This window comes from Desulfobulbaceae bacterium (genome assembly GCA_013792005.1).
Classification (GTDB): Bacteria; Desulfobacterota; Desulfobulbia; order Desulfobulbales; family VMSU01; genus VMSU01.
Map to the genome: position 1 here is coordinate 1 of VMSU01000223.1, position 45,906 is coordinate 45,906.

At 53.2% G+C, this 45,906-nt stretch carries 34 protein-coding genes; 9 read left to right on the forward strand and 25 right to left on the reverse strand.

Features of this window, described 5'->3' with window-relative positions; all coding sequences use genetic code 11:
- The coding region (locus tag FP815_14130) for a PAS domain S-box protein (protein ID MBA3016064.1) at positions 1-3,505 on the reverse strand (3,505 nt) is incomplete at its 3' end.
- 469 nt (positions 3,506-3,974) lie between these two features.
- Here FP815_14130 and FP815_14135 point away from each other — a divergent pair.
- Positions 3,975-6,086: a hypothetical protein gene (locus FP815_14135; protein ID MBA3016065.1), complete on the forward strand. Its 2,112-nt coding sequence runs from the start codon at positions 3,975-3,977 to the stop codon at positions 6,084-6,086.
- 17 nt (positions 6,087-6,103) lie between these two features.
- On the opposite strand, the gene FP815_14140 is transcribed toward FP815_14135, so the two are convergent.
- The 14 genes from FP815_14140 to FP815_14205 form a co-directional block, all read right to left on the reverse strand.
- Positions 6,104-7,252 carry a response regulator gene (locus FP815_14140; protein ID MBA3016066.1) on the reverse strand — a complete coding sequence of 383 codons (1,149 nt, stop codon included), beginning with the start codon at positions 7,250-7,252 and terminating at the stop codon, positions 6,104-6,106.
- 16 nt (positions 7,253-7,268) lie between these two features.
- Positions 7,269-7,862, reverse strand: coding sequence for a response regulator (locus FP815_14145; GenBank protein MBA3016067.1), 594 nt, complete (start codon positions 7,860-7,862; stop codon positions 7,269-7,271).
- Positions 7,863-7,908: 46 nt separating this feature from the next.
- The gene (locus FP815_14150) at positions 7,909-10,707 is read right to left on the reverse strand and encodes a response regulator (protein MBA3016068.1); all 2,799 of its coding nucleotides are present in this window, start codon (positions 10,705-10,707) and stop codon (positions 7,909-7,911) included.
- The gene (locus FP815_14155) at positions 10,707-11,573 is read right to left on the reverse strand and encodes a protein-glutamate O-methyltransferase CheR (GenBank protein ID MBA3016069.1); all 867 of its coding nucleotides are present in this window, start codon (positions 11,571-11,573) and stop codon (positions 10,707-10,709) included. Before FP815_14155 ends, FP815_14150 begins: the two co-directional genes overlap by 1 nt.
- Positions 11,563-12,885 carry an HDOD domain-containing protein gene (locus tag FP815_14160; GenBank protein ID MBA3016070.1) on the reverse strand — a complete coding sequence of 441 codons (1,323 nt, stop codon included), beginning with the start codon at positions 12,883-12,885 and terminating at the stop codon, positions 11,563-11,565. Before FP815_14160 ends, FP815_14155 begins: the two co-directional genes overlap by 11 nt.
- A gap of 500 nt (positions 12,886-13,385) precedes the next feature.
- Positions 13,386-14,180: an energy transducer TonB gene (locus tag FP815_14165; GenBank protein ID MBA3016071.1), complete on the reverse strand. Its 795-nt coding sequence runs from the start codon at positions 14,178-14,180 to the stop codon at positions 13,386-13,388.
- The gene (locus FP815_14170) at positions 14,177-14,557 is read right to left on the reverse strand and encodes a biopolymer transporter ExbD (protein MBA3016072.1); all 381 of its coding nucleotides are present in this window, start codon (positions 14,555-14,557) and stop codon (positions 14,177-14,179) included. Before FP815_14170 ends, FP815_14165 begins: the two co-directional genes overlap by 4 nt.
- A complete protein-coding gene (exbB, locus tag FP815_14175; protein MBA3016073.1) occupies positions 14,550-14,972 on the reverse strand; it encodes a TonB-system energizer ExbB in 423 nt (140 codons plus the stop codon). The genes FP815_14170 and exbB overlap by 8 nt, the downstream gene beginning before the upstream one ends.
- 1 nt (position 14,973) lies before the next feature.
- Complete coding sequence (locus FP815_14180; GenBank protein ID MBA3016074.1) at positions 14,974-15,603, reverse strand: sulfite exporter TauE/SafE family protein; 630 nt, start codon at positions 15,601-15,603, stop codon at positions 14,974-14,976.
- On the reverse strand, positions 15,584-16,393 hold the full coding sequence (locus FP815_14185) for a CoA activase (GenBank protein ID MBA3016075.1): 810 nt from the start codon (positions 16,391-16,393) through the stop codon (positions 15,584-15,586). The genes FP815_14180 and FP815_14185 overlap by 20 nt, the downstream gene beginning before the upstream one ends.
- Positions 16,390-17,664, reverse strand: a complete 1,275-nt coding sequence (locus FP815_14190; GenBank protein MBA3016076.1) for a 2-hydroxyacyl-CoA dehydratase — start codon at positions 17,662-17,664, stop codon at positions 16,390-16,392. Before FP815_14190 ends, FP815_14185 begins: the two co-directional genes overlap by 4 nt.
- Positions 17,654-18,643: a 4Fe-4S binding protein gene (locus tag FP815_14195; protein ID MBA3016077.1), complete on the reverse strand. Its 990-nt coding sequence runs from the start codon at positions 18,641-18,643 to the stop codon at positions 17,654-17,656. Before FP815_14195 ends, FP815_14190 begins: the two co-directional genes overlap by 11 nt.
- Positions 18,633-19,736 (reverse strand): DUF4198 domain-containing protein, encoded by a 1,104-nt coding sequence (locus tag FP815_14200; protein ID MBA3016078.1) that lies wholly within the window; start codon positions 19,734-19,736, stop codon positions 18,633-18,635. Before FP815_14200 ends, FP815_14195 begins: the two co-directional genes overlap by 11 nt.
- A 30-nt stretch (positions 19,737-19,766) precedes the next feature.
- Positions 19,767-21,872, reverse strand: coding sequence for a TonB-dependent receptor (locus FP815_14205; GenBank protein MBA3016079.1), 2,106 nt, complete (start codon positions 21,870-21,872; stop codon positions 19,767-19,769).
- Positions 21,873-22,466: 594 nt separating this feature from the next.
- Here FP815_14205 and FP815_14210 point away from each other — a divergent pair.
- Positions 22,467-22,928: a hypothetical protein gene (locus FP815_14210; protein ID MBA3016080.1), complete on the forward strand. Its 462-nt coding sequence runs from the start codon at positions 22,467-22,469 to the stop codon at positions 22,926-22,928.
- A 228-nt stretch (positions 22,929-23,156) separates the two neighbouring features.
- On the opposite strand, the gene FP815_14215 is transcribed toward FP815_14210, so the two are convergent.
- The 9 genes from FP815_14215 to FP815_14255 all read right to left on the reverse strand — a co-directional run bounded on the left by FP815_14215 (position 23,157) and on the right by FP815_14255 (position 34,725).
- On the reverse strand, positions 23,157-25,187 hold the full coding sequence (locus FP815_14215; GenBank protein ID MBA3016081.1) for an acetyl-CoA carboxylase biotin carboxylase subunit: 2,031 nt from the start codon (positions 25,185-25,187) through the stop codon (positions 23,157-23,159).
- 125 nt (positions 25,188-25,312) lie between these two features.
- Positions 25,313-26,857 (reverse strand): acyl-CoA carboxylase subunit beta, encoded by a 1,545-nt coding sequence (locus FP815_14220; GenBank protein ID MBA3016082.1) that lies wholly within the window; start codon positions 26,855-26,857, stop codon positions 25,313-25,315.
- Positions 26,858-27,009: 152 nt separating this feature from the next.
- Positions 27,010-27,411, reverse strand: a complete 402-nt coding sequence (gene mce, locus FP815_14225; protein ID MBA3016083.1) for a methylmalonyl-CoA epimerase — start codon at positions 27,409-27,411, stop codon at positions 27,010-27,012.
- A 6-nt stretch (positions 27,412-27,417) separates the two neighbouring features.
- On the reverse strand, positions 27,418-29,067 hold the full coding sequence (locus FP815_14230) for a methylmalonyl-CoA mutase (protein ID MBA3016084.1): 1,650 nt from the start codon (positions 29,065-29,067) through the stop codon (positions 27,418-27,420).
- A gap of 225 nt (positions 29,068-29,292) precedes the next feature.
- Complete coding sequence (meaB, locus tag FP815_14235) at positions 29,293-30,225, reverse strand: methylmalonyl Co-A mutase-associated GTPase MeaB (GenBank protein ID MBA3016085.1); 933 nt, start codon at positions 30,223-30,225, stop codon at positions 29,293-29,295.
- A complete protein-coding gene (locus FP815_14240) occupies positions 30,216-30,662 on the reverse strand; it encodes a cobalamin B12-binding domain-containing protein (protein MBA3016086.1) in 447 nt (148 codons plus the stop codon). The genes meaB and FP815_14240 overlap by 10 nt, the downstream gene beginning before the upstream one ends.
- A gap of 114 nt (positions 30,663-30,776) precedes the next feature.
- Positions 30,777-31,664, reverse strand: coding sequence for a succinate--CoA ligase subunit alpha (sucD, locus tag FP815_14245; protein MBA3016087.1), 888 nt, complete (start codon positions 31,662-31,664; stop codon positions 30,777-30,779).
- Positions 31,661-32,833: an ADP-forming succinate--CoA ligase subunit beta gene (sucC, locus tag FP815_14250; protein ID MBA3016088.1), complete on the reverse strand. Its 1,173-nt coding sequence runs from the start codon at positions 32,831-32,833 to the stop codon at positions 31,661-31,663. Before sucC ends, sucD begins: the two co-directional genes overlap by 4 nt.
- Positions 32,830-34,725, reverse strand: coding sequence for a propionyl-CoA synthetase (locus FP815_14255; protein ID MBA3016089.1), 1,896 nt, complete (start codon positions 34,723-34,725; stop codon positions 32,830-32,832). Before FP815_14255 ends, sucC begins: the two co-directional genes overlap by 4 nt.
- 383 nt (positions 34,726-35,108) lie before the next feature.
- Between FP815_14255 and FP815_14260 the strand changes: the two genes are divergently transcribed.
- Genes FP815_14260 through FP815_14275 form a run of 4 tightly spaced genes read left to right on the forward strand, consistent with a single transcriptional unit; the run spans position 35,109 to position 39,347 of the window.
- The gene (locus tag FP815_14260; protein ID MBA3016090.1) at positions 35,109-35,756 is read left to right on the forward strand and encodes a succinate dehydrogenase cytochrome b subunit; all 648 of its coding nucleotides are present in this window, start codon (positions 35,109-35,111) and stop codon (positions 35,754-35,756) included.
- A gap of 18 nt (positions 35,757-35,774) precedes the next feature.
- Positions 35,775-37,691: a fumarate reductase/succinate dehydrogenase flavoprotein subunit gene (locus FP815_14265; protein ID MBA3016091.1), complete on the forward strand. Its 1,917-nt coding sequence runs from the start codon at positions 35,775-35,777 to the stop codon at positions 37,689-37,691.
- Positions 37,688-38,449, forward strand: coding sequence for a succinate dehydrogenase/fumarate reductase iron-sulfur subunit (locus FP815_14270; protein MBA3016092.1), 762 nt, complete (start codon positions 37,688-37,690; stop codon positions 38,447-38,449). The genes FP815_14265 and FP815_14270 overlap by 4 nt, the downstream gene beginning before the upstream one ends.
- Positions 38,450-38,492: 43 nt before the next feature.
- Positions 38,493-39,347, forward strand: coding sequence for an MBL fold metallo-hydrolase (locus tag FP815_14275; GenBank protein MBA3016093.1), 855 nt, complete (start codon positions 38,493-38,495; stop codon positions 39,345-39,347).
- 266 nt (positions 39,348-39,613) lie between these two features.
- Here FP815_14275 and metF read toward each other — a convergent pair whose 3' ends face one another.
- On the reverse strand, positions 39,614-40,504 hold the full coding sequence (gene metF / locus FP815_14280) for a methylenetetrahydrofolate reductase [NAD(P)H] (GenBank protein ID MBA3016094.1): 891 nt from the start codon (positions 40,502-40,504) through the stop codon (positions 39,614-39,616).
- A gap of 694 nt (positions 40,505-41,198) precedes the next feature.
- On the opposite strand from metF, the gene FP815_14285 reads away from it, so the two are divergent.
- The 3 genes from FP815_14285 to FP815_14295 are packed head-to-tail and all read left to right on the forward strand — an operon-like array spanning position 41,199 to position 45,717.
- The gene (locus tag FP815_14285; GenBank protein ID MBA3016095.1) at positions 41,199-41,420 is read left to right on the forward strand and encodes an IS3 family transposase; all 222 of its coding nucleotides are present in this window, start codon (positions 41,199-41,201) and stop codon (positions 41,418-41,420) included.
- Entirely contained in the window at positions 41,392-43,017 is a 1,626-nt protein-coding gene (locus FP815_14290; protein MBA3016096.1) for a HAMP domain-containing protein, read from the forward strand. Before FP815_14285 ends, FP815_14290 begins: the two co-directional genes overlap by 29 nt.
- 12 nt (positions 43,018-43,029) lie before the next feature.
- Positions 43,030-45,717, forward strand: a complete 2,688-nt coding sequence (locus FP815_14295; GenBank protein MBA3016097.1) for a PAS domain S-box protein — start codon at positions 43,030-43,032, stop codon at positions 45,715-45,717.
- Positions 45,718-45,906 lie beyond the last annotated feature (189 nt).

The window sequence follows — 45,906 nt, forward strand, 5'->3', positions numbered from 1 at the left end:
CAGTAAACATCGACAAGACCTCAACCATGGCCATCTTGACGTCAAAATCCTCCCTGAGCTTGTCCGGACGAAAAAAGTCGCGAAAATCATCCACGGTCTTCGACATAAATCGAAGCTGATGCATGACATCCTCCACCGACTCCTGAAGATATTCGCGGTCGAGGTTATCTACAATAAAGGCGCCCTTAATGTCCTGAACAATCCCGGCAACAGCGTTAAGCGGCTGCCGCCACTGATGGGCAATGGCGCCAATCATCTCTCCCATAGCCGCCATCTTAGACTGCTGGATAAGCATCCGCTCGTTCTTCAACCGAGCGTTGGTCTCCTCCTTCACCCACGAATCCAGAGTACGATTCAACTCGGACAAGGACTCCTGAGCCTGCCAGCGGTCAGTGATATCAATGTCCACCCCTCGAAGTCCGCAGACCTTCCCCTCGGCATCAAAGAACGGGGTGCCACTCGATTCAAGCACTCTCCACGATCCGCCCTGATGACGCCAGCGAAATACCCTATGGCGCCAAGACTCTTTTTCGGTCAAGGCTCGCAGGATAACCTCCCGAAGTTTTTGATGATCATCCGGGTGAACCAGCTCAAAAATACTCATCTCCAGGAAGTCGTCAAGAGAATACCCTAAAATCTCCACAATCTGAGCGTTCGAATAGGTGTGAAGGAGAGTGGCATCGGTCTCCCAGATCCATACCGATGAGTACTCCACCAGGTTACGGTAACGTTCTTCGCTCTCCCGCAGGACACTGTCCATCTTCTTTCGGTCTGTGACATCAATGGAAAAACCGGCCAGCAAGGGGCTCCGCCCAGAGCGATAAATCGGGAATTTGATTGTGGTATACACCCGATCATCAAACGTCTCTTCAAGCTCGACGATCTCCCCCTCCTCAATCACCGCTATATCGTCGGCCGTAATCTTAAGGGCAGCATCAGCCGGGAACAACTCGGCCATACTCTTACCAATCATAGCTCCAACCGGCCGGCCCAACATCAACTCATAGTTATCGCTGAGCGCAAGGTGCCGACTTACCCCATTGGCGACCTCCTTAACAAAGGTGTAAACCGGCGAATAATGCATCAACAGGGCAAACAACTCCCGACTCTCCTGTAACTCCTCCTCTGCCCGCTTACGAGCGGTTATATCCCGATGAATACCCAAAATAAGATTACGTCCATACTCATGAAAGGCCTTGACCGTAACCTGGACATGACGGATCTCGCCGTCCTTTCTCCGATGCTTGGTCTCGAATTCATCACTCCCCGTTTCTATCACATGCCTAATGTGAGCCGCAGTCTCTGCCGGACTTTCCAGCGCTTCGTAATCAGACACGTCCAGACAGGCAAACTCCTCACGGCTATAGCCAAGCTGCAGACAGGCGGTTTCGTTATATTCGATGGCCCGGCCAAGGGTGAGAGGATCAAAGATCAACATACCATCCGGCGACTGATTAAAAATAGTTTGAAAACGAAACTCTACTAATTTACGCTCTTCATCCGTCCTGACCAATTCAGAAATATCCTGCACCGTTCCTCTAGTCAATAACGGTTTTCCTTCCTGGTCATATACAGTTTCTCCCTGTTCGTAAACATACTTAATCCTGCCGTCAGACATCAAAATCCGATGCCTGAATTCATAAAATGTTCCCGTAGCCAAAGATGCTGCAAAAACTTGTTCGACATTGGCCCGATCCTCGGGATGAACTAGGACAAGAAAGGAGTTGAACGTTACTTCGAAACGCTCGGGGTCAACTTCGAAAATTCGATAGATCTCTTCCGACCAAACAAGTTTATCACTCTGCAGAGCAAATTCCCAGCTGCCAAGGTGAGCGATCCGCTGAGAGGCCATCAGCCGATGATTAACAATATCCAATTCTGCAGTCCGCAGTTGCACCAGCTCGTCAAGATGCCGGTTAAGATGTTCCATGCCATGAATACGAGCGTGGAGACCATCGGCCATCTGTCGGAGATTCCGGGTCAGGGCATCCACTTCCTGAATCGGGCTGGAGGGCCAGGAAGACACCACTATCTTTGGATCTCTGGCAACTTGGGCCGTCAATTTTTGCAGAGTAACCAAAGACTCGATATGGTAACGGCTGATGAGAAATGACACGCCGTACATAACGACAATAAGAACGGCCATCAAAACGAAAACTATAGTGGCATAATCCGAAATCTGGGTGACGGCAGGAAGCAGCGGCGCCTTCATCCTCAAAGTCCAACCGATCTCCGGAGACAACCGAACCTCGCTATAATAGAAGGAGTGATGCCACCGGAAGAATGGACTGCGACCAGGGGCCTGGCTCGGCTGCCACAGAAATACCTCACTATCCTGAGAGCGGACATCCCCCTTGGCTTGCCTCCATGGGGCCATCACTTTAGACGATGGATCAGTGCTGGCAACAACGACCCCATTACGATCTATCAATATCAGATTGCCCCCTTTAGGGCCAACAAGACCATCCAGTAAAGCCTGCAAAGCGCCAAGATCAACTACTCCTCGACAGAAGCCAATGTTTTTGGAACCAGAAAATATCGGCGCCAGAAGTGGTAATTCCATGGATTCCGGCTCGATCTGTCCCCTCTGAATATCTCCCACATAGGGCATGGAAAGATTCTGAATAATGACACGATCGGGCCCGTTCGAAAAATCAAGTCCCCGGGTCGACTTCCCCAAAGAATCAAAGGCTGGCGCATAGGCCGTGGAGATAGCGTCCCGGGTCATTACTCCAATCTGTTTTAATAAGGCATCATTCCACAGATATTCTTCCGCCAGACGTTGCATCTCAACCTCTGGCATCAACTCCGGATTTACCGCTGCAGCAAGACCCTTGATGGTTTGAAGTTCTTTCGACAGCCAATAGTCGACTGTTGCCCGAGACAACTTAGCGATACTACGGGTCCTCTCAATAGCCTCGTCATGGCAGCGGAACTGAAAACCACGGATGCCGACAACACTATAGATCAGCGCCGGGAACAGAGTAACCACCAACATGATGGTAGGAATAAAAAGACGGTAACTGGGAAGCCCAGCTCCCCACTTTGGAACAAGAGAGATAACGATATACCCGCACAAGGCAAACAGAAGGTTTACAATGGAGTTGACAGCCTGCTTAATGATGAGGAAACGCGCAACATCACCCGGAAGATCCATTATGAGGTAATAAAAAAGCCAGCCTAAGGCTGGCGCAATCAATAACCAAAAGAGGATCTCTGCACTCAACAAGTCGGCCTGCCGACGGCGATGGAGGTAGGCAACAAAAACTACTTCCAGTGAGAATATGAGAATGTTCCATGGATGATGCCAAAGCAAGAAAGTAGCAAGCGAGGCAATGATGCCGGCCATAATACCGGACACGGCGCCGAACCGAAGCAGGCAAAACATGACAAAGACCGAGCCGAACAAGAAATGAACATCTTGAAAAAGCTCATAATTGAACCAGTTCCCGGCAAAACCAAGGAGACCAAAAACAAGACCCGTCATGAAAGTCGCAAACGTCATGTACCCTCGAGAGAAAGAAATGAGTCACATCTGGTGGCTAAATTGGCAGAAACTAGCCGAAAAAACGACAATGAAAAGCAGCAATCGTTGCTCTCTGGAGTGAACCAACTGCAAAATATTAGCACAGCTCTCATCATTCCACGGTTACGCCAGAGAAGATTCCCACCATACTACCCATGAATCATAGGGTAAATCCCCCACAAAAAGCAACTTTTTTCGCCACATACACGACTCACTCCCGTCCACCTCCGCTGCTCAAAAAAACATACGAAAGACGAAAGTCCTTTCGAACTATTCTACCGTAGAAAGAAATTAAATGCTCTGCTACAATAAAAATCTGTTCGCTCAGCCTCATGACTCAAAGATGAACCGGCTTGACAACAGAGCTTGGAATCAACACGCTTAATTCCGATGTCAATCGTGTTAGCGAATTCGCCGATTCATAATCACCTCAAACGGACCCCCTGATATGCAAAGCACCACTCTTGCCCTGGCGCTTATTCTCGGAGCTGGTTTCGCCGCCGCCAAAATCGGTCAGATATTTCGGTTACCGTCGGTAACAGGCTACATTGTCGCCGGGCTGCTCCTCGGACCTTCCTGCTTTGGTCTTATCACCCATGGCGCTATTACCAGCCACCTTGACCACTTCACCCAAATCGCCTTAATGCTCATTGCCTTTGGCATCGGCGAACACCTTGAATTAAAACGACTGCGACATGCAGCGTGGAAACTGGCAGCTATCAGCAGCGGCGAGACACTGGCCTGCTTTGCCCTGGTCTGCTACGGCTCCTTACTGGTCGCCAGATGGACAGGAATCGGGCCGGCATCGTGGACCGGCAATGATCTGCTGATGCTCTCCATGCTCTTGGGCGCTGTCTCCATTGCCACTGCCCCGGACTCTACACTGCACGTCATCAGGGAGGAAAAAGCAGCCGGCCCCCTGACCACCACTCTCATGCAAGTGGTCGCGTTAAACAACGGCCTGGCCTTCATCGCCTTCGGAATCATGGTTACTATTACGCGGCAGCTCTCCGGCGACAACAACTCGCCCATGCTCGGCTCATTGGCCGACAGTTTCCGCTACATCACCTTTTCTCTTCTAATCGGCATCGCCACCGGCCTGCTCATGGACCTAATCATCCATCGACTAAAAAGCCGCGGCGAAATGCTGACCGCAGGACTGGCCCTTCTCTTGATTTGCGGCGAGAGCGCTCGCCTGCTCGACCTCTCACCTCTGCTTGCAGGAATGGCCGCCGGATTCACCATTGTCAACCGGGATCATCGCGACGTCCGCCTCTTCCGGGAAATCAACGCCTTTGAACCTCCGATTTACGTCCTATTTTTCACCCTGGCCGGGGCCCATCTCGTTCTCTCTGCGCTGTTACTGGCAGGGTGGCTCGGTTTTTCCTATTTTCTCCTGCGTGCTGCCGGAAAATATCTGGGAGCACGAGTAGGCGCTATTGCTAGCAGCGCCAGTACCCAGGAACGCCAATTCCTCGGCCTGGCGCTGATGCCCCATGCCGGCGTTGCCATCGGCCTGGTTTTTCTCTTACAAGGAGAGGAGAGCCTGAAGCTCTATGCGGAGATCATGACCCCAGTAGTGCTGACCGGGGTGTTGTTGTCTGAAATTTTCGGCCCGATTGCCACAAGAATAGCCCTCGACAGGGCCGGTGAAACCGCAGCAGCAATGACCCAGCAACGTAGCGCCGTGACAGCACACGAAGAACGGGGAATCGAATTGCCGCCATGGACAGAGGGAAAACTGATCCCACCAAAAAATCCTCACGGGACGGTGCTCTTTGGCGCCTCCCACTCAAAAACCGTAGCCGGTCTGGCCAGGATCTCCACCCTGCTGGCCCACTTTTACAAGGCCAGGCCCTTGGCTGTGCGGATCGTCCCCCCAGACACAGAGCACAACAAAAACAGCCATGACCTGGGCCGAGAACTGTTTCACATTGAGGAAGAGGAGACCAGAAGGATGGGCTATGAACTAAACACTGCGGTGATCAAGGGAAAGGACATCTCAGCGTCACTGGTGGACACAGCGAGGCAATCTGATGCCATGACCATCGTCCTGGGACACCCCATCAATATCAGCGCCCAAGAGATGCTCAAGGTGGTGGAACTGGTTGCCAGAACCGCTTCCTGCCAGGTGATAGTCGCCCGTTTCTCCGGACTACTCCACAGCGAGCGCATTCTCGTCCCATTAATCAACTCATGGGAACTTACAGTCATTCACGACATCCTGGCGGCCTTGGCCGCAGTCGGTCGGCACCGCATCACTCTGCTCAAACTGATGTCATCTTACGTTGATGATGATGGGATTGAACTGGCAGAACACATGATGGAGAACTGGACCTTTGACAGCGGCCTCTCTCCGTATGTTTTTTGTAAGGCGGTCGCCACCGACAGCAGACTGGAAACCGTAATCAACGAAGCCAGGCATCACGACCTGCTGATCATGGCCGCCAACCCCCCGAAGGGGATTCACCGTTTGTTCTTCGGTTCACTGGCCGCAGATGTAGCTCAACACTGCGCTAAACCCATGCTGATGGTCCATCGACCAGTCGATGAAGGCTGACGACAACCAAACCTCCATCAAGGAAGGACAAAATAAAAAGCCACCCCGTCTTCCCTGCCCGGAAACGGTGAAATGATGTTGATAAAACCGCCGTGCAAGTTGATAATCTTCTGGCAGAAGCAAAGCCCCAGACCTACCCCCACAGTTAATACAGAGTTTTCTCGGTCTTGTTTCACGTTGCTCCCCATGGTGAATGGCAGAAAGATTGTCTGCTGAATCTCTTTCGGGATGGCCGCCGCCTGATTAATAATCACAAAGGCAACTCGACCCTGCTTGGCAATAGGCAAAGGGCACTCTTCAGGTGATCCGCTCCAGATTTCCACCCCAGATCGTTTGTCGCCATATTTGATTGCATTCATAATGAGATTGGCAACGACCCGTGCTATGAGGCGTTTGTCCGCGGAGACTGACAGGCCGGCATCCAATCCCTGGCAGTGGAAATTCCAACTCTCCATCGTCATCACCCCCTGCTGAAAGCTGACCTGTTCCTGGACGCAGGCACCAAAGTCAAAGGGCTCCTTACAGAGAACTAGACTACCGTTCCTGGCCGCAACTGTCGTGAGCAGATCCTGGATCATATCCATTTGTGTTTTTAGGCACATCTGGGCAAGGTTGATATAGAAACGTTGATTCTCGGTGGTATCCGGATCCAAGCCGAGCATGTTGACCGCCCCGATGGCCCCGTTCATGGGGTTGCGAATATCATGGACCAGCATCCTAGCCCCCCACTCCGTCGATTCCATCTCCTTTGTTTGATCTTGACACTTGCTCTGCCAATGATTCAGATCTCGTTTACGATCCAGCAGCAACCGCAGCTTTTTGCTCATCAACTGGGGGTCGATAGGCCTTATCAGATAGTCATCAGCCCCGGCCTCGATCCCGATAAGCGCATCCCGTTCATTAAGGCACTTTGCCGAAATCAGGACTATCGGCAGATGGACCAGCGTAGGATTACTCCGCAAGCAGCGGCACAAATCATATCCGGAGAGGCCAGGCATCATCACATCAGACAAAACAAGATCGACCTCGCCTTGCTCCTCCTGCAGGAGTTCAAGGGCGGATGTGCCGTCCATCATGGGAATAACCTGATATCCTTCATGTTCCAAAGTGGCCTGGAGAACCAGTAAGTTATCCGGCATATCCTCGACAATCATAATACGTTCCATTTCACCTGCCTCCACACTATCTCCCACTCCCTTTATTAATTAAGCTGCCTGCTAAAGGCTGATTCGGCCTCGAACAGTTTCCGGTTATAGTTTCATTGACGAACGCTAACTGAGTTCGAGCTTCCTTAGCAATTTCAGTGATTGACAACATGCCGTCCGATCCACCTTGACAGAAGCTCAACATCTTGGTGCAGCAGGATGCCAGACGTTGCTGGAGTTGGGAGTGCTGAGCACGAAGATTGCCTTGAGTATCCTGCAGACTAGCAAGTTGATCTCGCAATTCCTTGATTTGCAGGATCGCCTTGACCCTGGTCACCATCTCCAAGTCATCCACCGGATGCACCATAAAATCATCCGCCCCCAGATCCAGCCCCTTGATTCTGCTACGCAAATCATTATAAGTGGCTGAGAGAAAAATAATCGGTATTAAGGCAGTCCCGGGCGAGGACTTAAGAAGTCGGCAGACCTCAAACCCGTCAATACCCGGCATTCGGATATCCAGCAAAATAAGATCAGGTGGCTCGGCAAGGATTGCCTCAAGACCGTCCTGGCCGCTCGTGGCGATACGGGTCGTTCCACCGATAGCGGCCCGAATTTTTTCCTGCAGCATGAACGCAATGTCAAGATTATCGTCCACGATCAATATATTTGCCACCTTAATACTCCTCCCCCAGCCAAGTGTTCAATACGGCCATCAAGACGACAGGATCGACCGGTTTAGCAACATAATCGTCGCATCCGGTTGCCATAAATTCTTCCCGGTCACCCTTCATGGCCCTGGCAGTCAACGCCACAATCGGGATATGCCGAAGTTCAGGCAGTTGCCGAATATTATTGATGGCATCCAGCCCACTCATATCCGGCATCTGGATGTCCATGAGAATAAGATCAGGATTCATACGAGCAGCCATATCGATAGCCTCCTGGCCGTTACAAGCCTTAATCATCTCATAGTTACCAATTTTCAATATTTCCTCGATAAGAAATAAATTATCATGATTGTCTTCGGCCACCAGAATTCGGCGCCCACCAGGATTTGGCCTACCCTTAACTTGAGGGATCATTGGGACACAGCCCTGCACCCCGGTCTCGCGGGGATGAGGAGTAATCGCTGCCAACGACAGGCCAACAACATCCCTGATGGTATCGAGAAGTTGATTTTCCCGGATATTCCCCTTAATCAATACCCCCTTAACATTGGCCGGCAGGCGGCTGGTCTGCTCGGCATCAAGATCCATTCCGCTCAAGATCAGCACCGGAATCCGAGCCAGGTCCGGCTTGCTGTTCATTTCCTTAAGGAAGGCAAACCCATCCATAATCGGCATCACAAGATCGAGAACGACCAGGTCCGGTTTTTCTTTTTCGAGAAGCTGCAGCCCGATGCTCCCATCGAGGCTAAAGGATATACGGTAGCCGGCCTCGCGCAAATGGACCCCCAGTTCCCGGACGGAGATCATATCGTCCTCGACCAGGAGGATATGGATACCGGTGTTATATTTTCCAAGTCGATCATCGTGATGCTGAGCCAGCATCACTCCAGGCGCTGGGAAAACCGTCTGTTGCTCAGGCTCGGCAGCTCCCCCTTGAAACATCCACCTGAGTTTTTCCTGCCAGGCATGATCAGGAAGGCGGTTTTTTCTCCGGCGATCAACCGGGACAATAACAGTAAAAGTCGAACCCCGATCAAGCTCGGAAACCACCTTGACCTCCCCTCCGAGTAACACGACAAGCTTCTTGCAAATATTTAAGCCCAAGCCGGAGCCCTTATATTTGCGGCTGGCCGAACCATCAATCTGGAAAAATGGTTCAAAAATCTGCTCTAACTGATCCTGGGGAATACCGATCCCAGTATCCTGGACAGTGAAATGGATGAAGCCTCTCCCCTTTCTCTCCTGAATCTGAACGGAGAGGGTGATGGCGCCCTTTGAGGTAAATTTAATGGCATTGCCGAGGAGGTTGGTGAGGATCTGCCCGAGTTTCCGCTCGTCGCTAACAATCATGGAGATCTCAGGGACAATCTGGAGCACGAATTCAAGACCATGACGCTCAGCCATTGATTTGATGCTGGCAGTAAGCGCTTCCAGAAAACCACGCACCTGGATCTGATCAAACCGCACCTCTTCCCGGCCGGTCTCGATCCGGGCCAGATCCAGGATATCGTTGATCAAGTCCAAAAGATTCCCGGCATTACGCATCACCACTTCCAGATACTGGTCCTGCTGTGCGTTGGTCTGGCCAGCGACACCGTCCCCCATCAGGCGAGTCAAGCCGAGAATAGCATTCAATGGCGTGCGCAGTTCATGTGACATGTTGGACAAGAAGATCGATTTCATCCTATTGGCCTCATCCGCCTCCACTGTCTTGCGCTCCAAGGCATCTCTCTGGGCAATGAGTTCCTCAGCCTGGGATTGAATCTCCTCACTCTGAGCGATGAGTTCCTCGCTCTGGGCTCTCAGTTCGTCATTCTGGGCCTCAAGGACTCTATTGCTGGCCTGCACTTCAACGGCCAAATCTTCCGTATGTTTCCTCCTGATGGCGTTCTGCATGGCAATACCCAGCTGGAGGGCGACATCCTCAAGAAACGACCGCTCATCGGTAAAAGGCTGGAATGCGGCAAGTTCCATCACCCCCAGAAACCCTTCTGCCACCTGAATGGGGAGACAGGCGATATGGGGCGGTTGTGCCACCCCAGTGCCAGAACGAAAGGCCAGGAAGCTTTCCGGCAGATTCGAGACAAAAATTGCCTCCTTCCTCAGGGCGACTTCACCCGGCACCCCTTGCCCCAAGATAAACTCGGGGGCAGGACAGGACAGAGCTTGGGTTGCCAGCGGAACCAACCGCTGGTCCGTTTCGGAAAAAAAATAGATAACCCCGGTGACCACAGAGGTGTACCGAGGTATGAGACGGAGAATATTAGTCGCGAGGTCTTCAAGACGGGTTTCCCGATTCAAGACTTTGATAATTTCATTCTGTCCACTGGCCAGCCGAAGAAGTCGCTCCAACTCCTGGTTTTTCTGCTCGATGGCATGGTTAATCTCCATCAAGTGGGTTTCATCCCGGATTAATTGCAGAGAACCGGCCAATTTGTAATTCTCATCATAAAAAGGAGTAGCCAATACCCAGGCGGGAAACCCGCTCCCATCCCACAGTTCACAATGATAAGTTTGCTCGACACTTGCCTTACCAGACATAATCTGAACATGGGGGCACAGATCGGTATGACAAAACTCCCGCGACCGCGCCACGTCGAAACATTTTTTTCCAACAGCCAAAGACATCGGCTGCTTCACGACCTTATCCATCGCCGGATTCTGAATGACAATAATAAAATCTCGATCAAGAACCCGCATGGCGCTTAAGGTTTGTTTATGCATCTGCACCATGGTGTCGTGCTTCAGAATCCCACTTTCGTCAAAAATATTTTGTAAAGGACCCTGATACATATTCCAAGACATCACAACATCTCCTTTTTTAAGTAAATTTTCAGGCGAGAATCAACCGGGCAAAAATGCCCCTGATAGCTCTGAGGGAGGGACTCGGACCTACCAAGGGCCAAATACCCGTCAGCACATAGGCATAAGTAAAAACGACGAAGTATATCAACCTTAAGTGAATGCTGGCAATAAATAAGCATATTTCTGCACAAAATAAAATCGTACTCCGAAAAAATACCGCTCGGGGGAGATAATCGGGACGGATTAGTCAAGTCGAACGAAACAAAGCTCACCATCCGCCGCAGCTCAGGCGTTACCTGCCAATAATGACACGACAGGGAATCCGGTTGTCTAAAATAACGGTTACGAATTGACTCTGGGACGTGCCGCAGGCTCTCCTCGTGATAAATTCCCTCTGCCGCAAAGGCCAGGCTGTCGCAATCAAGATCAGTGGCAAGGATGGTTACCTCCTGGTGAGGCGCAGCTTGTTGGTCCAACAATTCCGCAATCAGAATAGCCAGAGAATACGCCTCCTCACCAGAGGCGCAGGCAGAACTCCAGATCCGCACCGCAGCCCGCCTGGAGGTGGTCGTTCTCTCCATAATTTTCGGCAAAATCAGTCGTTCGATAAGCGTAAACACCTCGGGATCGCGAAAAAAATGACTCACCTTGATGGTCATCGCCGAGATCAGTTTCCGATATTCGGACGGATGATTCTCAAGAAAAACAAGGTAATCACCTACTGATTGGCATCGAACATCAATCATTCGCCGCTCCACGCGCCGACGCAAGGTAGACGAATTATAGCGAGTAAAATTACATCCCGACCACTGCTGGGCCAAGGTTATTACCCGGCAGAGCACTGCTTCCTCGTGTTCACTGAACATGAATACCTATAAGCGCCGGAGCGGCTGCTAAAATAGCGTCAACTTCCTGGTCATTCAGACCCAATTCCCTGAAGGCCCAAGGGTCGGCGCCATTGGCCATGGTGTCCGAAGACAAACCCACGCCCAAGAGGCAGCATAATATATTTGCCACATGGACCGCACAGACCAGCAGGCCAGACTGACTGGCCTGCCTGGGATGGTGGTGCAAGGCAATTGCCTCCCCCAAACCAGTCGGCAGGTTCCACAACTCCGCCACCTGACGACCGACTTCCGAATGATTAATGCCCAACACTTGTTGTTCCGCTTGATGGAACTCGACCCCTTGAAACAAAACCATATCCATAATCTTCGGAAACCACTGACCGGCACAGCGTTCAAGCACCACCTTGCCAATATCGTGTATCAGCCCGGCCAGATACGCCTTTTCCTGCTGCTCAGGTGCCTTGGCGCCGACCAGCAACTCAGCAATTTTAGCACAGGCCACCGAGTGATGAAAAAGTGCTCCGGTCTCCATAGAGTAAGCATACAATTTCCGCGCGAAATGATGATGGACCATAAGCTGCATCACCAACTTCCGAAAGGCCTTCAAACCTAACAGGGTCAGGCATTGAGAAATTGTACTGACCGGATAGGGCATATTATAATAAGCGGAATTGACCAACCGGAGCATACTTGCAGAAAGGACCTGATCCTGAAGAATGAGTCGCTCGATCTGTCGAAAACTGCTATTTTGATCCTGAGCCAAGACCAATGCCTGCATGGCAGCATCGGAAACCGGCTTCAATTCGGCAATCGCCTTGGACACTAACTCAGGGCCAATGGTCGATGCGGCAGAGCGAGATTGAGCGTGCCCGGAACAGGCAGAACGGACGGCAACTCGTCCATCACTAAGATCAAAAGACATATAACGGCCACAATCACCGCCCACTTCCTCGTGGATAATCGGGATATTCAGAGAGCTGAATATCCCTCTAAGGGCGAGAAGATTCCGCTGCCCAATTTGCAGGTTTGGTCCGCTGCCCAAAGTCCGAATATGGGCGCCTCCCGCCAAGACCACCTGCAAATGATCCTTACGGCAACCAGCCTCGATAAGTTTTTCCAGTATGAAAGGCACCCCACTTCGAGCGTAAGAGACAGGGTGTTGTTCTTCTTTCTCTTCAGAACCGAGGGGAAGGATAATATGAAGCAGTCCGCCGAGTTGGCGGCGTGGGTCATAGATGGCAACTCCGACACAGGAGCCAAGAAAGGTTTCCAAGATGTCAGGTGCCTTGCTGTAACAATATTCACCGGCAGTTATAACCAGCCGACTCATTGCGAGACAGATTGAGAGCTTAGCGCTTTCAGCTTAATCATGATACTACTGGGAGTAAAAATAGGGGGAGACAAGAGATCATTTCCAGGAAGATCTTGGCAAAGCCAAGAATCACCTCCTAATCCAAAAAAATTCATATTTTCGCCACCAGGAAGGCATGAAGGAAGACCACTGACAATGTTCAGGAAAAGCAGAAATCCAGTCTTAGCACGCCGCACCTAGCCCCTACTCAACGGCTAAGGAGAACAGGAATTCTCAACTATTAGCCGAAAAGATCCGATGAATCAATCTCTTTCCGCTCATCGTGACTCCAAGATACGCAAGCATGCTGACAAAAATAGACAGAAATCTATTAGGTAAAATGAGAATTGTCTACCTAATAAAATACACAAGTGATTATTCTTTTTTCAATAAATCTTCCCGCCCTGACGAAGAAGATTTCGCCAGGATGAACTCATAGATTCTGCGCCAAGCAGCAATGCTCCCACCGACTATACCATTCAGCCTAGGGTATAATCGATTGGCACGATGAGGGTAGCCTGAACTGGCGGGTTCGGGAAAGGGGCGGACTGCTTGATAATGGAAACGGAATTTTTATCTAGAAGCGCAAAACCGGAGCTTTTCTCGATCCGGATATCTTTAACCTGCCCATCCTGGCAGATCACGAAAGATACCAGCACCCTGCCCTGCCAGCCGTTCTTGCGAGCTATGACCGGGTAGGTCATATTCTTGCGGATTGCCTCCTTGATGAAATCAAAATGTTCCTGACGCCAACGTTCCTCGGCGGTTTGCGCCGTGCCGGTTCCACCCGATGCGACTGCGACAGGCGAATCCTGAGCCTGAGCAGACGCCACTCCCTCACTCCTCGCCATAGTCGACTGCGCAGGAGGTGAGGGGGTAGAGGTCAACGCCTGCGGTTCCGGCGTTTCGCTGACTATTGGCGCACTTGGCTCCTCCACCTCTACCGCTGCCACCTGAACCGGGGCGGGGATTTTCACCGCTTCCGGGATGGGCCTAACTAACCTCTTCACTACCTTTTTTTGTTTCCGGGGAGGGATAACTTCCTGTTTCACCACCTCCGGCGCCACCGGCAGCGTTGGAACAACACGTGCCACTGGTTCGGGAGGAGCTGCCACAGCGGGAGACGGGGCCGATTTTGGACCGGCCAGGATGGAGAGATCAATGACCTTTGGCGCTGGCGCCTCCGGCACCCCCGTAGCCAGAGAAAACAGCAACAATCCGAAGAGCCCATGCACTAAGAGTGAGGTAGAAAAACCAAAAGTCTGCACCCTCATGGCAATACCTCCGTCTGTAGGCTCACGGTAGTGAAACCTAAGTTCTTGACCCGATCAAGGACATCGACAAACCCCTGCAGCTCGATCTGACGATCAGCCCGGATGAGGATCGGTGTCTCCTTGGCGGCTGCGGCCAATACCATGCCGAGGGCTTCGAGCGTAGTCGGCTCTTCAGCCAGAAAAATCGTCCCCGCCCGATCAATTGTTACCGTTAACGGCTTCTGCACTTGACTCGCCTCAGCCATGGCCTGCGGCAATTCGACCTTAATCGCGCCCACGGCGATAAAGGTCGAGGTGGTGAGAACGATAGTTAAGAGCACGAGCATCACGTCTACCAGAGGGATAACGTTCATGCTTTCAAAGCCCCTCTCATCCATGATAAATATCCCATTCAAGGAGCAGCACCTTCACCCGACGCAACAACAAATTATAGCAAACCACCGCCGGGATGGCGACGAGCAGACCAACAGCCGTGACTTTGAGAGCCAAAGCCAACCCCACCATAATCTTATTGGCATCGGTCATACCTTCCCGGCCCATGGTATAAAAAGTGAGCATAATACCCATAACAGTACCCAAGAGACCGATATACGGGGCATTACTGCCGATGGTTGCAATAAGATGCAATTTATGGGTTAGGGCCAGTTCAAGACTTTTCCGGTTAGCAAAATTCTCAACCCGTACTTGGCGGTAAACCAAGAAACGTTCAACAGCAAGCCCCATCCCCACCACACTCATAATCACGAGCAGACCGATCACCCCGTAATCGATCGACACCTTTAACCATTCCATCCTATGACACCTCCAATAACAATCGCACTCCCATGCTGATCAGCATCAACATGGCAAACCCTTGAAAAATTCTCTGCATCCCCCCCACCTCCAGCCGCAGGCGACCGGCGAGCATCCCTAAGCCCCCTCCTGCAATAAGCAGCGGCGAACAGACAATACCGACCCCGAAAGATGCGCCACTTGTCGCCCCGAGAACTACTGACCCTGAACCGGCAGCGACAGCGAGAAGTCCAAGCAGGGATGGGCAGGGCAAAAGGCTGGTGGCTGCGCCCAAGGTAAAAAGTGTCCCCCGATTCCCGATGGCACCAAGCTTTTGCGGGCACTTCCGGCGATTAAAAACCGGTAGCAAGATCCCTGCTACAACCAAGAAGAGACCCGCCCACCGCTCACCATGCAGCTCCTGACCAAGGAGAGCAGCGCCAACCCCACCGGCAAGCCCGCCCCACATGGCGTAGACCCACAGCTTGCCCACGAGAAAACTTAGTGTTGAGTAAAATCCCTCACGAAAACCATCCGCGGAGCCGAGGAGATACGGCCCTAATTGGGGGAGACAGCCCAGACTGCATACCGTCGCCCCGGAGACGAGTCCAAGCAAAAAAAGAGCAACGAAATCAGGCACAACAGCGTTCAACCTCGGTGTCTACATATTCACCTGCCAGCAGTGCAGCGCCATAGGCCGTGGTGAGCTGCGGCAGCTCCGGCACCACCACCTCCCGCATCAGTTCATCCTCAAGGGCAATGACGAGTCCACGGTTCACTGCCGGGCCACCGTCGAAAAGCACCGTATCCTCAACCCCAAGTCGCCGGGCCAGACGCGCAACCCGCCGGGCAATGGCATAATGGATCCCGGCCACCAAATCCTCCTTGGCGTGACCAGCTGCCAACAGACTAATGATCTCGCTCTCAGCAAAGACCGTACAGGTGGAGTTGATCACCACTGGCACGCCCCGCGAATTTTCATGATAGCTGCCCAGTTCATCCACCTCGATCTCAAGGTTACGGGCTGTCATCTCCAGAAAGCGGCCGGTACCGGCAGCACACTTGTCGTTCATCGCAAAATCACTGACATGACCGTCATTATCAAGACGGATAACCTTCAGATCTTGGCCGCCGATATTGATGATCGTCCGCACAGCCGAGTGACCGAGATTGGCGGCGCCGACACCGTTTGCGGTGATCTCACTCACCGAAAGATCGGCCTCCTTGAATAATTTACGTCCATAACCAGTAGAGACAATGGCCCCGATCTCTTCACGACCGATCCCTGCCTCATGCAGGAGGCTCTCGAAGGCAGCAACGGTATTTTTGTGAAAAAGACTCCCGGTCGGGGTTATCCGGTGGGCGACAAGTGTGCCTTCTTCGTCAGTGATGGCGATCTTAATTGAGGTTGAACCAATGTCGATCCCTGCAAATTTCTTCACTTTTTCACTCCCTTATGATACTTACGTGTCCGAATCGACTCCAGAAATGCCTCAACCCGAGTAGAGAGCTGACCCATATCCTCAGGGCTGTAATCGGTCTCCACGTAAAGCATAGGTACCCCCTTTTGGGCCAACCCGGCTCCAATTTGCCGCTGTTCAAGTTCATAGGGGAGGCACCCGGAAAAGGCCTGATAGATGACGCCGTCCACCTGATAATCATCGGCAAGGGTAAGGAGGCGACGCTCCCGGTCACGGTTATCAGCCAGACACGGACAGGTGCAGGGTTTAAGTGCACGATCGGCAAGAGCCGGGATCATGTCGGCAAGCGTGCCCTCGCCAATAATCGCCTGATCGTGCAGGAGCCGGGCCGAGGAGCAAAGTTCATCGGCAACAATCACCGCCCCTGCCTCTTCCACCAGCACCGGCACCTTGAGGTTAGGAAAAATCGGCGGCGAGCCGGTAAAGAGGATGCGAGGCGCCTGCCGTGCGCCTGCCCCTTGACCGCGTGCAACCCTGGCCTCAAGTTCCATACAAAGCGTTGCCACAGCCTGACGCCAGCAATTGATATCATCAAAAAAATAACTGTTGGCAACAAGCAGCAGATCCTTGCCAGCCAAGGGTGCGGGCTGGCTGCACTGCAAGGCATACAGCTGCTGGAATACCCGGCTGGCCTGAGAACGTTCGAGAATTGCGGCCTGGACTGATTTACGGTTAAGCCGAACGCCTGTCCATTTCTCAAGGGTAAGAGCCAATTCCTTTACCGACTCCTGCCAGTAGAAACGCGCCCCTTCCGAGTCCTTCACCGGCGGCATCTCAAGGAGATGGACGGGATACCCGTGACTGGCGAGCAGAGAGGCCATCTTCCGCTTTTGATCACAGGTGGTTGGCACCACAATACCGCAAAGGTCTTCGAGCTGACCTCCTGACTCAAGCATCCCGAGGGTGGCCTTGACCAAGGGGCAGGATTTGGCCGGCATAATCTCAGCGCCCACCGACTCGTGGGCCTGAGCGCCGCTACAAAGACGCACCGGACGGGCGCCACAAGCACGGATCAGCTCCTCGGGCACCTGCACGCAGAGGGTACCAACCGCCTTTCCTTTTCCTGACGGCCGGCTCTCACCTTTTCCCCGGGAGCGGAAAAGATCATAAAAATATCCCATGGCCACCGGATTGTCAGGAAACCCCTCGATCCTGCGCAACATCTCCTCACTCTCCATGGCAAGGTGGAGGGCAGCTGTGCGACTGACCCGCGCTTTTCGATCAGTGCTCATGACCCTCTCCATCCTGTCTGCGAAAAAAACCTGTGGCAGTGGAGGTATAGACCGGCGCCCCGAGGAAGCGCACCTGCAGGCAGCGATCCTCAGGACAGACTTCAACACACTTAAAACACATCATACAGTCATCCTTTACAATATTGCGGCTTACAACATCATCGGCAATGGCATGGATACCAACATCGCAGGCCCGGAAACAGTTGCCGCAACGGGTGCATCTGCCTCCATCCTTAACCAGCCGCAGAAGTCCCAATTTGGTGAAAATGTAGTGAAAGGCGCTCATCGGGCAGAAAAGGCAGAAGAAACGGCGTTTCACAAAGGAACCAACAAAAAAGAGTCCGGTCACCACCATCCCGAGGGCAGTCAACACCAGTTTAGTCTTCGAACTGAAATCAATCACCAACTGCGACAAGTCGCCGGTAAAAAGCGGCAACACTGTCCGACCTGGACAGATCATACAGAAGGGAACTTCAAAATCGTGGTTGAGCTTCGGTAGACCGGCTATCGAGTTACCCATGGCCATGGGCAGCATGATAAGCAGGGCAAGCAGCAGATACTTGATCTTCTTAAGACGAGTGAAGACGGACGGGGCAAAGGCACCATAGCGGATACCCATTTTTTTCCTTAGAATGGTGAGCCAGTCCTGCAGAGTCCCAAGCGGACAGGCAAAGCCGCACCACGCCTTATTCAAGATGAGGAAAAACCCGACAAAGGTGGCAAGCCCTACCAATACGCCAATCCCACGCCCTGAGAAGAGCTGAGCATAGGGCAACGCCATTTGATGCTGAAACCCCATGAGATAGCACGAGCCCCCTCGTTCTTGATCGAAGACGCAGGCGAAGGTAGGCAGCTGGTTGCCGAGGTTGATTGCCACCATGCCCCCAAACACAAGAAGCAGGAAAAATACGATCTGAACCCACCGCCGAAGCCATGAGACGCTGCCGTTATCCAGCCGTTGACAAATACTACTCTTCATCAAAGACGATCTCTCGCCGCGGCCGCCGCCGGCGTTCTCGGTGGATATAGATCCCAAGACCGGACACGGCCATGGCAACGGTTACGATCAGCAACCCGTAGACTAACGAGGTGTACTCACGACGGGCAGGATTATAGCGCCAGGGAAAGGTAGAAACCATCTCGACGCGGCGATAATCCAGCCCATTGAAGGACCCGACCTGGTCAACCGCGTAACGGGCCTCGATCCGCACCTCGCCGAGCTGATTACGCTCAAAGAGAGACCAAGAAGCAGGGTAATAGTCGCGAATCAGCTGTACCGCAGCATGACCATCAGCATCAGTGGTCACCTCACGGCTCCACCCCTTCTCCGAGGTCACCCTGACCGTTGCGAAAGGAGCGGGCTTGCCTTGATAGAGGACGTCAAGTGCAAGCATATCGCCCGACATGAGTCGCGAATGAAAATTACCATCCCAAAGGTCCCGGACCACTATCTCGAAGGGCACCACAAGGCAACTGCGGGGGGCAATACGCTCAGAATCAAATTTATGATCATGCCCCCACCCACAGTTATGGTGCAAGGTACACCATTTGGCAGTGCGCAGGACCAAGATATCTCCTTTCACCTGGCTCTCCACGACATAAACGTTGTTCGGTCCGTGCATCGGCCCTTCCCCCATCGAGGCAGGAAAACTAATCTTCACATTTCCCGCCTCTTGGGCGGGCTCGACCGGCATCACCGATCCGTCTGCCTTCTGAACCAGAGCGTTTACCGTCGCACCACTTCCCAACGGCGATTTGAGATAGTAGGTGCGCACCGGCAAGGGCCGATGTCCTGACTCAAACCGCTCCGGTTTTCCACCAGCGCCGTGCCAGTGTCCACCGGAAGCACTCTTGGCCTTACCGGCGGACTCACCCTTGACTTCTGTCTCCCGAGACGGCTTCTGCTCTTCTTTCTTTCCCCCTTTCGCTATCGGGGAGCCTGCCGCCTTGCCGCCATTCGGAGCAAGGCCCAACCACAGAGGCTGAACTGCCGCAACGGCACTCCCGGAGCAACAAAGAGCACTCGCTGTGACCGCCACAAGGAATAATCTCGTAACCAATCGAAATTGCATGATTAAGTCATCCACCACCCCTGCCACCGGTTAGAACCGGTAGACCACGCGAGCCATGAGAGAGCGTGGGGCTGCAGGTCGATACAACACTTTGCCTGCGGTGTCCTTAGTTGTTTCCACCGAATAGAGATCATCAAAGACATTGTCGACATTGACCGTAAAATCCCATCCCCCTGTTTCAAATCCAAGCATCAGACCGGTTACGAAATCGTAGCCCGCGTATTTTTCGGTATTGGCATTATCCATGTAATACTCGCCCCAGCTCTGAGACTGAACTTTGGCCTTGAAGCCACAGGCATGATGATAACCAAGGGAAAGAGAGTACTGATTGGTGGGGATGTACGGCAAGGTGTTCCCGGTACGGTCGACATCAATAACCTTAGCCCCGATCCGGACAGGTTCAGAAAACTCATCAAAGGTATAATCGGTGTAGGAGTAGTTGGCTCCAAGATCAAAGCCACGTGGAAGTGTGAATGTGGCGGCAGCCTCGAATCCTTTCTTCTCGGTCTTTCCGGCGTTGACATAGCTCGTATTGTTATTTTCCCCCACCACCTTTACCACCTCGTCCGTCACCGGCGAAAAGTAGACCGAGGTATCAATCGCTAAGATGCCGCGCTTGGCCTTCAGGCCCAGTTCATAGCTCTGCACCTTGACCAACGATAGGTCGGGATTGTCGGTGAGTTCACTATCGGTCGGAGTCTGAATGCCGGTAGAGGCATTGGTGAAAAGATTGGTGTCGGGCGCCACTTCCCAGGAGACGCCGATCCGGGGCGAGATTGCCTCGTAGGTCTTTTCGACGGAGAGGTTCGTGCCCAGGGCGTTGTAGGCTGTGTAGCTCCCCTTAGCATAATCATACTCACTCCAGATGGTCCCTTCGGTGTCGAAGTCCACCTTGTCATAGCGCACACCAACGTCAACCAGCCATTTCTCGGCCGGCCGCAACGATTCCTGAATATAGGCGCCCCAGAGCAAGGTCTGTCTAGTATTCTTCTCGGACAGAACACCCTTCCTGTCAGAAAGCACCGCAGCGATCCGGGTGGTAGGAAAAATTGTAGTATAATCTGCGTACTGGAAGTAGTCGGTATCGGAATCGTCAAAACGGACAGTTACCCCACCGGTTGCCACCCCCTCACGACTGAACATCGTATGTTTGTAGTTGAGCTGAAGGTCAGTGCCGATGCTGTTGGTATCCGAATCATTGATACGGCCTGTCACTGGGTGGTTATGGGTCCAATGGTTGAAGAAAAGGATCGGGACGATCTCGAAATCGCCAAACTCCTTGTTCACTTTACTGCTCACAAAAACCGAGTCGGAATAACGCCCTGAGTACTGCCACGGCCCGTCGTCTTCCATTGCCTCGCCAGTTTGAAGATAGCTCTCATACTGCTGTTGGTTGAGCGCGCTCGGCAATTGTAAGTTCGCGTCGGAATAGCTGATCCGTGTTGACCATGAGGCGCCGTCCTCAAGGACCATGGTTGGACTTAAAGAAAACTGGGTAGTATCAAACTCATTCCGCCGTCGCCACGAGTTCTCCGACTCCCGCCGACTGCCACTTGCCGAATAGAACCACTTGTCCCCCACAGCGCCGTTATAAGAGAGATGAAAATTTTCAGTATCCTCGGTCCCAAAGCCAACCTTGGCAATCCCTCCCTGTTCCTTGAGCGGATCTTTAGAGATGATATTGATCACCCCCCCTGCTGCGTTGGCGCCCCAGAGAGTGGAGTTGGGGCCCTTGACGACCTCGATTCGGTCGATCAGTTGGGTATCAATGAAATCAAGGCGGGTAAAGCTGTCCGGGTCGGTAATCGGCACCCCGTCCAAGAGCACCATGATCTCACGGATACCGTAACTGGCCTTAAGGCCGGCGCCACGAATCATCAATCGCGAGTCATACCCCTGGTTTTTGGTGTCGATCAAGACCCCAGGAGTACCCGTGAGGGCATCTTTCAAGTTGAACATCTTTGAATCCTTGATCTCATCCTGCCCGACCACAGTAATAGAAGCCGGCACCTCGGCACTCTCTCTCTCAAGCCGAGTAGCTGTCACACTGATTGCATCCAGCTGCTGCGTCACCTCAGCAGCGGAGGCAGGAGCTGCGAACAGTGCTGCAGCCCCAATAATTCCGACAATCTTCACATTTCTCTCCTCAGTTTAACTCTGCTCCACAATTAAAGCTGCCCACGACATTTTCGTAAGATGGACATTATCCTTTACCACATAGTAAGATGGTTGTTACCACGGACTATCCTTCTTGAAAACGTGGCATATTGTCGCAAGCGCTTTACGATCAGAGGAGAAAAGTGAAGCTGATACCCCCATTTAAAGATATTCGCTGCTGGAGAAATGATCTTTTACGAGCGCCGATATCAAATTAAAAAACAGCCGCTCGAAGAGTGTCAACCGGTCCAAGCCCCTATAATGAAGACCCTGGACACCCTCCCCTGCTTTTACGATTGAAAGATTATCGAACCTTGAACAGCGTAGTCGCACATTGCAAGATTGCACTCATGCAATCCTCTTAATTGCAGAATTGCAACAACCAACAAGATGATGACGCTTGGCTTGCCAGCGTCTAAAGCTTAGTTTCGCCACCAAACCCCCTGCCAGCATTGATCATTTCCTGTTTTGTGATTCATGGCACCATCCTTGCTATTACCTGAAGTCAACGGAACAGAGAGAGATTAAGAGACGCATTTACGAATAGACAACACATAAACCAGGAGGTGTGCCATGAACAAGAACGAAACCACCCAAACAATGTCTGCAGAGAAAAAAACGGCCATATGTATCGTGATGTCAATGTTCTATTTCGCTATGCTGGCCTATCCTTTTGGTGTGGCCATGGAAGGATTTGTCTGGCAGAAGGCGATGATTGCCGGTGTTATTTTCTTCGCCATCTCTATCCCGGCGTGGATTGTCAATTTGAAACGTGAATTTTATGATCATGCGCTCGTCCAAGACACTGTTAAAGATACGAATGAGAGCTTTGCCACTACCTCAAGCATGAACTTTAACAACATTGCGCAAATGGCCCAGAGGAGAAACTGGCTGACTGCTGAGGAAATCAACCAGATCCGCTTTTGCCTGGAAGGTGAGCAGGATAGTACCTTCGATCAAGTTGCGATTAAGCGGAATTACCTTTCCAAACAACAGGTTGAAACCTTATTGGCCACTCAATCCGCCAATGTCTGAGTAAGAGACCGTTTATCGACACCTAACGAACATACATAAGAAATAAGAATGGGGCAGGACAATGTATAATTGTCCTGCCCCATTCTATTGGTGACGCCATCAAGAGGATGGCCTACAATGGAACCTCCATTTCAGATGCAATAAAAAAAATTGCCCAACCAGACGCCTGGGAGTGAATGCGGTGAACTTTTGCAGAGTTCACGCGAACAACTCCTTAGCCGCACCCTCTCATCTCTCTGTCTCAGGTCCAACCTCACCAAAAGAGATCAACAGATCTCCAGTGTTGACGGCAGTGCCGATCCGGCAGCAAACTTCCTCTATAATGGCATCCCTGGGGCTGGGCACCCCACTCTCCATCTTCATCGACTCGATCACCAGAAGATCCTGCCCCCGATAGACTCGCTCCCCCTGCTTGGCCAGGATTCCTACCACCATGCCGGGCAACGGCGAGAGCAGACTCTTCTTGCCGATGGTCTTCTTTTCGGTGGGCATGTACTGGGCCAATTCCCACTCCCGAGGGCTGTAGACCTCAAAGATCCTCGATAACCCGCAGAAGGCGGCCCAGATAAAATTCTCCCGGTACTGCAGACGAAAATACTCGACCTGACCGTTAATCTCGACCCTGAGCCTACGGCGGTAGAACTCAAAGTCCGGCACCACAACCTGATACGGGGTGTCATTGACCGTGAACTGCCACTCCGGTTTCCCCAACTGTCCACACAACGCGACCTTAAAGGTGTTAGCCTCCCCTTTCACCACATAGCGCTGCCAGTTGGCCTGACGGCGAGCCGAGCCTACCTTGGCGGCGACAGACCGCAACGACTCGCGCATCAAATTCTTGCGATTGTGATAGACTAAGGTAGAGGCAATGGCCATAGCTTCGAGATGGTGCATGGGCGGATCTATTTTGGCCATGCCGCCCTCGAAATGCTCGTCAATGAAGCTGGTCGAAAACTTGCCCTCGATGAAAGCGGGATGATTAAGAATGGAGTTAACAAAATCGATGTTGGTTGTCACCCCCTCAAGATGATAACGGTTCAGCGCCTGAACCAGAGAACGCCGAGCCTCCTCGCGACTGGGACCGTGGCAGACAACCTTGGACAGAAGGGAATCATAGTAGACCGTGGCCTGGCTGCCGGCCTCAATGCCGCTATCAAGCCTCAGGTCCCGCCCCCGCAAGACTGAATAACGGGTAACCATCCCTGTGGCGGGAAGAAAATTCCGGATCGGGTCTTCAGCACAGATTCGGGCCTCGATAGCCGAGCCCGAGATCACCACCTCCTCCTGGCGAATAGGTAGCAGTTCGTTATTTGCCACCCTAAGTTGCAGCTCCACCAAGTCGAGGCCAGTCACCATCTCGGTCACCGGGTGCTCCACCTGCAGCCGGGTGTTCATCTCCATGAAAAAGAACTCCCCGCTTTGATCGAGGATAAACTCGACAGTCCCGGCGTTGGCGTAACCCGCCTCACGGGCCAGAGCGCAGGCCAGATCTCCCATCTCTTGCCGCAGCTCAGGGCTGATGGCTGGCGATGGCGCCTCTTCGATCACCTTCTGGTGACGACGTTGAATCGAACACTCACGCTCGCCGAGGGAGACCACGTTACCGTGCTGGTCGGCAATGATCTGAATCTCGATATGGCGTGGCGAGGTAATATAACGTTCAAGAAAAATACGATCATCGCCAAATGCCTTTTTAGTCTCGCTCTTGGCTAGGCCCAGAGAAGTGGCCAGTTCCGAAGAAGCAGTAACCACCCGCATCCCCCGACCGCCGCCGCCCGCTGCCGGCTTAAAGATAATGGGATAACCGATAGCAGCGACAATGGTCTCAATCTCTTCCAAGTCCGACACCGCCTCATTGTGACCGGGGACCACAGGGATACCGGCTTTAATCGCCAGGCGTTTGGCTTCGATCTTGTCGCCCATGGCAGCAATTACGCTCGCCTTGGGACCAATGAAGGCGATCCCCGCCTTGGTCACAGCTTCGGCAAACCCGGCATTTTCAGACAGGAAGCCATAGCCGGGATGAATGGCCTGACACCCATGCTCAAGGGCTGCGCCCACGATCTTATCAATAACCAGATAGGATGAAGTGGCCGGGGCCGGCCCGATATGGACGGCCTCATCAGCCTCACGGACATGGAGCGAACGGGCATCAACATCGGAATAGACGGCAACGGTGGCAATACCGAGACGCTTGCAGGTCTTGATGATCCGGATGGCTATTTCGCCACGGTTGGCTATCAAAATTTTCGTAAACATGGTCAACATCTCATAGTGTGAAGGTGTGCTCGGTTCGCCTCAAGAAACCTCTCCCCCTTCGGCTCCGCTCAGCAACGATCTCTTGGTAACCGTTGCTGAGCGGAGCCGAAGGGGGAGAGTCTCCATCAAAGCGGGATATTGCCGTGCTTACGGAACGGTCCGGTGGTCTGCTTACCCTCCAGAAACTGTAGACTGCGGATCAGGCGATGCCTGGTCTCACGGGGTGGAATTACGTCGTCAATAAAACCACGCTTGGCCGCCATGAAAGGGTTGGCGTAAAACTCCCGATACTCATCGGTCTTTTGGGCCAGCATGGCGTCAGGGTCCTCTGCCTCACCGATCTCCTTGCGATAAATGATCTGGGCCGCTCCTTTAGGACCAAGGACTGCGATTTCCGCCGTCGGCCACGCAAAGTTGATATCGCAACGGATATGCTTGGAGTTCATCACCACATACGCTCCACCGTAAGCCTTGCGAATAATCACCGTAAGCCGAGGCACGGTGGCCTCAACAAAGGCATAGAGGAGCTTGGCGCCATGACGAATAATACCACCGTGTTCCTGCTCCGGCCCCGGCAAGAAACCGGGCACATCGACCAGACATACCAAGGGAATATTAAAGGCATCACAGAAACGAACGAAGCGGGCCGCCTTGACCGAGGCATGAATATCGAGCACGCCGGCCAACACCGCCGGTTGATTGGCGATAAGCCCGATAGTCTGTCCGCCCAAGCGGCCAAAACCGACAATGATATTCTTGGCAAAATGGGCCTGAATCTCCATGAATTCAGCCCCATCGAGGATACTGGTGATCAGGATCTTCATGTCGTACGTCTGGTTCGGATTGGCCGGCACCAGAAAGTCAAGGGCAGGGTCAATCCTGTCTACCGGATCACGTAGATCGATGATAGGCTCCTGCTGGCGGTTGTTGGACGGCAGGTAATTGATCAACCGCCGCACCTCCCGCAGACAAAGAACATCATTGGGCAGCACGATATGATTGACTCCGCTCTTCTCACTGTGAACCTGAGCGCCGCCTAAGTCGTCAGCGGAGATATCCTGATGGGTCACGGTCTTGACCACATTAGGTCCGGTAACAAACATATAGGAGGTGTGGTCGACCATGAAGGTAAAATCGGTCATGGCCGGACTATAGACAGCGCCTCCGGCGCAAGGCCCCATGATACAGGAGATCTGCGGCACTACCCCACTGGCCAATACGTTACGACTGAAGATCTCGCCATAGGCGGCCAAGGACTCGACCCCTTCCTGAATCCGCGCGCCGCCAGAGTCGTTAAGCCCGATAATCGGAGCGCCCACCCGGACGGCATGGTCCATGACCTTGCAGATCTTCTGGGAATGAGCCTCGCCCAACGCGCCACCCATGATGGTAAAGTCCTGACTATAGACAAATACCTCACGGCCATCGATGGTCCCATGACCGGTAATGACGCCGTCACCAGGAATTTCACAGCCACCGGTGAGCGAACGTCCAGTCATCAACTGATCAAACTCATCAAACGAACCCTCGTCAAGCAACAGCTCAATCCGCTCCCGAGCCGTCAATTTACCCTTGCCGTGCTGGGCCTTGATCCGTTCGCTGCCGCCACCAAGCAAAGCCTCCTGCCGCATGACCTCGAGTTTACGTAAATTATCATGACCGTGATGCATGGTCGTTTCTCCTTAGAATAAAAAATTGATCGTGTCGCAACAGCCCGACCTACTGCGTTGCTACACATTATAACGTAGCTGTCCTGGTTAGCTTGTTACGAGCCAGTCAAATTTTTGGTGTCCACAACATCGTAAATCCTTCCTTCTGCCGGTCACCCCTTCGCCGCCAACTCAGTAAGGACCCCAAAGGTACTCTTGGGGTGGAGGAAGGCGATCTCCTTGCCACCTGCACCGGCTATCGGCGTCTCATGAATCAATCGACAACCCTCTTCACTGACATGGACAAGCTCTTTTCGAAGATCATCAACCTCATAGGCAATGTGATGAATGCCCTCACCGCGGGTCTCGATAAATTTGGCAATGGGGCTATCGCTTGATGTCGGCTCCAGAAGTTCGATGTGGACCTCGCCCACAGTAAAAAAAGCGATGCGAACCTTCTGGCTCAGAACCTCCTCCACCTTATCGCAGGTGAGCCCCAAAACCTCCTCATAAAAACGGCGAGCCTCAGTCAACGAACGAACCGCCATACCGATATGATCAATTTTCTTTACCATTATCTGTTACCCTCTGTCACGATACTCTCCAAATATTTCTCGCAACACCTGACAGATCTCACCTAAAGTGGCATACGCCGTGACAGCCTCAAGGATCGGAGGCATCAGGTTGTCGCTGCCCCGGGCCGCACGGCCTAAATGCTCCAAAGCCTCTGTCACCCGTGCCTGATCCCGCTCTTGTTTAAGCCTCTCCAGCCACGTAACCTGGGCCTCTTCCAGGGCAGGATCGACACGGGCCACCGGCGGCCTCGGCCCCTCATCAACCTGAAATTTATTGACTCCAACCACGATCCGTTCACCACGTTCAATAGCCTGCTGATACTCATAGGCGCTGTTTTCAATCTGACGCTGAATAAAACCGGCCTCAATGGCAGCCACCACGCCCCCCAGCTGATCAATCGTCCCGATCAACTCCCGGGCCTGATCCTCAATCCGATCAGTAAGCCCCTCAATAAAATAGGAACCGGCCAAGGGGTCGATAGTACTGGTAACCCCGGATTCATGGGCAATGACCTGTTGCGTCCGCAGGGCAATCCGCACGGAGTCCTCAGTCGGCAGGGACAAGGCCTCGTCCCGGCTGTTGGTGTGCAGCGACTGGGTGCCCCCCATAACTGAGGCCAGGGCCTGAATGGTGACCCGCACCACGTTGTTGTCAATCTGCTGGGCAGTCAGGGTATTGCCTGCGGTCTGAGTGTGGAAGCGCAGCATCATGCTGGATGGCTTTTGAGCCCCGAACCGCTCCTTCATGATCTTGGCCCACAGCCTGCGGGCCGCCCTGAACTTAGCCACCTCCTCGAAAAAATCGGACGAGGCGTTGAAAAAGAAAGAGAGCCGCCCGGCAAAAGCGTCCAGTTCAAGTCCGGCGTCAAGGGCAGCCTGAACATAGGTAATGCCGTCAGCCAAGGTGAAAGCCACCTCCTGAACGGCGGTGGAACCGGCCTCGCGAATATGATAACCCGAAATGGAGATGGTGTTGAAATTCGGCGCCTCAGTTTGGCACCAGCGAAAGATATCGGTAATCAACCGCAGGCTGGGCCGAGGCGGGAAGATATAGGTCCCGCGGGCCACATACTCTTTCAAGATATCATTTTGAATGGTGCCTGCGATCTTTGCAGGATCAACACCCTGCCTGCGGGCTACCGCCACATACATGGCGAGCAGTATCGCGGCTGGGGCATTGATGGTCATTGAGGTAGAGACTCGGTCCAGGGGAATCTGGTCGAACAGAACCTCCATATCGGCCAGAGAGTCAATTGCCACCCCAACCTTGCCGACCTCACCAATTGCCATAGAGTGATCAGAGTCGTAGCCGATCTGGGTCGGCAGATCGAAGGCGATGGAGAGCCCGGTGGTGCCCTGATCAAGGAGGTAGCGAAACCGCCGATTTGATTCGGCGGCAGTGGAAGAACCGGCGTACTGGCGCATAGTCCACAACCGGCCCCGATACATGGTGGCCTGCACCCCCCTGGTAAAGGGGTAACGGCCAGGAAAACCGCACTCATCCAGATAACGCTGGTCAGGGTGATCGGGCAGGCCGAGCCGCACCACCTCCTCACCGCCGTGGTGGGTAAACGGGATTTGTCTTTCAGGAAAACGACCAAGACTTGCGGCCAATTCCTTCTCCTCCCAATCACGAATATTGGGGTCGTTGCTCATGGCGCCACCAGGTTGAAAGATGCGCATATCATCATGCGCACCGAATTATAATAATTAATCGTAACTGCTTAGGTTGTCGGTTTACGGTTGACAGTTGACGACGAGTGATCCTATCAAGCGCTGTGATGACACACTAATATCAAATATAATACGATGAATTATGGCTACCCAAGATTTGTTAACCGTAAACCGGCAACTGAACACCGCCAACCTAGGTAGCTACAATTAATCAATAAAACCCATACGCAGCAATAACTCTCGGGCTCGTTGCCTGGGGTCCCCGAAGGACAAATCCTCTCCGGCTTGCACTGCTTTGGCCAAACGGGGACGCAGGAGTTCAAGAGCCCAATCAACAACCTCTGTCTGCATGGCAGAGCGCCGCCTTTTTTCCTGTTCTCCACTCTGGCAGAGGCCTTGAGCCTTATGACCAATGGCCTCACCAAGTTCTGCTATCCCCTGATTTTCGGTAGCCGAGATAGCGATAACGACACTACTCCGGCGGCCCACACCGCGCGTCCGTGCCGCCATCTCAAGATCAAGAGCCAATGCTTCAGCCCCAGGAAGATCCATCTTATTGACCACCAGGATATCTGCCACTTCCAAGAGTCCGGCCTTCATCGCCTGGATATCGTCACCCAGACCTGGGGCCAGAACCAAGAGGGTAAGGTCTGCCAAGCTGACGATATCCATCTCAGCCTGCCCAACTCCGACAGTCTCGATAATCACCAAGCGACAACCGGCAGCAGCCATCACCCTGGCCACTCCGCCGGTGGCGCTGCACAAACCGCCAAGCCTGCCGCGAGTGGCCATGGAGCGCACAATAACCTTGGGGTTGACGGCGTGCTCCATCATCCGGATCCGGTCGCCAAGAAGAGCGCCACCCGAGATGGACGAGGTCGGATCAACAGCAATGACCCCTATGCGCTCCCCCCGACCTAAAAAATGACTGATCAACCGGTTGGTGAGCGTTGACTTGCCCGCGCCCGGAGGCCCGGTGATGCCCAGCACCAGTACCTGATCAAGGGCAGCAGAATCAAGACCTGCCAAGATGGCATCGGCTTGAGGAGCGTGGTTTTCAATCAAGGAAATCGCCCGGGCAATGCTTCTCTGGTCTCCCTGAGCGATCCCGTCAAGGAGCGTATCCGGCGTTACGAGCACAGATCCTCACCTTCGCACCTCTGACAGTGCCTGGCACAAGCCTCACGAAAAGCGGAAATGATAGTCTCGAGCGGACTGCCAGAGGTAAAGATCCCGGCAATGCCAGCCTCTTGAAGCACCACAAAGTCCTCTTCCGGGATGACTCCGCCGGCCAGAACCGGAATATCAGCGGCGCCAATGGTGCGCAAGGCGTCAATCACCGCCGGAAAAAGACGCAAATGGGCTCCCGACAAGGACGAAAGGCCGATTGCCGCCACATCCTCTTGCACCGCCGCCACGGCAATCTCCTCCGGTGTCCGACGAATGCCGGTATAGATCACCTCAAATCCGTGATCCCTCAATGCCCTGGCAATGAACTTAGCACCCCGATCATGTCCGTCAAGACCGACCTTGGCAATCAAGACGCGATAGCGTACCTGATCCGATATGTGACTCATACGTTCTCCTTCCAAGATTACTTCAGCATGAAGTTATCATCCGCACCGTAATGTGGATTCAATTCAATCTGCATGCGCAACAAAAAACAAATTGCCCGCCCTGCTCTCTTTTCTTCAGCCACTCAAACACTCCGCAAAGGCCGCGGCGCAGAAGAGGCCAAAGCGGGTGAGATCCTCCGCCACATGGATGCCGTGGCTGCGAAGAGTATTGATCTTGACCAGGGCAGAGCCTGAATTACCGCTGACAATAGCGCCGGCATGGCCCATCCGGCGGCCCGGCGGGGCGGTGCGGCCGGCAATAAAGGCGACCACCGGCTTGGTCATCTGCTGTTGAATAAACAGGGCAGCCTCCTCCTCGGCGCTGCCGCCGATCTCTCCGACCATCACCACCCCCTTGGTGGCCGGATCAGCCTCGAAGGCGCCCAGGCAATCGATAAAGCTAGTACCATTTACCGGATCACCGCCAATCCCAAGGCAGGTAGTCTGGCCAATGTCCTGCTGAGTCAACTGATGAACCACCTCATAGGTCAACGTCCCGGAACGGGAAATGACGCCAATCGGCCCACCGGGGAGGTGGATGGAACCGGGCATGATCCCGGCCTTACATTCACCAGGAGTAATGATCCCGGGACAATTGGGACCGATAAGGCGCGAGGGCCTGTGAGCCAGATAGGCTTTAACCCGCAACATATCATGAATCGGGATGCCCTCGGTGATGGCAATGATCAGCGGCAGACCGGCGGCAGCCGCCTCCATGATGGCATCAGCGGCAAAGGGGGGCGGCACAAAAATCAAACTGCAATTGGCTCCTGTAGCCTGAACGGCGGCACGAACGGTGTTGAATACCGGCACCCCGTCCATCTCCTGACCACCCTTACCCGGGGTGACACCGGCCACCACCTTGGTGCCGTATGCCAGGCACTGCCGAGCATGAAACTGCCCTTCCCTACCGGTAATGCCCTGAACCAAAACTCTGGTCTCCGCATTGACAAAGATACTCATGACCGGCCTCCTACGGCAATACCAGCGATAGCGGCAGCCGCTTGTTCGAGGCCACTGACGGTCACCAGGTTGAGCCCCGACTCGATCAGTATCCTGCGGCCCTCATCAACATTAGTACCCTCCATCCGAACGATAACCGGCACGGCAATGGCAGTGCGCCGAGCCGCCTCCACCACCCCTCGGGCCAGGACGTCACAACGCAAAATGCCACCAAAGATGTTGACCAGAATAGCCTTGACCTTGGGCTCCCTGAGGATAAGCCGAAAACCCTGCTCCACCATCTCGGCGCTGGCACCGCCGCCAACATCGAGAAAATTGGCAGGCTCGGCGCCAGCCTGCTTGATCATGTCCATGGTGGCCATGGCAAGTCCCGCACCATTAACCATATTGCCGATATCACCAGCCATGCCGATATAATTAAGGCCTGCGGAACGAGCCTCCCGCTCAAGCTCCGGCTCTTCATCCGGATCGCGCAGCTCCAGGAGTTCAGAGTGCCGAAAAAGAGCGTTATCGTCAAACTCCACCTTGGCATCAAGAGCGGCAAAACAACCACCCTTGGTCACTGCTAGAGGGTTGATCTCCAACATCAGACACTCGTAGGTGGTAAAAAACCGATAAAGCCCTTGACAGAGGGCATTAAATCCCCGATGAAGGGAAGGATCAAGCCCGAGGCCAAAGGCCAACTGCCGCAGATGATGACTTGAGAGTCCGATGAGCGGATCGATGGTCACCGAAACCATCAGCTCGGGCGAGCGCGCAGCCACCTCTTCAATATCCATCCCGCCAGAGGCACAAGCCAGGAACGTAAAGGCCGCCGCAGCCCGATCGACCACCAGGCTCAGATAGAGTTCACGGCTGATGTCAATCCCATCCTCAATCAGCACCTTATGCACTGTCTTGCCCTCAGGCCCGGTCTGCGGGGTAACAAGGCTCATGCCCAGGATGGCTTTCGCCGCATCGACCGCCTCATCAAAGTCGCGAGCCACCTGAACACCACCGCCCTTGCCGCGCCCCCCGGCATGGACTTGAGCCTTGACCACCAAAGGGAATGAGGCACGACGGGCAACAATCGCCCGAACGGCGTCGACGGTTTCGGCAACCTCGCCGCCAGGGGCAAAGACCCCAAATTGGCGAAGAAGTTCCTTGGTTTGATATTCATGGATCTTCACTTTTTAGGATACCCCATACCGTGCAGAGTCTCGGTGATCTCGTCAAGAATAACCGGATCGTCGATGGTCGAGGGCATCCGATACTCCTTACCATTGACAATGGCCCTCATGGTACCCCGGAGAATTTTGCCGGAACGGGTCTTGGGCAACCGGTTGACCACCGCGGTCTCCTTGTAGCAGGCAATGGGTCCAATCTGTTCCCGCATCATCTTGGCCAGGGATTTCTTCAACTCCTCACAATCGGGGTTGACTCCATCTTTTAAAACCACCAGACCCACCGGCAGCTGACCCTTGAGGGTGTCGTCGGCGCCAAAGACCGCGCACTCGGCCACGGCAGGATGAGTGGCGATAACCTCCTCCATAGCGCCAGTGGAAAGCCTATGGCCGGCGATATTGATAACATCGTCCACCCTACCCATAACATAGAGATAGCCATCTTCGTCCTTATACCCGCTGTCACTGGTTTCATAATACCCTGGGAACCGACCCATATAGGCGCTGATAAACTTCTCATCGGCCTGATACAAGGTGGGCAGGGTACCGGGAGGCAAGGGCAATTTAATGACCACATACCCTTCGTCGTGAGGACCCATCTCCTTGCCCTGATCATTGAGGATACGGACGTCGTATCCCGGCACGGCCACGGTCGGTGAGCCCGGCTTGATCGGCAACTGCTCGATGCCCATACAGTTAGCGGCGATTGGCCAGCCCGTTTCCGTCTGCCACCAATGGTCCACCACCGGCCTTTTGAGGATCTTTCTCGCCCAGTGATAGGTATCAGGGTCGAGCCGTTCCCCTGCCAGGAAGAGGTACTTAAGATCAGACAGATCGTACTCCTTAGTGTACTCCCCGTCCGGGTCCTCCTTCTTGATCGCCCGGATAGCCGTCGGCGCCGTAAACAGCACACGAACTCCGTGTTGCGAGATGACCCGCCAGAAGGCGCCAGGGTCCGGGGTGCCGATGGGCTTTCCCTCATAAAGGACAGTGGTACAGCCACGGAATAGAGGAGCATAGATGATATAGGAATGCCCCACTACCCAACCAACATCAGAGGCAGCCCAGAAGACATCGCCGGCCCTCACGTCATAGATATTCTCCATGCTCCAGTGGAGGGCCACCGCATGTCCGCCATTATCACGGACCACCCCCTTAGGCTGGCCAGTGGTGCCCGAGGTGTAGAGGATATACAGTGGATCGGTGGCCAGAACCGGCACACAGTCAGCAGGTGTCGCCTTAGCGCAAATATCGTCCCAACCGAAATCACGGCCCTCCAGCAACGGGGCCTTCACTTGGGGCCGCTGATAGATCACCACCTTCTCCGGCTTATGATCGGCAAGAGTGATCGCCTTGTCCAGGAGCGGTTTATACTCAAGCAGCTTCTTACCTTCAATCGCCCCCGAGGCAGAGACGATGACCTTAGGTTTGGAGTGATCGATACGAAGGGCAAGTTCATGGGGAGCAAAACCGCCAAAGACCACCGAATGAACGGCGCCGATCCTGGCACAGGCGAGCATGGCGATGGCCGCTTGAGGGATCATCGGCATATAAATGATCACGGTGTCACCCTTCACGATGCCAAAATCACGGAGCGCACCGGCAAAGGTGGCCACCAGATCCCGCAACTCCCGATAGGTGTATTTTTCGATGGTTCTGGTTACCGGGCTATCATAAATCAAAGCGACCTGATCGGCGCGGCCCCTGGCCACGTGCCGATCCACGGCATTGTAGCAGGTATTGAGTTCTCCTCCGGCAAACCAGCGATAAAACGGGGGCCGGGCATCGTCTAAGACCTTATCCCAGGACTTGTGCCAGTCAATGCCCTCTGCTGCTTTGGCCCAAAATGCCTCCGGATCCTCAATACTTTTAGTAATGATCTCTTGATACCTGCCCATCCCTTGCCCTCCGCCAGCGATCCATTAAAATCATCCGTATCCGTGCCAAAACCACGCATCTTTGGCTTAAATACCATCTCACCGACACCGCCTCTCGACCAGCCAGATCCCACATGGTATCACTACGGGTTTATACCTATATCCTCTCCGAATTACTCTACCCCGAGAAAGATGTCAAGACTGCGAAACAGAATAAAAATTTATTCCTCAGCAGCACTCATTTCTGTTTATTTCCAAAGGAGCTTTGCGTATAGTCAAGGCTTTATGATGTCATGGAGTTAGTTGCCAGCCCGTCATGTTGGGGAATAGTTCACCCCGTTAGGGCAACGATGGCGGCACAATAGCATCCTACATCGTCACATCAACAACCAAAACAGCAAACCATGTCATTGCCCCTGTCACTCATCCAAACCTCGCTTGGCAAAAAGTACCTCTCTGCCGGCACCGGTTTCCTGCTCGGCCTCTTCCTCGTCGTCCATCTGATCGGCAATGCCACTGCATTCTTCGGTCGTGACGCCTATAACGCCTATGCCTCCCACCTCCACACCTTAGGTCCATTCCTTAAGGTTCCAGAGACCATCCTCGCTCTGATCTTTTGCATCCACGTCTTAACCGCCGTGCTCCTGTTCATTGAAAACCGCAAAGCCAGGCCCTGTCGTTACGCGGTCAGCGCAACAACAACTACCAGATTACCGTCAACCACCATGCCCTACTCCGGGGTTGTTATCCTGATCTTCATCCTGGCACACCTCTTTCAATTCCACTTCACAAAACACACGACACCCATCGCAGAACTGGTCAGAAGAGCCCTTTCCCAACCGGCAATCGGCCTATTTTATCTCCTCGCACTCACTGCCTTGGGGCTCCACCTGAGCCACGGCTTCTGGAGCCTGTTACAATCTTTCGGAATCAACCATCCTCGATACAACAACTTTTTTGTTCTTTCCGGCCTGGGGAGCGGCATCCTCATCAGCACAGTCTTCATGCTGATTGTCATTCTCTGCCTCTTTTCCGACTCATTCCTGCTCTAACCAACAAGGACCACCGCTATGCAGCTTGATGCCCGCATCCCTTTGGGACCGCTTCCGGAAAAATGGGACCGCTGCCGTTTCGAGACCCAACTGGTCAACCCGGCCAACAAAAGAAAATTTGAAATAATCGTGGTCGGCACCGGCTTGGCCGGGGCCTCGGCCGCCGCCTCGCTGGCTGAGTTAGGCTACAACGTCAAGGCCTTCTGCCTCCAGGATTCTCCCCGCCGCGCTCACAGCATCGCGGCCCAAGGCGGCATCAACGCCGCCAAGAACTATCAAAATGATGGCGACAGCATCAGACGCCTTTTCCATGACACCATCAAGGGCGGAGATTTCCGGGCTCGGGAGGCCAATGTCTATCGGCTGGCCCAGATCAGCAACACCATCATCGACCAGTGTACAGCCCAGGGTGTCCCCTTTGCCCGAGACTATGGGGGACACCTCGCCAACCGCAGCTTCGGCGGGGCGCAGGTATCCCGCACCTTTTACGCCAGAGGCCAGACCGGTCAACAACTGCTGCTCGGGGCTTACAGCGCCATGATGCGACAAGTAAAGGCCGGTCGGGTGCAAATCTTTGCTCGCAAGGAGATGCTGGACTTAGTGGTGGTCGACGGTCGGGCCAGGGGCATCGTCACCAGAGATCTAGTCAACGGGGCTATCGAGAGTCACACCGCCCATGCCGTCATCCTCGCCACCGGCGGCTACGGCAATGTCTACTATCTCTCAACCAACGCCATGTCATCCAACGTCAGCGCATCCTGGCGGGCCTGCAAACGCGGGGCAGGCTTTGCCAACCCGAGTTTTGTCCAGATCCACCCGACCTGCATTCCAGTTCATGGAGACTATCAGTCCAAACTCACCTTGATGAGCGAGAGCCTGCGCAACGACGGTCGGGTGTGGACCCCGGCCCGTGCTGACGACCAACGCCCACCACATCAGATCCCAGAGCAGGAACGGGACTACTACCTCGAAAAAAAATATCCCAGCTTCGGGAACCTAGTGCCGCGTGACGTCGCCTCCCGCAATGCCAAGGAACAGTGCGATCAAGGCAAGGGCGTGGGACCGACAGGCCTTGCCGTCTACCTTGATTTTGCCCAAGCCATCACCCGTGACGGGGAAGCAGCCATCCGTCGCAAATATGGCAACCTCTTTCATATGTACGAAAAAATCACCAACCATGACCCGGCAACAGAGCCGATGATGATCTATCCGGCGGTCCACTACACCATGGGCGGGCTGTGGGTGGACTATCACCTGATGAGCACTATCCCCGGCCTGTTCGTGGCTGGCGAGGCCAACTTCTCCGACCACGGCGCCAATCGACTCGGAGCCAGCGCCCTGATGCAGGGCCTGGCTGACGGGTACTTCATCCTGCCAACCACCATTGGAGGTTATCTGGGCGCTACCCCCCCTCCTCCCTTGACCAGCGATGGGCGATCAACCTTTGACGAAGCCAAGACCTTGGCCACGGCCAGAACCAACACCCTGCTGACTATCGGCGGCCAACGAACACCTGATGACTTCCATCGCGAACTTGGACTTCTGATGTGGAACGGCTGCGGTATCGCCCGCAACGCCCACGGACTGACCGAGGCGCTTGCGCGGATTCCAATGATTCGCGACGAATTCTGGCAGAACCTCAAGGTTCCGGGAACCGGCGCCGAACTCAACCAGACCTTGGAACGAGCTGGCCGGGTAGCAGACTTTCTGGAATTTGCCGAAATCATGGTCCGCGACGCCTTGGCCCGTGAAGAGTCCTGCGGCTGCCATCTCCGTGAGGAGAGCCAGACCGAGGAACATGAAGCCAAGCGCAATGACGAGGCCTTCTGCCACGTGGCGGTATGGGAGTTGGATGCCGACGACGGACGCCCTAAGCTCCACAAGGAGCCGCTGAGCTTTGACTTCACCACACCCAGTCAAAGGAGCTACACATGAAATCAATCTCCCTAACTCTCAAGATCTGGCGGCAAGCAGGGGCCGATGCGCCCGGCGCCTTCCAGACCTTGGAGACCGGACAACTCTCTACCGACATGTCCTTTCTTGAGATGCTCGACGTGATCAACGAACGTCTCATTACCACCAACCAGGCCCCAGTGGCCTTTGACCATGATTGCCGTGAAGGGATCTGCGGCATGTGCGGGTCTGTGGTCAACGGAGAGCCCCACGGACCCGAGAAACGAACAACCCTCTGCCAACTCCACCTGCGCCATTTTACCGACGGATCAACACTGGTAATTGAGCCTTTCCGGGCCAGATCGTTTCCGGTAATCAAGGACCTGATCGTCAACCGCAGCGCCTTTGACAACATCATTGCCGAGGGCGGCTATGTCTCGGTCAACACCGGCAGCGCCCCGGACGCCAATGCCACGCCAGTCTCAACAAGCCGGGCAGAGCAGGCCCTGGATGCAGCGGAGTGCATTGGCTGCGGGGCGTGTGTGGCGGCCTGCCCTAACGCCGCAGCCATGCTCTTTGTCGGGGCCAAAATCTCCCATTTGGCCCTGCTTCCCCAAGGCGATCCCGAACGTAACCGCCGGGTCATCGCCATGGTGCGCAAGATGGACCAACTGGGGTTTGGTAACTGCTCGAATGAACGCCGCTGTGAAGACGTCTGCCCCAAAGGGGTTGCCATCAGCAACATCGCCCGGATGAATCGCGAGTTTTTACGGGCCATTACTTTGACAGACAAGGGGTGAGAAAAAATTACGATTTACTCATGATCAATTGAGGAGAGGAAAAATGAAGAGTTTACAAGTCGGAACATACGAAATTTTCTGGTTAAACGGCGGGGCCTTTGAGCTGGATGGCGGGACCATGTTCGGGCCGGTTCCCAAGATCATCTGGTCAAAGCGGTACCCGGTTGACCAGGAAAACTATATCCGACTGGTTGCCACCCCCCTACTGATCAAGGGACCAGGGGTTACGATTCTGATAGAAAGCGGCATCGGCAACAAGCTCACTGACAAGCAACGCAAGATCTTTCGAATCCAGCAAGAATGGGATCTCCCCGCCGAATTATCATCCTTGGGCATCGACAGACAAGACATCGATACCGTGATCCTGACCCACGGTGACTGGGATCATGCCAGCGGCATTGTGATGCACAACCAGGAAGAAAAACCAGAACTGACCTTTGCCAATGCTCGCCACTACCTGCAGCGTAGCGAGTGGGACGATATCCGCCGGCCGAACACTCGAGCCGCCAGCAGTTACTGGCCACACAACTTCGACCTGCTGGCCGAGAGTGACAATCTCATTTTAGTGGATGACGAGGTCATCGTTGCCCCCGGCATTACCCTCTGCCGCACCGGTGGTCATACCAGGGGGCACCAGGCCATAAAAATCGACTCCGAAGGCCAACGCGCAATCCATATGGGCGACCTGATGCCAACCCATGCCCACCTCAACCCCTTATGGGTGATGGCCTACGACAACTACCCACTTGAGGTGATCGATCGCAAGCGGGAACTCACCAAATGGGCAGTGAATGCTGAAGCCTGGGTTTTATTTTACCACAACCCCTTTCTTTCTGCCTGCTGCTTCTCCCCAGAGGGCACGATTACCAAACAATGGCCCCCTGCTGCCGATACGTAAGATCGTGGCTCTTAACTATTTTCAGCTAACTCTTCCGAAGGAAAGGAACAAGAACTCATTTTCAATGCCATGTTCCCTTCGGCTCCGCTCAGGGAACGGTCCCGCGATAATCGTTCCAGAGCAGAAGGGAACATGATAAAAAAAGCCGTGGTACGGTTGCCAACAAAAAATCTGGGAATAGTCTAGAGCCACATTTAAGATTCACAGCGCCATGACTCGATCACGCCAGAGAAATTCAAGACAGGACACTCAGGACAGCTCAGACATTACGAAGAGAGCTGGTCCGAGTCACTGACCCCCAGCGCCTCATAAATTTTTAGTATTTCTGATGAATTATTAAGCGTATAGAAGTGAATTCCGCGCACCCCGTGATCCAACAAATCGCGTACCTGCTCGGTTGCCCAATGGACACCGACCTTAGCCACCTGCTCGTCACTCCCGGCCCGTTCCACCGCCTTCAACAGCTTGGCAGGAATCCTTGACCCTGCTGCCAATTCAGCCATCCTGACCATCCCCTGCCGACTGGTAATCGGCATGATGCCTGCGATAATCGGCACCGTGATTCCGGCCAACTCACACCGCCCGCAAAAATCATAGAAATCACGATTATCAAAAAAAAGCTGGGCGACAATATAATCAGCCCCGGCATCGACCTTAGCCTTCAAGTACTCAATTTCACGTAAGCGGTTGGGGGTGCCAGGGTGACCTTCAGGAAATCCCGCCACCCCAACGCACATATTCGGGAAATTCTCCTTAATAAACGCCACCAGTTCAGCAGCATAGAGAAAGCCATCTTTAGGCTGCACAGAATCCTCCTGGCCCTTAGGAGGATCACCACGCAAGGCCAGAATATTTTCCACCCCACTCTGCTGAAAACGATCCAGAATCGATCGCATCTCACCTTGAGAGTGTCCAACACAGGTAAGATGCGAAACCACGGTAATATTGGTCTCCCTCTGAATTCTCCCCACCAGATTATGGGTATGCTCCCTGGTCGTCCCTCCCGCCCCATAAGTCACACTCAGATATGCAGGCTTTAAAGGTATCAGCTCAGCTATGCTCATAAACAAACGCTCCCAACCATCATCGGTCTTGGGCGGGAAAAATTCCAAACTCATCGTCGGCTGTCGCCGAGCAATAATATCCTTGACCAACATCGTATCATCTCCCCAAAGTACGCTCATCATCCTGACCCAAAAACAGAACAGGCCAAGCTCAAACCATTCCACCCATCCGCCATCAAACTCTTTGTTGATGGCTCACGAATTCAATCGTTCATGTTTATGGGGTTAATAACGCGACCGCTCACGATAAGTCAAGTTTTTGCAACCCAATACCACCTCGGGCAAAGTAAAAAACAGCGTAACTGTCCAGCAGTGCCGCCGATGCCTAGCATCTGCGGCACTGCTGGACAGTTACGGTTCTGGGCTTCGCCACCTTTCTGGATCAGAAGGTGGATAGTTACAAAACAGCTTTGAAAGCTCCTGTTGATGAAAATAATGCAAAATACCTCTTCGACGTTTTCTCTGGTATCTACGCTAGTTACGAATGCATTTACAAGACTTTATTGATGCTGTCGAGTAGACCAGATTCTCCGACAAAACAATACATACTCGCCTAGTCTCTTATTGACGCCTGCCGCACGTGACAACTACGTGCCTGCAATTTTTGTCTTGTCAGACCGTTGTCTCCCGCCCCTCACAGGTCTGATCAAGCACAGGCGCGTTGCATTCGGCCTTTGATGAGGTTATACTTTTTTTACCTTGATTGCTCCTGTATAGTGATTGAGGACGTCAGTACGCATCAGAACTTTACCAAATCTCGATCCTAAAATCTGGCTTTGCCTGTAGCATGAGTTGCAAAGAAAATTGCTGGGATAATGCCCCATCTGAAGGTTTTCTCCATCCACTTTTTACCGAATTGACCCATCACGAACGCTATGAGACCAGGGCCGAGGCGAAAAGTAATGTTTTCGAATACATTAAGGTCTTTTACAATCGCCAGAGGCGTCACGCAGCTACAAGGTATTTAAGTCCAGCTGTCCATGAGGCGGCTTATCAAAATGCTGCGTAATTATTTGTCCGGAAAAGTCTTAACAGATCATGCGACAGGAGATTGGAACGTGATGAGAATATGGACCTCCATCCTTGGCAAATATACCTGTATCGCCGCGACCATTCTGCTGCTGCTCAGCAGCATGGTCATCTCCACTTTTTATCTGACCGAAGAGATTCAGGGCGAGGCAATGCGCATTAACCTGGCAGGCCGCCAGCGCATGCATGTCTTTCACCTGGCCCTCCATGCCCATTTCCTGTTGAACAGTGACGACGTGATGCTGGGATCACTTCATCGCGCGGGATTAAAAAAGGCGCTTGGTGAATACGAACAAACGTTGCTTGGCCTGAGGACGGGAAGCCCCGAGTGTGATGTCACCCCGTCTTGTAAAGCATCAACACATGATGTACTGAATAGACAGCTGGACAGTCTGATCACCCTGTGGAACGAGAAACAAAAGCCCCAGTTGCTGCAAATCATTGCTGATCCGATTCAAGTCTGGGAAGAGGGCGAAAAACGCTGTCACGGCTGTCATGACGCATTTATACCTCATTTTAAGAAGGTAGACGATTTTGTCTTTGCCCTGAGCACACACAATGAGCAGGTGATACAACGATTCAATGTGCTGCGCTTCGGCATCTTGGTGGTATCAGCGCTTGCAGCGATTGCGATGGCTATTTTTATCAAGCAACAGATGATTCTGCCAGTGCAAGAATTGTATGAGGCAACGGTTCGTTTGGAAAATGGAGATTTTTCCTGCGCGCTGGCGCCAAGGACCAATGACGAAATCGGCACCCTGGCCCTGGCCTTTAACCGGATGTCCACAACTCTTGCCCAAAGTTTCACTGAAAAAGAGGCCCTGGTCCAGCAGCGCACGGCGGAACTGCAAACTGCCAATGAAGATTTAAGGACTTTTGCTTACACGGTTTCTCATGACCTGCGAGCGCCCTTACGCGCGATACAGGGGTTTGCAGAGGCCATCCGCGAGGATGGGCAAAGCCTTGATCTCCGGATCACTGAGCACCTAACTAACATCACCGCCGCCGCTGAGTTCATGGACAAGTTGATCCTCGATCTCCTGTCATACAGCCGAATATCCTACAAGGATATCCACATTGACCAGGTCGATACCGGTCAGCTATTCAAGGAGGTCGTGCAGGACTTGTCTTTTGAGATACAAAAAGTCGAAGGACAAGTAACCATTGAAGGATGCCTGCCAGTGGTCATGGCCAATCATGGCATCCTGACCCAGATCACCATGAATCTACTCAGTAATGCCATCAAGTATGTCAAGGCTGGGACACCTCCCAGGATACAGGTATGGGCTCAGCACAATGGCGACAAGGTACGCCTGTTTGTCAAGGATAACGGAATTGGCATTGCCCCAGAAGACCAACACCGGATTTTCGATGTCTTTGTCCGGCTGCACGGGATGGACAGTTATCCGGGAACAGGGATTGGACTAGCTACCGTCCACAGGGGAATTGAACGGCTGGGCGGCAGTTGCGGGGTAGAATCAATTCCAAGTCAGGGCAGCACGTTCTGGCTGGAGTTGTCTCCTGTTGATCCAGCTTGGCTGTCTATGGCGAATGATTCGCTTTGCACAGAACATTAAGGAGGTAGTGGGATGAAGATACTTCTGATTGATGATAATCGTTTCGATCGTGCCCTGGTGGTGCGGGAAATACACAAGGAGTTTCCCGAAGTGTCCGTCGATGAAGTCCTGAATGCAGTCGATCTGGAAGCGGCCCTGACCGCCGCTGACTTTGATTTAGTCATCACCGACTACCAACTACAATGGACCACCGGCATGCACGTGTTACATTCGGTAAAGAACAAGTTCCCGGAACTCCCTGTGATCATGTTCACTGGCACCGGCAATGAAGTCATTGCCGTAGAGTCCATGAAGGCTGGGCTGGATGATTATGTCATCAAATCAGCAAAACATTTTGTCCGCTTGCCTTTTAGCATTGCGCAGGCGCTGGAAAGAGGCCGGCTTCGTCTGGCCGAAAAGAAATCTGCTGCCACCATAGCCCGCCTGCATACCCACCGTGAACTAATTCTCGATTCAGTTGCGGATGGCATCCTGGGAGTAGACCAGCAAGGTCGCCACAGTTTTGCCAATCCAGCAGCCCAGCGGATGCTCGGTTACGCCCTGGATGAACTCCTCGGACAGGAAAGCCATGCTCTCTGGCATCATACCAATAAGGATGGATCACCAAACCCCATCGATACCTGTGTCGTCCATAGCTCAATACGGGAAGAACAACCCTTTTCAGGAAAAGATTTGTTCTGGCGTAAAGATGGCACAGACTTTCTGGCGGAATATACCAGCGCCCCAATTTACGAAAATGACAGGTGCACGGGTGCAGTAATAATCTTCCGTGACATTACTGAACGAGAAAAAGCCCAGGAAGAGCTACGCAGGTATCGACAAATCGTCTCGGCCTCGGAGGAGCACATGGCCTTTATAGGATCAGATTGTGTCTTCCATGCCGTCAATGACGCCTATCTTAGGGCCTATAACTGGACTCGTGACACAGTTATTAACCGCCCTGTTGCCGATCTGTATGCCAACAACAGGAAATTTGCAACAATGACAGCAAATCTCAATCAGGCGATGCAAGGGACTCCGGTCCGTTATCGAGACTGGTTTGATTTCCCCAGCCAGAGTAGGCGTTACATGGATGTTGCGTATTATCCCTACAAGACTGATAACGGCATGATTTCCGGTGTGGTGGTCAATTCACGGGACATAACCGATCTCAAAGGACAGGAGGATGCCTTGCGCTTGGCGGAACAGGAGTGGAAGCATACCTTTGACTCCATTTCCGATCTTGTTTCAGTCCATGACGCCAATTATAGGTTTTTGAAAGTCAACAAGACCCTTGCCGATTTTGTGGGGAAACCAGCCGAGGAATTGATCGGCAAGCACTGCTATGAAGTCTTTCATGCCCTCTCCTACCCATGGCCGGAGTGTCCACACCAGAGGGCCCTGAACAAGGGGTGCCCTGCAACCATCGAGATTGACGACCCGCATATTGGTCATCCAATGCTGGTCACCGTCTCCCCGATTATCGATGTGCAAGGACGTGTGGTGGCAACGGTCCATATCGCCAAAGACATCACCGAACTCAAAAAGGCTGAGCAGGAACGCCTTGACTTGCAAACTCAACTTTCTCAGGCCCAGAAAATGGAGTGTATCGGCCAGTTGGTTGGCGGAGTGGTCCATGACTTTAACAATTTTTTGAGCGCTATTATCGGGTTCAGTGAATTGATTCTCATGAAACATCCCGGCCCATCAGAACTCCACGAGAACATCACCCAAATAAAGAGTGCAGGATTAAAATCAGCGGCATTAGTGCGGCAACTCCTTGCCTTCAGCCGTAAGCAGGTATCTGAAATGGCGCCTGTCCGGCTGGACTCCCTACTGGAAAATCTTGGGAAAATGCTTCACCGTCTTCTTGGAGAGGAAATTATCCTCGATTTCGACCTGAACTCTGGAGATAGCGTTATTGTTGCTGATTCTGTTCAGATCGAACAGGTCATCATGAATCTTGTGGTCAACGCCCGTGATGCAATGCCTGCCGGGGGGCGTATCCACATTGGGACGACATCTCTTATCGTTGGCAGAGAAGAAGCTGCACCGCTTCCGGGTCCAGGTGAAGGAAAATATGTGCAGCTCACCGTTACCGACACCGGCAATGGCATAAAACCAGAAGACAGACCGCGACTTTTTGAACCGTTCTTCACGACCAAAGGAATCGGTAAAGGAACTGGTATGGGGTTGGCAACGGTTTACAACATTGTTTCCCAGCATAAAGGATGGGTCGACTTCGAAAGTGAAGTCGGAGTAGGAACCGTTTTCCGAATACTTCTGCCCAGGGATAGCCAACAGCAACAGAATATTGACGAGCAAAGAACTGAAATGGCATTGCCTAGCGGCAATGAGACAATTTTGTTAGTGGATGATGAACCGACAATCAGAACAGTTATCCGTAAATCCTTGAATTCTTTAGGGTATCAGGTCCTGGAAGCCGGAAGCGTCAGGGAAGCGCTCAATATTTTCGATCAGCATCTTGAGGCAATCGATCTCTTGATTACAGATGTAATTATGCCGGCACAACGAGGGACTGTACTTGCTGAACTCGTCAAGAACCGTTCGCAGCGGATCAAAGTCCTTTTTGTTTCAGGATATTCAGATGAGAGTATTGACCCGGATGGCATATTGCAACCGGGGGTTAATTTTTTAAAAAAACCGATCACCATAAAAAAGTTGAGTGAAATGGTTCGTCACCTGCTCGACATCGACTAAATTTGATGGCGTCGCAAAAAGTGCGCTCTACTGCGTCCCCGTCCAACACCAGCGGGGATTGAACTGAATTGCGTGGCGGTTTTGCTCGTTCGGCATACCATATGTATGGCCTCACTCACAAAGCACACCCCGCGCCTTGTATATCGCACCTTTTGCTTAGCCACCCCGGACTTTTTGTGAGATTGTCAA

Coding starts and splice junctions, on each gene's coding strand:
- FP815_14150 (MBA3016068.1), bottom strand. CDS start 10,707: ATGTCTTGGAATATGTATCAGGGTCCTTTACAAAATATTTTTGACGAA.
- FP815_14165 (MBA3016071.1), bottom strand. CDS start 14,180: ATGAGGGTGCAGACTTTTGGTTTTTCTACCTCACTCTTAGTGCATGGG.
- FP815_14140 (MBA3016066.1), bottom strand. CDS start 7,252: ATGGAACGTATTATGATTGTCGAGGATATGCCGGATAACTTACTGGTT.
- exbB (MBA3016073.1), bottom strand. CDS start 14,972: ATGGAATGGTTAAAGGTGTCGATCGATTACGGGGTGATCGGTCTGCTC.
- FP815_14290 (MBA3016096.1), top strand. CDS start 41,392: ATGAGGCGGCTTATCAAAATGCTGCGTAATTATTTGTCCGGAAAAGTC.
- mce (MBA3016083.1), bottom strand. CDS start 27,411: ATGGTAAAGAAAATTGATCATATCGGTATGGCGGTTCGTTCGTTGACT.
- FP815_14160 (MBA3016070.1), bottom strand. CDS start 12,885: ATGAGTCGGCTGGTTATAACTGCCGGTGAATATTGTTACAGCAAGGCA.
- FP815_14265 (MBA3016091.1), top strand. CDS start 35,775: ATGCAGCTTGATGCCCGCATCCCTTTGGGACCGCTTCCGGAAAAATGG.
- FP815_14270 (MBA3016092.1), top strand. CDS start 37,688: ATGAAATCAATCTCCCTAACTCTCAAGATCTGGCGGCAAGCAGGGGCC.
- FP815_14190 (MBA3016076.1), bottom strand. CDS start 17,664: ATGAGCACTGATCGAAAAGCGCGGGTCAGTCGCACAGCTGCCCTCCAC.
- FP815_14135 (MBA3016065.1), top strand. CDS start 3,975: ATGCAAAGCACCACTCTTGCCCTGGCGCTTATTCTCGGAGCTGGTTTC.
- FP815_14155 (MBA3016069.1), bottom strand. CDS start 11,573: ATGTTCAGTGAACACGAGGAAGCAGTGCTCTGCCGGGTAATAACCTTG.
- FP815_14220 (MBA3016082.1), bottom strand. CDS start 26,857: ATGCATCACGGTCATGATAATTTACGTAAACTCGAGGTCATGCGGCAG.
- FP815_14295 (MBA3016097.1), top strand. CDS start 43,030: ATGAAGATACTTCTGATTGATGATAATCGTTTCGATCGTGCCCTGGTG.
- sucD (MBA3016087.1), bottom strand. CDS start 31,664: ATGAGTATCTTTGTCAATGCGGAGACCAGAGTTTTGGTTCAGGGCATT.
- FP815_14170 (MBA3016072.1), bottom strand. CDS start 14,557: ATGGATGAGAGGGGCTTTGAAAGCATGAACGTTATCCCTCTGGTAGAC.
- FP815_14145 (MBA3016067.1), bottom strand. CDS start 7,862: ATGCTGCAGGAAAAAATTCGGGCCGCTATCGGTGGAACGACCCGTATC.
- FP815_14215 (MBA3016081.1), bottom strand. CDS start 25,187: ATGTTTACGAAAATTTTGATAGCCAACCGTGGCGAAATAGCCATCCGG.
- FP815_14230 (MBA3016084.1), bottom strand. CDS start 29,067: ATGAGCAACGACCCCAATATTCGTGATTGGGAGGAGAAGGAATTGGCC.
- metF (MBA3016094.1), bottom strand. CDS start 40,504: ATGTTGGTCAAGGATATTATTGCTCGGCGACAGCCGACGATGAGTTTG.
- FP815_14200 (MBA3016078.1), bottom strand. CDS start 19,736: ATGCAATTTCGATTGGTTACGAGATTATTCCTTGTGGCGGTCACAGCG.
- FP815_14260 (MBA3016090.1), top strand. CDS start 35,109: ATGTCATTGCCCCTGTCACTCATCCAAACCTCGCTTGGCAAAAAGTAC.
- FP815_14210 (MBA3016080.1), top strand. CDS start 22,467: ATGAACAAGAACGAAACCACCCAAACAATGTCTGCAGAGAAAAAAACG.
- FP815_14255 (MBA3016089.1), bottom strand. CDS start 34,725: ATGGGCAGGTATCAAGAGATCATTACTAAAAGTATTGAGGATCCGGAG.
- FP815_14275 (MBA3016093.1), top strand. CDS start 38,493: ATGAAGAGTTTACAAGTCGGAACATACGAAATTTTCTGGTTAAACGGC.
- FP815_14240 (MBA3016086.1), bottom strand. CDS start 30,662: ATGAGTCACATATCGGATCAGGTACGCTATCGCGTCTTGATTGCCAAG.
- FP815_14195 (MBA3016077.1), bottom strand. CDS start 18,643: ATGAAGAGTAGTATTTGTCAACGGCTGGATAACGGCAGCGTCTCATGG.
- FP815_14285 (MBA3016095.1), top strand. CDS start 41,199: ATGAGTTGCAAAGAAAATTGCTGGGATAATGCCCCATCTGAAGGTTTT.